We start from the raw sequence: 56164 nt of genomic DNA on the forward strand, positions 1-56164 counted from the left end.
AAATAGAAACACCCCCCACGGTGTGGGGGGTGTTTCTGTGTGTGTTCGGCGGTGTCCTACTTTTCCACCCGGAGGGGAAGTATCATCGGCGCTGACAGGCTTAGCTTCCGGGTTCGGGATGGGTCCGGGCGTTTCCCTGTCGCTATGGCCGCCGTAACTCTGTTCAATTGTAGTGGTGGGGTGTCCGGTGGCGCCAGTGGTGTGTGGCGGCCGGCCCGTGTCACCGTGGGCACCTCTAGAATTGAAGTGTTTTTGGTGGTGGGGTGCGGTGTTATCGCTGTGGTGTGTGGTTGCGTTGCAGATGTGCGTTGTTTACTCACCCTGTGTTTGGTGTTTTGTCACCGGTTGGGGTTGTTGTAAGTTTTCGGCCGGTTAGTGCCAGTTCCCTGCGCCTCTTACGAGGTTTCTAGGTCTGGTCTATCAATCCCGTGGTCTGCGGGGGGCCTTATCCCTCTAAAAGGGTGAGAAGCCTGGTCTTGGAAGGGGTTTCCCGCTTAGATGCTTTCAGCGGTTATCCTGTCCGAACGTAGCTATCCAGCCGTGCCCCTGGTGGGACAACTGGTGGACCAGAGGTTCGTCCGTCCCGGTCCTCTCGTACTAGGGACAGATTTCCTCAAGCTTCTGACGCGCGCGGCGGATAGAGACCGAACTGTCTCACGACGTTCTAAACCCAGCTCGCGTGCCGCTTTAATGGGCGAACAGCCCAACCCTTGGGACCTGCTCCAGCCCCAGGATGCGACGAGCCGACATCGAGGTGCCAAACCATCCCGTCGATATGGACTCTTGGGGAAGATCAGCCTGTTATCCCCGGGGTACCTTTTATCCGTTGAGCGACACCCCTTCCACTCGGGGGTGCCGGATCACTAGTCCCGACTTTCGTCCCTGCTCGACATGTACGTCTCACAGTCAAGCTCCCTTGTGCACTTGCACTCAACACCTGATTGCCGTCCAGGTTGAGGGAACCTTTGGGCGCCTCCGTTACATTTTAGGAGGCAACCGCCCCAGTTAAACTACCCACCAGGCACTGTCCCTGAACCGGATATACGGTTCGAAGTTAGAGGTCCAATACGATCAGAGTGGTATTTCAACAACGACTCCACCCCAACTAGCGTTGAGGTTTCACAGTCTCCCACCTATCCTACACAAACCGAATCGAACATCAATACCAAGTTGTAGTGAAGGTCCCGGGGTCTTTTCGTCCTGCCGCGCGTAACGAGCATCTTTACTCGTAGTGCAATTTCGCCGAGTCTATGGTTGAGACAGTTGAGAAGTCGTTACGCCATTCGTGCAGGTCGGAACTTACCCGACAAGGAATTTCGCTACCTTAGGATGGTTATAGTTACCACCGCCGTTTACTGGGGCTTAAATTCTCAGCTTCACCCCGAAGGGTTAACCGGTCCTCTTAACCTTCCAGCACCGGGCAGGCGTCAGTCCGTATACATCGTCTTGCGACTTCGCACGGACCTGTGTTTTTAGTAAACAGTCGCTTCTCACTGGTTTGTGCCACCCCCTCCCGCTGCCGGCAGCAAGTGCCATGACGATATGGGGGTCCTCCTTCTCCCGAAGTTACGGAGGTATTTTGCCGAGTTCCTTAACCATAGTTCACTCGTACGCCTTGGTATTCTCTACCTGACCACCTGTGTTGGTTTGNGGTACGGGCCGTGTGTGTGCTCGCTAGAGGCTTTTCTTGGCAGCATAGGATCACCGAATTCACCTCATTCGGTTATGCATCACCTCTCAGGATATATGAGACCCGGATTTACCTAGATCTCTCCCTACAGGCTTACCCCAGTATTACCACTGACTGGTACGGCTACCTTCCTGCGTCACCCCATCGCTTGACTACTACCAGAGAAGGTCACGCGCAGCCCCATGAACCCATAAACCCGAAGGTCGCCGGTGAACATGGCTTTGGGCGTTTAGTACCTCTGATTCATCAGGGACGCGCACACACGGGTACGGGAATATCAACCCGTTGTCCATCGACTACGCCTGTCGGCCTCGCCTTAGGTCCCGACTCACCCTGGGCGGACTGGCCTGGCCCAGGAACCCTTGGTCTTTCGGCGGGCAAGGTTCTCACTTGCCTTATCGCTACTCATGCCTGCATTCTCACTCCCACACCCTCCACAACTGGATCACTCCGCTGCTTCACTGGATGCAGGACGCTCCCCTACCCAACAATCCCGAAGGATCATTGCCGCGGCTTCGGCGGTGTGCTTGAGCCCCGCTACATTATCGGCGCACAATCACTTGACCAGTGAGCTATTACGCACTCTTTCAAGGGTGGCTGCTTCTAAGCCAACCTCCTGGTTGTCTTCGCGACTGCACATCCTTTTCCACTTAGCACACGCTTAGGGGCCTTAGCCGGCGATCTGGGCTGTTTCCCTCTCGACGCACGGAGCTTATCCCCCGCCGTCTCACTGCCACACTTTCACTTACCGGCATTCGGAGTTTGGCTGACGTCAGTAACCTTGTGAGGCCCATCAGCCATCCAGTAGCTCTACCTCCGGTAAGAAACATGCAACGCTGCACCTAAATGCATTTCGGGGAGAACCAGCTATCACGGAGTTTGATTGGCCTTTCACCCCTACCCACAACTCATCCCCTCAGTCTTCAACCTAAGTGGGTTCGGGCCTCCACAACATCTTACTGCTGCTTCACCCTGGCCATGGGTAGATCACTCCGCTTCGGGTCCAGAACACGCCACTACACCCCTAACGGGGATACGCCCTATTCAGACTCGCTTTCGCTACGGCTACCCCACACGGGTTAACCTCGCGACATGTCCCTGACTCGCAGGCTCATTCTTCAAAAGGCACGCCATCACCCCACGACAAGTCGAGGGCTCTGACGGATTGTAAGCGCACGGTTTCAGGTACTATTTCACTCCCCTCCCGGGGTACTTTTCACCATTCCCTCACGGTACTAATCCGCTATCGGTCATTGAGAAGTATTCAGGCTTACCGGGTGGTCCCGGCAGATTCACAGCAGATTCCACGGGCCCGCTGCTACTCGGGGACACCGTCACAACAGAGTCATATGTTTTCGTCTACGGGGCTCTCACCCGCTACGGCAGACCATCCCAGGCCACTTCGACTAACACCAACTTTTATCACTGTTGCCCAGACCGGCAGATCTGAGAAGACGAACCCCACAACACCACACCCACAACCCCTGCCGGGTATCACATGGATACGGTTTAGCCATCCTCCGCTTTCGCTCGCCACTACTCACGGAATCACAATTGTTTTCTCTTCCTACGGGTACTGAGATGTTTCACTTCCCCGCGTTCCCCCCCGCACCCTATGTATTCAGGTACGGGTAACACGACATCACTCGTGCTGGGTTTCCCCATTCGGACATCCTCGGATCAACGCTCGGTTGACAGCTCCCCGAGGCTTATCGCAGCCTCCTACGTCCTTCATCGGCTCTCAATGCCAAGGCATCCACCATGCGCCCTTAAACACTTACAACACAAAAAACCAAAAATGAGTAAAAATTGCACATCGATAACACGCTCAAACAGCCCACCCCCACAAGGGAATGAACCACTCCTGCGCGCTAGATGCTCGCAACCACTATCCACAAATCAAACACCACACCCCACCACCAAGTGGAGCGGAAACAAACTCATTCACCAAACCGCTCACGCGGAGATGCGCCTTCACCGGTTTCCCCGAAGGGACGAAGTGAACACGGGCCTGTTGCCTCAAAGCCCAATAGTGTGTTTGGCAGCGACCCCGAAGAGCCGACAATGCTTGTCGCGCACCAGAACCGCATCCACTACAGATAACAGCCCATCCAACGAATCGCTCAAGTCACCGAACTCCCACAGGCGTGGGCGGGCTCAAGTCTCGTGGTGCTCCTTAGAAAGGAGGTGATCCAGCCGCACCTTCCGGTACGGCTACCTTGTTACGACTTCGTCCCAATCGCCGATCCCACCTTCGACGGCTCCCTCCCTTACGGGTTAGGCCACCGGCTTCGGGTGTTACCGACTTTCATGACGTGACGGGCGGTGTGTACAAGGCCCGGGAACGTATTCACCGCAGCGTTGCTGATCTGCGATTACTAGCGACTCCGACTTCACGGGGTCGAGTTGCAGACCCCGATCCGAACTGAGACCGGCTTTAAAGGATTCGCTCCACCTCACGGCATCGCAGCCCTTTGTACCGGCCATTGTAGCATGTGTGAAGCCCTGGACATAAGGGGCATGATGACTTGACGTCATCCCCACCTTCCTCCGAGTTGACCCCGGCAGTCTCTCACGAGTCCCCACCATTACGTGCTGGCAACATGAGACAAGGGTTGCGCTCGTTGCGGGACTTAACCCAACATCTCACGACACGAGCTGACGACAGCCATGCACCACCTGCACACAGGCCACAAGGGAATACCTATCTCTAGGCACGTCCTGTGCATGTCAAACCCAGGTAAGGTTCTTCGCGTTGCATCGAATTAATCCACATGCTCCGCCGCTTGTGCGGGCCCCCGTCAATTTCTTTGAGTTTTAGCCTTGCGGCCGTACTCCCCAGGCGGGGTACTTAATGCGTTAGCTACGGCACGGATCCCAAGGAAGGAAACCCACACCTAGTACCCACCGTTTACGGCGTGGACTACCAGGGTATCTAATCCTGTTCGCTCCCCACGCTTTCGCTCCTCAGCGTCAGTTACTGCCCAGAGACCCGCCTTCGCCACCGGTGTTCCTCCTGATATCTGCGCATTCCACCGCTACACCAGGAATTCCAGTCTCCCCTGCAGTACTCCAGTCTGCCCGTATCGCCCGCACGCCCACAGTTGAGCTGTGAGTTTTCACGAACAACGCGACAAACCACCTACGAGCTCTTTACGCCCAGTAATTCCGGACAACGCTCGGACCCTACGTATTACCGCGGCTGCTGGCACGTAGTTGGCCGGTCCTTCTTCTATAGGTACCGTCACTTGCGCTTCGTCCCTACTGAAAGAGGTTTACAACCCGAAGGCCGTCATCCCTCACGCGGCGTCGCTGCATCAGGCTTGCGCCCATTGTGCAATATTCCCCACTGCTGCCTCCCGTAGGAGTCTGGGCCGTATCTCAGTCCCAGTGTGGCCGGTCACCCTCTCAGGCCGGCTACCCGTCGTCGCCTTGGTAGGCCATTACCCCACCAACAAGCTGATAGGCCGCGGGCCCATCCCACACCGCAAAAGCTTTCCACCACAAACCGTGAAGTCCATGGTCATATCCGGTATTAGACCCAGTTTCCCAAGCTTATCCCGAAGTGCAGGGCAGATCACCCACGTGTTACTCACCCGTTCGCCACTCGTGTACCCCGAAAGGCCTTACCGTTCGACTTGCATGTGTTAAGCACGCCGCCAGCGTTCGTCCTGAGCCAGAATCAAACTCTCCAAACAAAAACAACCCATGCCAAAACACAGGCGAATTCGAATCAGAAAAATCTGAAACCAACAAAAAGACACCAAAAACTGGCATCAAAAACAAAACAACCACCTGCGATCAAAGGAAGACGGGGAGTCCCCCTACACAAGTGGCCAAAAACAACAAACAAAAACCACCAAACACACTATTGAGTTCTCAAACAACACCCACCTGCGATCAAAGGAAGACGGGGAGTCCCCCTACACAAGTGGCCAAAAACAACAAACAAAAACCACCAAACACACTATTGAGTTCTCAAACAACAGACTTCTTTTAGGCTTTGTCACCCGTTTCGGAGCAACCCTACCAGCCTAATTCTTTCGTTTCCCTCAAGTCAAATCCGCTTCCGGCCTAATCTCTCAGGCTGTTCTCGGTCTGATTTGAGGCAACCCCGCCAGCTTAGTACATCCGCTGGTCTTGGGTCAAGTCCCGATCTGGGCCAGTTGGTCTAGTCTCACCGGCCCGGTTTCGGACTTCTTGGAAGAGCTTAGACCCTAACTATCTCTGCGCCCAAACTCGCCAGGTTCTCGACGAAGAGCGGATAGCCCCGATCGATGTGAAAAACGTCGTGGACCTCGGTGTCTCCGTCCGCAACGAGGCCGGCAAGAACCAGGCCCGCGCCGGCCCGAATGTCCGACGACCACACCGGTGCGCTCGACAATTGCGGGATTCCGCGGATCACCGCGTGGTGTCCGTCGGTCCGCGCGTCGGCTCCGAGGCGGATCATCTCCTCGACAAACCGGAAGCGAGCCTCGAACACGTTCTCGGTGATCATCGACGTTCCATCGGAGATCGAGGCCAACCCGATCGCCATCGGTTGCAGATCCGTCGGGAATCCGGGGAACGGCAACGTCGCAACATTGACCGCTTTGGGCCGCTCGTACTGCACCACGCGGAATCCGTCGTCGCTCTGCGTCACCGTGGCGCCGACGTCGTGCAACTTGTGCAACACCAATTGCAGGTGCGCGGGGTCGACGCCGGTTACCGAGATATCGCCGCACGTCATAGCCGCGGCAATCCCCCATGTCGCGGCAACGATCCGGTCACCGATCACCCGGTGCTCCGTGGGGTACAGCCGGGGTACGCCGTTGATCGTCAACGTCGACGAGCCGGCTCCCGAGATCTCCGCGCCCATCTGACCGAGCATCGTGCACAGGTCGACGACGTCGGGCTCGCGGGCTGCATTGTGGATGATCGTCACGCCCTCGGCGAGCACCGCAGCCATCAGGATGTTCTCGGTCGCCCCTACCGACGGGAATTCCAGTTGAATCTCGGCGCCGCGCAACGTGTCAGCCTCGGCCACCACGCACCCGTGCTCGATATTGCATCTTGCGCCGAGTTGTCGCAGGCCGGCCTGGTGCATATCCAATGGACGCGAGCCGATGGCGTCACCGCCCGGGAGCGCGACTTTCGCTCGCTTACACCGGCCGACCAACGGGCCCAGCACGCACACCGAAGCGCGGAACTGGCGCACCGCTGCGAAGTCGGCATCGTATTTCAGCTCGTCAGGCGACGTGATCCGGACGATATCGCCCTCAAGTTCGACGTTGGCGCCCAGTCCTCGCAGGACCTCCGCCATCAGGGGCACATCGAGGATGTCCGGACAGTTGGTGATCGTCGTGGTGCCCTCGGCCAGAAGACTGGCCGCCATCAACTTGAGCACGCTGTTCTTGGCTCCCCCGACGGCAACTTCGCCCGCTAACCGGTTGCCTCCGGTCACCACGAATCGCTCGCTCACGCGGCAAGTGTAGTGAGCACCCAGGTCTGCGTCAGCCACAACCGTCGTCGTCCCGGTACGGTTTTCACCATGGCTGTCCATCTGACCCGCATTTACACCCGAACCGGAGACGACGGCTCCACCGGACTGAGCGACTTCTCCCGAGTGTCCAAGAACGACCCCCGACTGATTGCGTACGCCGATTGCGACGAGACCAACGCCGCCCTCGGCGCTGCCATCGCACTCGGGTCGCCCGACGAGACACTCGCCTCAGTGTTGCGGCAGATCCAGAACGATCTGTTCGACGCGGGCGCCGACCTGTCGACGCCAGTGGTCGAGAACCCGGAGTATCCGCCGCTGCGAATCACGCAGGGCTACATCGACCGCCTCGAAGGTTGGTGCGACGCGTACAACGAACCGCTGACCCCACTGAAGTCGTTCATTCTTCCTGGCGGCACAGCACTTTCGGCGTTACTGCACGTCGCCCGCACAGCAGCACGGCGAGCCGAGAGGTCGGCATGGAGTGCTCTCGACGTCCATGGCGATTCCGTCAGTGTGCTTCCAGCCAAGTACCTGAACCGGCTCTCGGATCTGCTGTTCATTCTGTCGCGCGTGGCGAACCCAGACGGCGACGTCCTATGGCAGCCCGGTGGCGGCGGCGCTACCGAAGCGAAACCTAGCTAGATGTTCCTGCGACGCGCGCGCGGCGAGGGCCTGGACTCCAGCCAGGATAGGAACGCAGTCAGCGCGCCACGATCGAGTGCCATCTCGTAACCGAGGCGTCGATCCGGATCGGTGTCACGCAGCTCCAGCACCGTGATCTCATGGGTCATGATGTCGAACTCGTCGCCGCGCGGTGCCCGTCGGGAGACGATCTCAATACCCCGACGGCTCAGCCGCCGATCCGGCCACCAACGAACGCTCGACAGCCGGTAAAAGACGGCTTCACCACCGCGGTACCGAATGACACCATGACGCCAGCCATGGCCTCCGACCGCAGGAAGGTCACGCAATATCGCCGCGGTTCCCCCTTGGCGCAGCTTCCACAACCGATAGGTCAGCGCCAGGACCAACAGGAACAGCACGCTCACCAGCACGGCCATGAGAAACATGGGCGCGCTCATGGCCGGCTTCCTGGTTGGTCTATCAGTCGATCTGGCCCAGCGCGCGCAACCGCGCGCGACCCTTGGCGGCCGTCGCGGGATCGTCGGATTCCGCATCGGCCTTCGCCGCGTCGGCGTTGATCTCGGACTCGAATTCGGCCGATTCAGCGAGGATGATCACGCCTTCTTCGGTCACAGACAGGAATCCGCCGTCGACGGCGACACGCAGATCATCTTCGCCTTCGCGTTCCACCCGGACCATGGCGTCATCGACCAGCTGCGCCACCAATGGGATGTGCCGCGGCAGGATGCCGATCTCACCCGAAGTGGTGCGGGTGAAGACGAAGGTGGCCTTACCCGACCAAATCTTGCGCTCGACGGCGACGATGTCGACATCCAATTCAGTTTCGGCCATCACACACCACCTTTCGAGCCGCTACGACTAGCGATCATCACAGCTTCGCGCCGAGGCTTTCGGCCTTCTTGGCCAGGTCGTCCAGGCCGCCGATCAGGAAGAAGGCCTGCTCCGGGAGGTGGTCGAAATCGCCCTTGGTCAGCTTGTCGAACGCTTCGACGGTCTCCTTGAGCGGCACCGTCGAACCTGGCTGGCCGGTGAACTGCTCGGCCGCCATCATGTTCTGGCTCAGGAAGCGCTCGATACGACGCGCTCGGTACACCAGCTGCTTGTCCTCCTCGGAGAGTTCGTCGATACCGAGGATGGCGATGATGTCCTGAAGATCCTTGTAGCGCTGCAGGATTCGGATGACTTCTTGAGCAACGCGGTAGTGCTCATCGCCGACGACGCTGGGGTGCAGAATCGTCGAGCTCGAGGCCAGCGGATCCACCGCGGGGAAGATGCCCTTGGAGAACACCGCACGGGAAAGCTCCGTGGTGGCGTCGAGGTGGGCGAACGTGGTGGCGGGGGCCGGGTCGGTGTAGTCGTCGGCGGGCACGTAAACGGCCTGCATCGAGGTGATCGACCGACCACGGGTCGAGGTGATCCGCTCCTGGAGCTCACCCATCTCATCGGCCAGCGTCGGCTGGTAACCCACGGCCGAAGGCATACGGCCCAGCAGGGTCGACACCTCGGAACCGGCCTGGGTGAACCGGAAGATGTTGTCGATGAACAGAAGCACGTCCTGCTGCTGCTCGTCACGGAAGTACTCCGCCATCGTCAGCGCGGACAGGGCGACGCGCATACGCGTGCCCGGCGGCTCGTCCATCTGGCCGAACACCAATGCGGTGTCCTTGAGCACGTTGGCGTCTTCGAGCTCCACCCAGAGGTCGTTGCCCTCACGGGTGCGCTCACCGACGCCGGCGAATACCGAGGTGCCACCGAAGTTCCGGGCGATGCGGTTGATCATCTCCTGGATGAGCACCGTCTTGCCGACGCCGGCACCACCGAACAGGGCGATCTTTCCGCCACGCACGTACGGGGTCAGGAGGTCGACGACCTTGAGGCCGGTCTCCAGCATCTCGGTGCGCGGTTCCAGCTCGGCGAATGGCGGCGGCTTCCGGTGGATCGACCACTTCTCGAAGTCCTTGCCGTAGCCGGGATCGTCGAGGCAGTCACCGAGTGCGTTGAACACATGACCCTTGACGCCATCGCCAACGGGAACCGAGATCGAGGCACCCGTGTCGGTGACCTCGACGCCACGGACCAGGCCGTCGGTCGGCTGCATGGAGATGGTGCGCACCATGCTCTCCCCGAGGTGCTGTGCCACCTCCAGCGTCAGCGTCTTGGCCATCTCCTTGTAGGCGATGTCCGCGTGCAGGGCGTTGAACAGTTCGGGAACCGAACCCCGCGGGAACTCGACGTCCACGACGGGGCCGGTGATGCGAACGACGCGCCCGGTGGCGGTCTTTTCGGCGGTGGCAGTCATATCCTCTTTCGCTTCCTCGTAAGGCTTACTTGGCGTCGGCCAGCGCGTTGGCGCCACCGACGATCTCGCTGATTTCCTGGGTGATCTGGGCCTGACGTTCCCGGTTGGCCTCAAGGGTGAGTGCCTTGATCAGATCGTCGGCGTTATCGCTGGCCGCCTTCATGGCGCGCCGGCGCGACGCGGACTCCGACGCCGCTGCCTCAAGAAGGGCCGCGTACACGCGGGTGGCGATGTAGCGGGGCAGCAACGCCTCGAAAAGCGTTGTGGCATCGGGCTCGAAGGAGAACAGCGTGTGCGGGCCGGACTCCTCTTCCTCCACGTACTCCACGACCATCGGGGCAACCCGACGCGCTTCGGCGGTCTGCGTCAGCATCGACTTGAACTCGGTGAACACCACGTGGATCTCGTCTACGCCGAGGATCCCGTCCTCACCCGGATCGTCACCGTCGTCGTCGGCGCCGGACAGAAAGACCTTCACCAGTTCGTCGGCGATTTCCTGCGCCTGCTCGTAGGTCGGCTGCTCGGAGAAGCCCGTCCACGATTCGGTCACCTGGCGCTGCCGGAAGCGGTAGTAGCCCAGTGCTTTCCGTCCAACCGCGTAGACCACCGGGGTCTTGCCCTCTTCGCGGAGCAATGCGAAGAGCTCCTCGGCCTGCCGCAGGACGTTGGCGTTGTAACCACCACACAGACCTCGGTCCGACGACACCACCAATACCGCGGCGCGCTTGGGATTCTCCCGCTCAACGAGCAGAGGGTGATCCAAGGCGCTCGCACTCGCGAGGTTGGTGAGCATCGTGGTGATCTCGTCCGCGTATGGCCGTGCGGCCTCGACCCTGGCCTGTGCCTTGGAAATACGCGAGGTGGCGATCAGCTCCTGGGCCTTGGTGATCTTCTTGATCGACCCGGCGGAGCGGATGCGCCCGCGTAGCTCCCGCAGTGTGGCAGCCATGGAATTCCGTCCCCTAGTCCTTTTTCGGCGTCAGTCTGCTAACTCGGTTATCTCGTCTATTTCTTTTTCGGAGCCGGTTTACGGACCTTCACCGATTCTTTGGCGACGTCATCGGGATCCAGCGCCTCCGCGCCGGACTCGTTGACTGTCACCGAACTGCCGTCCGTCGCCGAGAAGCCCTTCTTGAAGTCGTTGATGACCTCGACCAGCTTGTCGCTGGTGTCATCGGAGAGCTTCTTGGTCTCACGGATCTCAGTGAGGATCTCGTCGTGGCTGGCCTGGATGTGCTCGAGGAGTTCGGTCTCGAACCGGCCGACATCCTCCACCGGCACGGAATCGAGGTGACCCTGGGTGCCGAGGAAGATGGCAACCACCTGGTTCTCGACCGACATCGGGCTGTACTGCGGCTGCTTGAGCAGCTCGACGAGGCGGGCGCCGCGCTCGAGCTGAGCCTTCGACGTTGCGTCCAGGTCAGAAGCGAATGCTGCGAATGCCTCCAGCTCGCGGTACTGCGACAGGTCGAGCCGAAGCGAACCTGCCACCTCTTTCATGGCCTTGATCTGGGCGGCACCACCGACGCGGGACACCGAGACACCGACGTTGATGGCCGGTCGTACGCCCTGGTTGAACAGGTCGGACTCAAGGAAGCACTGGCCGTCGGTGATCGAGATGACGTTGGTCGGGATGAACGCCGAGATGTCGTTGGCCTTTGTCTCGATGATCGGCAGCCCGGTCATCGAGCCGCCGCCCAGTTCGTCGGACAGCTTGGCGCAACGCTCCAGCAGGCGGGAGTGCAGGTAGAAGACGTCACCCGGGAAGGCTTCGCGGCCCGGCGGGCGGCGCAGCAGCAGCGAGATGGCGCGGTAGGCGTCGGCCTGCTTGGACAGATCGTCGAACACGATCAGCACATGCTTGCCGTCGTACATCCAGTGCTGACCGATGGCCGAACCGGTGTAGGGCGCAAGCCATTTGAAGCCGGCAGCGTCGGATGCGGGAGCCGCGACGATGGTGGTGTACTCCATCGCGCCGCCCTCTTCGAGCGCACGCTTGACGGAGGCGATCGTGGTGCCCTTCTGGCCGATCGCGACGTAGACGCAGCGCACCTGCTGCTTCGGGTCACCGGTCTCCCAGGCCTGCCGCTGGTTGAGGATCGTGTCGACGCAGACGGCGGTCTTGCCGGTCTTGCGGTCGCCGATGATCAGCTGGCGCTGTCCGCGACCGATCGGGGTCTGCGAGTCGATGGCCTTGATGCCGGTCTGCAGCGGCTCGGACACACCCTGGCGCTGAACCACCGACGGCGCCTGCAGTTCCAGCGCGCGACGGGTCTCGGGTTCGATGTCGCCCTGGCCGTCGATCGGCTGACCGAGCGGGTTGACGACGCGGCCGAGGAAGTTGTCGCCGACCGGTACCGAAAGCACCTCGCCGGTCCGTTTGACCTGCTGGCCCTCTTCGATCTTCTCGAAATCACCGAGGATCACGGCGCCGACGCTGTGCTCATCGAGGTTCAGCGCAACACCGAGGACGCCCCCGGGGAACTCGAGCAGTTCCTGCGTCATGACCGACGGCAGGCCTTCGACGTGGGCGATACCGTCGCCTGCGTCGATGACGGTGCCGATCTCTTCACGCTCGGAGTCGGCGGCGAACGAGGAGACGTAATCCTCGATCGCGCCTTCGATATCAGCAGCCGAGATTGTCAACTCTGCCATGGCTTTTCGTCTTCCTGCCTTTGTGTTTTCTTGAGTCTCGAGTTTCGGTTCCGGGTCAGTCCGGCAAGCCGGACTTGGCCGCGGTCAGCCGGGAGGAGACGGCTCCGTCGATGACCTCGTCACCAACGGCGATCACCAGCCCGCCAAGCAGTTCCGGATCGATGTTCTGCTGGATCGACACCGGATGTCCGTAAATACGGCTGAGTACATCGGACAGCCGCGATTGCTGAGCGTCGGACAGTTCAGCCGCCGCATCGACGTGCGCCACGACCTCACCGCGCCGGGAGACTGCGAGTTCGGCCAGATCGACGATTGCCTCGTCGGCACGTTCGCCGCGCAGCAGTTCGACGGTCTGGGCCAACAGCGCTGCCGCTGTCTTGTTCACGGCGTCACCGCCGCCCTCAAGCACCTTGGCCAGCAGCGCGAGCCTGCCTTCGGCCGGTGTCGTGTAGTCGCTCAGCAGCGTGATCAGTCGCGGCTCGGTGTCGAGGATCCGACCGAACCTGAAGAGCTGGTCTTCGACCTCTTCGCTTTGGTTCTCGCCGTCGGCACGCACAAGCAGTGCCAAGCGGCCTGCGTGTTCGATGGCATCGACCAGGTTGGACTCCGTCGACCAGCGCTGCGACACGGCTGTCTTGAGGACGTTCAGTGCAGGTGCACCGACTTTCCCGTCCAGCAGTCGCTCCAGCAGCCGGACAGCAGGCGCCGCATCATCTTTCGGCTCCGCCAGGTGCTTGTTGAGCGCGGTCTCAGCGATCAGCAGCTTGGCTACAGCCGTCAGGTCTTCGGCGAGGATCGAGAGCGCACCCGCATCAAGGCCGGCAGCCACCTCGTCGAATTTCTTCACGACAGCAGCAAGCGCATCACGGCTGGCGGCGCGGAGGTTGACCGAAACGCCTGCCTCGAAACCGGCAGTGCTGGCCGCCCCCGAATCAGCCATGGCTTCCAACTCGTCGAGGAAGCGATCGACCGTGGCAGATTGAGCGGCCGGGTCGGAGATGTGCGCACGCACCAGTTCCTCGGCGCGCTGCACGGATTCGAGTCCCAGGTTCTGCCGCAGCTCACGGATGGTCTGCTGGCGGAGCAAGTGAACCTGTTGGACGCCTTGCGCTTTGATGCGATCAGCATCCTGTCCCGCTTGTTCGCGGAGCTGTTCGACAATGCGTTCGGAGTCTGTTTTCGCTTCGCCGGTCACCCGGGCCGCCTCGTTCTTGGCGTCCTCAAGCGCTTTGGCGTGCATCGCGTCGGCGTCGGCGAGCTTCTTGGCCGCTGACGCACTCTCTTCGAGCGCGGCACGCACCGCTTCCTGCTGGTTGTTCATCATCTTCTTGACGGGCGGCGCCACATAGCGCCACACCAGCCAGATGATGACCAGGAATCCGATGAGCTGTCCGATGAAAGTTGACATCAGCGGCTCCCGGCAACGTCGACGCCAAGGATCCGGCCGGCCAGCGTCGCCGACAGATTGTCCACCGATGACTGCAGCTCTGTCGCGGTGGCCTGACCCTGCTGGGCCAGTTCCGCATCTGCGCTACGCAATGTCGCAGCAACCTCTCCGCTGGCCTCGGCGCGTGACTCGTCGACGACCTTGCGGCCCTCGGTGCGAGCCTCGTCGCGGAGGGCTGATGCCTCACCGCGCGCGCCCGCCATCGCCTCGTCGTAGTCGGCCTGTGCGGCGGCAACCTGTTCGGCCGACTTCTTGTTGTCCGCTGCCGTCTTGGCCAGCATGGCTTCCCGTTCGGCCAACACCTTGCTGACCGGTGGCACAACCCACTTACCGATCACGCCGAGCACGATCAGGAAGATGATGAGCACGACGAAGAAAGTGCCGTTGGGAACGAGGAAATTGCTCTGTCCCCCACCCTCTTCCGACGCGAGGAGGTTGATGCCGTCCGCCAGGACGGTTGTGCCGAAGTCACCCATATCGCTGAATTAGCCGACCGGGGTGGCGAACACGAACAGTGCCATGAATGCCAGGTTGATGAAGTACGCGGCCTCGACCAGACCGACCGTGATGAAGAACGGGGTGAACAGGCGACCCTGCGCCTCCGGCTGACGGGCGATACCGGAGATCAGAGCGTTACCGGCAATACCGTCACCGATACCGGCTCCGATGGCGCCGCCCGCCATGATCAGACCACCGCCGATGAGCGCGCCAGCAGCGATTGTGGGATCCATTCCTTGTCCTCCTTGATAACTGGTAGGGGTTCTACCAGGGCTTCTGGGTGGTACTTGTCGGTTCTAGTGGTTTGCGTGCTCGTCGTCGGCGTGATCGAGCTCCATTGACTGTCCGAAGTAGAGGATGGTCAACAGGGCGAAGATGAACGCCTGGATAAGGCCGACGAACAGATCGAAAGCTTTCCAGATCGCGTTGGGCGCCCACATGATGTACGCCGGGAAGAGCGCGATCAACGAGAGCATGATGCCGCCGGCGAAGATGTTGCCGAAAAGTCGCAGGGACAACGAGATCGGCTTGGCGATCTCCTCGACCAGGTTGATCGGCGCCAGGAAGGCCACGTGCCCCTTGGCCAGCTTGATCGGATGACCGATGATGCCGCGCCGCCAGATGCCCGCCGTGTGATAGGCGATGAACACGAACAGTGCGAGCGCCAGCACGAAGTTGATATCGCTTGCGGGTGGCTTCAGCAGCTCTGCGGTCTTGCCGTCGGAGTTGGTGTACATCACCGGCAACACCGACAGCCAGTTGGCGATCAGGATGAAGACGAACAACGCGACAGCCAGCGGCAGCACGAACGGCGCCACTTTCATGCCGATCGCACTCTCGACCTGTCCCCGCAGCTGGACGGTGATGGCCTCGAAGAACAACTGGACCCCGCCGGGCACGCCGGTCGAGGTGACCTTGGCGCGCAGGAAGAAAGCCAAGCCGAGGACTATCACGGCCGTGATCGCGGTCGCGATGACCGTATCCACGTTTACGGTCATGCCGAACCACTGCTGCTGAATGTGGTGGCCGACCTCGATCGCCGCCTCCGCGACGATTCGTTCACTCATGGGCGAATCAATCCTTCGGTGCTAATCCGTCGTTGGATGCAGTTGCTTGTTGTTCTGGTGTGGTGGGCTGGCCCGCCGGTTCTTCGTCTGCGCCCTCGCGCAGCTTCTTCAGGACCGGCAGCGATGTCGTCAAGACCAGGAGAACCTGGAACAGCGCCAGTCCGAAGAGGACGCCGAGACCCATCGGCCGGAAGATGAACGCGATGGCGAGGCCGACGGCGGTGATGACCAGCAATCTGGTGGCCGAGTTCAGCGCCATCTTCTTCTTGAGCGGATGGTCCCCGGCGGTGATCGAGTCGACAGCCCGTCGCACCAGAAGTGCGTTGAGCAGCCCGAGCCCGAGCCCGACGCCGAAGAAGACACCGAACATCACATGGCCGAGCAGTGCGGCCGCTCCGGTCGCGATAGCGGTGATGACTGCACAGATTGCGAACAGCCGGATTGGCCGGAAAGCTACGGAAGGAAACACCAACGGCGCGTCCTGCGCTGGTGTCGTCACTGCCTCACCTCAATCTTGCGGTCGCGAGATGTGCCCTCGCGATACGTCGTAGAACTGAAATGTTCCTGTGCGCGTCCGCCCTACCGTAACGGAGTACGAAAAGCATGCTGGAATCACCCAAGGGGTTGCTCCCTTTGTCGGTCGTTTATCCGTGCCGATCGACGGTGAAACCGATCGCCCCGGGGGGCCGGCAACCCGCGAGGTTTTCGGGTTCTGCGTGTAACGTACCACATGGTAGGAGGCCCTAAACGGGCACCTACTACTTACTGTCGTAAACGCCGTCTTCCGGTTCATCAAAGCGTCCGCCACCCCGCCTCAGCAGGGGTATCACCGTCACGATCCCGGCCACCACGATGGCCGCCAGCATGACTGCTCCGGTGTATCGGGGATCGACGAAGATCGTGCTCGCGGCGCCGAACGCGACGATGCCAACCCATAGGTAGATCAGTAGCACCACCCGTCGATGCGAGTGGCCGATTTGGAGCAGTCGGTGGTGCAGATGCATCTTGTCCGGGCTGAACGGGCTGCGCCCGGCGCGGGTGCGGCGAACGATCGCCAGCAACATATCGAGTGCAGGCACGAAGAGCACTGCGACAACCAACAGGAACGGCGACAGCAGTGCGAAGACATCGCGGGCGCCGTAGGCGTTCTGCGAGATGGGGCCAGCCGCCGTCGTCGATGCAGCCGCCAGCATCAGGCCGATCAACATGGACCCCGAATCCCCCATGAAGATCTTCGCCCGATGGAAGTTGTGCGGCAGGAATCCCAGGCAGGCGCCGGCAAGCACCACCGAGATGATGGCGGGCGGGTAGAACAGCACGTCACCGCCGTGATCACGCAACAACCCGACGGAGAACACGCAGATCGCCAGCGCGGTGATGAGTCCGAGGCCCGCGGCGAGGCCGTCGAGTCCGTCGACGAAATTCATCGCGTTGACGATCGACACGGTCAGCGCCAGCGTGAGCAGGATCGAGGACACCTGGTCCAGCACGATCGTGCCGACGCCACCGAATGGGATGTAGAGCACGCTCCACGCCACACCCATGGTGACCAGCACGCTCGCGGCGGTGATCTGACCGGCGAATTTCGTCAGGGCATCCAGCCCCCAGCGGTCATCGATCAGGCCGATCGCCATGATCAGACCGCCGGCGACGACAACGGCGGGCAACCCGGTGGAGTAGATGAAGCCCCTGGTCAGTGCCGGCAGCTGCGAAGCCAGGAACACTGCGGCGGCGATGCCGAGGTATATCGCCAGCCCGCCCATCCGCGGGGTCGGCTGCACGTGCACGTCGCGGTCGCGGGGGTAGGCGAGCGCGCCGACCTTGGTGGCGAACACCCGCACCGAGCCGGTGGCGAAGTAAGTGATGATCGCCGCGGTCAGGCCGACCAGTGCCAGCTCACGCAGAGGTACCCCGGCGCCGCGATCGGACAATGCGAGCAGGCCGCCGGCCAGGCTGTGGCTTCCGCTCAACACTGGATGCACCGTACTGGACCAATCTGTGACTGAGGCGGACTTGACGGGTGGTCAGTTGACCAGTGCACCGGGCTCGATACCGAGTACCGAGCCGATCTGCTCAGCCGAGACGGGGCCGGTCCGCAGGATCTTCGGCGCCGGACCGGTCAGGTCGACGATCGTCGAGGCAGCCTGCTTGGCGGCCGGGCCGCCGTCGAGGTAGACCTGCACGAGATCGCCGAGTTGATGGCGGGCGTCCTCGGCGGTGACCGCCGCGGGTCGACCGGAGATGTTGGCGCTGGACACGGCCATCGGCCCGACTTCCCGCAGGATTTCGATCGCGACCGGATGCAGCGGCATCCGCAGCATCACGGTTCCGTTGGCGTCGCCGAGATCCCACTGCAGCGACGGTGCCTGGTGGACCACCAGGCTCAGCGCACCGGGCCAGAAGGCGCGGATCAGCTCGCGGGCACCCTGCGGAACGGTATAGACCAGCCCGTCGATGGTGTGCCAAGAGCCGACCAGTACCGGCACCGGCATATCCCGGCCGCGCCCCTTGGCGGCCAGCAGTGCGGCGACGGCGGAGCTGTCGAACGCGTCGGCGCCCAGACCGTAGACCGTGTCGGTCGGCAGCACCACCAGCTGGCCACCCTTGGCCGCGCTGATCGCCGAGGAGATACCGACGCTGCGCTGTTGCGGATCACCGCAGTCAAACACCTGGCTCATCGGCGCTCCTCGTGGCAGTGACGAACCGTGGCCGGCCCGCCAGATCGTGTCGTGGTTCAATGTTCTCGAAAAGCCCTGTTGCGGAAAACAATTCGACAGTCTGAGACGACGTCGTGTCGTCGTGTTCGACTGCGATGCGCCCGCCGGGCCGCAACCAGCGGGCCGCCAGCCCGACGATCGCGGTGACGACCGCCATACCGTCGGGACCGCCGAACAGGGCGTGGTGCGGATCATGATCGGCGACTTCCGGATCCAGCTGCGCGCCGGCGGGAATATAGGGCGGGTTGGCGACGATGAGGTCGACGCGACCGTCGAGCTCGGGCAACAGAGCTGGCGCCGTGACATCGGCTTCGACGAATCGCAGGCCGCTGCCCTTCGCATAGACGTGGGCGTTGCGTCGGGCGTAGCTCAGCGCAGCTGCGGAATCGTCGATGGCCAGCACCGTCGCATCGGGCCAGTTTCTGGCCAGCGACACCGCCAGCGCGCCTGATCCCGTGCACAGGTCCACCACCAGTGGCTTAGCTGGAAGTTGTTGTCGAGCAACCGCTTTGAAGGCCCACTCGAGCAGCGACTCGGTCTCCGGGCGCGGGATGAAAACGCCCGGGCCGACGTGCAGCATCAGCGGTCCGAACGGCGCCGTCCCGGTCAGGTGCTGCAGCGGGACGCGGCGCGACCGGGCGTCGACGAGCTCCCGGTAGCGGGCGAAGAACTCCTCGCCGGGGGTGTCGATGAACGCCAACAGACCGCGTTCGACGCCGAGCAGGTGAGCAGCGAGCTCCTCGGCATCGATTCTTGCGGAGTCGATCCCGGCATCGGCCAGTGTTGCCGTCGCCTCGGCGATCGCATTCCTCAAGGCTTCACGCACCGCCTGTGCCGCCATCACGCCTGCTGAAGCCGGGTTTGCTTATCTGCTGCACCCAGCGCGTCGAGCAGCGCATCCATATCGCCGTCGAGAATCTGGTCGAGGTTGTGCGCCTTGAAGCCGATCCGATGATCGGTCAGGCGGTTCTCCGGGAAGTTGTAGGTGCGGATCCGCTCACTGCGGTCGACGGTGCGGATCTGGCTGGCCCGATCAGCGGAGGCATCGGCCGAGGCCTGCTCTTCGGCCAGTGCCTGCAGCCGCGCCGCCAGCACGATCATCGCGCGGGCCTTGTTCTGCAGCTGGGAGCGCTCGTTCTGACAGGTCACGACGATCCCGGTGGGAAGGTGGGTGATGCGGACCGCCGAGTCGGTGGTATTGACACCTTGACCGCCCTTCCCCGAGCTGCGGTACACGTCGATCCGTAGGTCGGACTCGTCGATCTGCACGGCCTCGACGTCTTCAGGCTCCGGGTAGACCAAGACGCCGGCCGCGGAGGTATGCACGCGGCCCTGCGATTCGGTGACCGGCACCCGCTGCACGCGGTGTACGCCGCCCTCGAATTTCAGTCGGGACCAGACACCGTCGGCCGTATCGCCCTTTCTGGTGATGGACAGCGTGGCTTCCTTGTAGCCGCCCAGGTCGGAGAACGTCTCGTCGAGCACGGAGACCTTCCAGCCGTGGCGTTCTGCGTACCGGATGTACATGCGGGCCAGGTCGGCCGCGAAGAGGGCGGATTCTTCACCGCCCTCGCCGGACTTGACCTCAAGGACGACGTCGTCGGGATCATGCGGATCGCGGGGGGCCAGCATGTCGGTCAGCAGGTTGTCGAGTTCGGCAACCCGGGGCTCCAGCTCGGCCACTTCGGCGGCGAACGAGTCGTCTTCGTCGGCCAGCTCGCGGGCAGCGTCGAGATCGCCGCGGGCGGCTTCGAGTCTGCGGTAGGCCGCGATGATGGGCCCCAACTGGGCGAACCGGCGCGCGACCTTGCGCGCGTTGGACGCGTCGGAGTGCAGTTCCGGGTCGGACAGCTGACGTTCGAGGTCAGCATGCTCGACGAGGAGCGCATCGATCGCTGTCGCGCTCTGCGTCATGACATCCCTCCTCGGCTCATCGACTACCGACTCGCCCTACCAACAGCTGAACACAAAACCGGCGCCCGGCCTGCGCGAATCGCGACAGGATCGGGCGCCGGCAGTGCAACTACTTGTCGGCCGCCGAATCGGCGGTCTTGCGCTTTCCGTAACGCTTCTCGAAGCGCGCAACGCGGCCGCCGCTATCGAGGATCTTCTGCTTGCCGGTGTAGAACGGGTGGCACTGCGAGCACACCTCGACCGTGATCTGGCCGTTTTCCTTGGTGCTGCGAGTGGTGAATGTGCTGCCGCAACCGCAGACCACGGTGGTCTCGTTGTAGGCAGGATGAATACCGGTTTTCATGGTGTCCTCTTCGATCGTCGGCCGCCGGGTCGCCCACTCCTGACCTGGATATTTGGGCGTGAACCGGAACCTGAGGTGGTCGGCGGTCCATTATGCCAGGTCAGCCGCCATCTTCCTAAACACGTCTGCCAGGTGGGCTATTCCTGCGACGTATAGACCTGCGCGCGACCCTGGCGCGTCCACCGCAGACCGCCGGCCGGGCTGGCTCCCGCGGCGATCAGTTCACGCTTGACCACCTTGTTGGTCGCGGTCGACGGCAGGTCGTCGGTAATCCAGACATGACGCGGCCAGGCCTTCGGCGAGAGGTCGGACTGGGCGGCCAGAAACTCACCGAAGTCGCCCGGCGTCAGCTCGGCACCGTCGCGTAGCACGAGGGCAGCCATGATCTGGTCCCCGACGGTCTCATCCGGCACCGGATAGACGGCGACCCTGTTGATCGCGTCGTGCCGCAGCAGGATCCGTTCGATGGGAGCCGAGGTCATGTTCTCGCCATCGACGCGCATCCAGTCCGCAGTGCGACCGGCGAGGTAGATCCAGCCATCCGAGTCGCGGTAGGCCAGATCGCCGGACCAGTACATTCCGTTGCGCAGCCGATCGTCGGTCGCGGACTTGTCTTTGTAGTAACCCTGGAACAGCCCGGCACCGGTGGTGTTGACCAATTCACCGATGGCCTTGTCTGCGTTGACGAGTGCCCCGGCGGCGTCGAATTCGGCCGTCGGACATTCCGCGACGGTCTCGGGGTCGTAGATGGCGACACCGGGGAAGCCCTTCCCGACCGAACCCAGGGGGCAGTTGTCCTCCCTGGTGACGATGACCGCCCCCTCCGTCGAGCCGAAACCGTCCCACACCGCACAACCGAAGCGCCGGCCGAATTCGGTGATATCGCGGTCGCTGGCCTCATTGCCGAACGCCACCCGAAGCGGGTTGTCGGCATCCTCGGGGTGTTCCGGGGTGGCCAGTACGTAGGCCAGTGGCTTCCCGACGTAGTTCATGTATGTCGCGCCGTAGCGGCGCAGGTCCCCGACGAGCCCGGTGGCGGAGAACGACGCCGGCGCCATCGCCGCCCCCGCGCCGACGGCGACAGCCCAGCCGGCCAGCAACGCGTTCGAGTGGAACAGCGGCATCGAGAGGTAGCAGACGTCGTCGGCGGTGATGGCGAATCGCTGGACCAGCGCGAGACCCGCGAACAGCACCGTCAGGTGCGCAACCTGGACCGCCTTGGGATCTCCACTGGTGCCGGAGGTGAAGATCATCATGAAGGTGTCGGTTGGCCCGACTTCTCGGTGCGGTAGGAGGTGACCGGCCTGCGCGAGCAGCTCCACCCACTCCGGCGACGAGACGTCGATGACGCGCACACCGGGCAGGTCGAGGTCGGCGACCAGGTGGCGGTGGGCCGCGTCGGTGAGCAGGATCTGACAGTCCGCGTGCAGGATGTCACGCGCGAGAGCGGCGCCCCTGCGGGTGTTGTTGATCCCGCAGAGCACGTATCCGCCCAGCCCGGCCGCGGCCATGGCGGTCAGCATGTCCGGCGTGTTGCCCAACAACACGCCGATGTGCACCGGCCGCTGCGGGTCGACGAGCTGCAGGAGCGCGGCGGCCTCAGTGGTGGCTTCGGCCAGATGTTCGCGCCAGGTCCACTGCCGGTCACCGAATCGCACCGCAGGACCGGTGTCCGTCGACCGTTCCCGTAACAGTTGCTGGATTGTTTCCGCCACTGATCGCACCCGCCTCGTCTGCCGATCCACCCGGAGTGAACAAAATATTAGATCTGTCTACCAACCTACGTACTCATCGACCCCCTGATGCGGCCGGCATTCTGCGAAGATGTTCTCCGACCCGACCGAACAGTGACAGCCAAAACACGAAAGATGGAAACGGAAACACCACGGTGACCGCTGGCCCAGACACCCAATCCCGCACCGGGACGCCCGACACGGCTAACAAGTCTGTCCGCGAGCGACTGATCGACGCCGCCGAGGTGTGCCTGCGCACCAAGGGCATTCGGGCCACGACGGTCTCCGAGGTCGCCGAGGTCGCCGGGGTTTCGCGCGGCTGGTTGTACCGCCACTTCCCCGACAAGGCAGCACTTCTCGGTGCGGCGATCGTCCGGCTCAACGACGCCTACTGGGGTGAGTCCCACGCGATGCTCGCCGAGGTCAACGGCCTGGCTGAACAGATTGCGGCCGGCGTGAAGCTGGGCAGGACCGCCTACGACTCCCCCGGCGCCATCATCATGAAGCTGCGCCGCGACGAGCCCGAAGAATTCGCGGCGTGTGCCGGCGCCGGCGTGCAGGGACTGGTGCCCGACCTCGGCGCCTTCTGGCAGCCGTATCTTCTGGCGGCGCAGGAACGCGGCGAGATCAAGGTTCACGACATGACAGAGGCGTCGGAGTGGGTGGCGCGCAGCCTGCTCAGCGTGGCCACCGTGCCCGGCAACACCCTCGACCCGGATGACACCACCGCAGTGGTGCGCTACTTGAAGCAGTACGTGATGCCTGGACTCATCCAGGGCTGAACCCGATCACTGATCGGCACCGCCGATCAGACGGACGCCGCGGCGCTGCGTCGCCAACAGGTCGGTGAGCACCTTGGTGACCGTGGCAAGTTCGGCTGCGCTGTAGCGCGAGAGGAACTCCGTCAGACCCTCGTCCTTTTCGTCATGCATCTGTCGGTGCACCCGCGCCACCGTCCGGCCGTCAGCGGTGAGACTCAGGCGAATCTCCTTGCGGTTGCCGGGAACCGGGTTGCGTTCCACCAGACCGGCGTCCACCAGGCGCTGGACGTGCTTGGACACGGTGCCCTTGAGCTGGCCGGACTGGGCTGCCAGTCCGACGATGTTGACCGGCTCGTCGCCGATCCGGTCCAGCAGGTGCATTGCCAGCGTGGGAATCTCCCTGGCCGCACTCTTGAGATGGCCGGGGCAATGCTCGGCCAGATAATCGCGCTCCGCGTCATCGTCGGTGTCGAACTTGTCGGATAGGGCGCCGAGCAGCTGACTGATGACGCCTACAGCCTCCGACTTGGTTTTCATGGAAACAATCTTGCCACGACGCGCGTTCCAGCCTATGGTTTCTACAGAAACTATTTCTTGTGAAACACACTGTGAGGAGCAGACATGAAAGCCGCCGTCGTGAACGCACTGGGCCGGGTACCGATCTACGCCGACTTCGCCGACCCGCAACCGGATGACGGCGCGGTGGTTGCGACCGTCGAAGCCGCGTCCGTCAAGAACCTCGACCGGGGACTGATCTCCGGCCACCACTACGGGAGCGCATCACTGGCGCTACCGATGGTCGCCGGTGTCGACGGTGTGGCCCGGCTGTCCGACGGCCGACTGGTGTACACCGGAGCCCTCGCCCCCTTCGGGATGATGGCCGAGCGTGCCCTGATCGACCCGAGCCGGGCGATCGAACTACCCGCGGGTGTCGACCCCGTCGTGGGTGCCGCCGTGCCGAACCCCGGCATCTCGGCGTGGTTGTCCCTGGAGTACGCCGGGCGCATCCAGCCAGGTCAACGCGTGCTGGTCCTCGGTGCGACCGGTGTCACCGGCGCAGTTGCCGTTCAGCTGGCGAAAACGCAGTTCGGTGCCGGAAACGTCGTGGTGGCCGGCCGCAACGCCGAGCGCCTGGCCTGGCTACGTACCGTCGGCGCCGACGACGTCATCACGCTGGGCAGCGAGGATCTCACCGGGCGCGTCGCCGCTGAACACGCCGCCCAACCGTTCGACGTCGTCATCGACTACCTGTGGGGTGAACCGGCCGAACAGGTGCTCGCCGCACTGGGCAACAATCACCTCGGGACCGGCTTTCACGCCACCCGCTACGTCGAGGTGGGCTCGATGGCGGGCCAGACCATCAGCCTGCCCGGCGGCGTAGTGCGCAGCGCAGGCATCGAACTGTGCGGATTCGGTATCGGGAGCATTCCGGTAGACGAGCAGGCGCGGGTCGCGACTGAGATCTTGCCGTCGCTGTTCGCCATGGTCGCGGCCGGCACGCTGCACGTCGACGCCCGGGCGCATCCGCTATCGGAGGTGGAGCAGCTGTGGACCGCGCCGGAGCCTGCCGGCTCCCGAGTGGTGCTGGTGCCCTGACCTGGCCGAGCAGACACAAAGGTCCCCCATTTCGCGGGAAATGGGGGACCTTTGTGTCTGCTCGCAGGGTTAGTCGTTGTCCATATTCCCCGGGGTGGTCTTCGAGACCTGCACCAGGAATTCATAGTTGGTCTTGGTCTTACGCAGCTGGCTCATCAGCAGATCGATGGCCTGATGCGAGTCCAGACCGGAGAGCACCCGGCGCAGCTTGTGCACCACCGCGAACTCATCGGTGGACAGCAACAGCTCGTCCTTACGGGTGCCGGACGGGTTCACGTCGACGGCGGGGAACACCCGGCGCTCGGCGATCTTGCGGTCCAGCTTGAGCTCGGCGTTACCGGTGCCCTTGAACTCCTCGAAGATGACGGTGTCACCGGTGGATCCGGTCTCGACCATCGCTGTGGCGATGATCGTCAGCGAGCCACCGTGCTCGATATTGCGGGCCGCGCCGAGGAACCGCTTCGGCGGGTACAGCGCGGTGGAGTCGACACCACCGGAGAGGATGCGCCCCGACGCGGGCGACGCATTGTTGTAGGCACGGCCGAGTCGGGTGATCGAATCCAGCAGCACCACAACGTCCTTGCCCTGCTCGACCAGGCGCTTGGCCCGCTCGATGGCCAGTTCGGCGGCCTGGGTGTGATCTGACGGCGGCCGATCGAAGGTCGAGGCGATGACCTCGCCCTTGACCGATCGCTGCATGTCGGTGACCTCTTCAGGACGCTCGTCGACGAGCACGACCATCAGATGGCACTCGGGGTTGTTGCGGGTGATCGCGTTCGCGATGTCCTGCATGATCGTGGTCTTACCGGCCTTGGGTGGAGACACGATCAGGGCCCGCTGGCCTTTACCAATCGGCATGATCAGGTCGATGACCCTGGTGGTCAGGCGATCGGGAGTGGTCTCCAGGCGCAGCCGCTGATTCGGGTAGAGCGGGGTCAGCTTGGTGAAATCAGGGCGGTTCCTCGCCTCTTCGACCGGCCCACCGTTGACGGTGTCCAGGCGCACCAGCGGATTGAACTTCTGTCGCTGGTTCGACGTGTCGCCGTCCTTGGGCACGCGGACGGCACCGGTCACAGCGTCACCGCGGCGCAGGCCGTTCTTACGCACCATGTTCATCGAGACGTACACGTCATTGGGTCCGGCCAGGTAGCCGGAGGTGCGGACGAACGCGTAGTTGTCCAGCACGTCGAGGATGCCAGCTACCGGCTGGACGACGTCGTCCTCGCGCAGCTCGGTGTCGCGGTCGTTGCCGCCACCGGTGCTGCCCTCGGGGCCGCCCCGCTCGCCGCGACGCCGACGATCACGGAACCGGCGACCACGGCGGCCGCCACGACCGTCGTCGTCATCGTCGTTCTGGTTGTTGTTGTTCTGGTTGTTCTGGTTCTGGCTGTTGTTGGCGTTGTTGTTGCGGTTGTTGTTCCCGCCGCCGCTGTTGTTGTTGTTGCTGTTATTGCCGCGGTTGTTCTGCTGGTTGCCGCCCTGCTGGTCACCGGAGTTCTGCTCACGGTCCTGCTTGGTGGCGCCCTCGTTCTGACCGCGCTCGTCCTGCTTGGGCTGACTGCCCTGGTTGCCTTGGTTGGGCTGGTTGCCCTGGTTGCCCTGGTTGCCCTGGTTGCCCTGGTTGCCGGATTCGGCCGGCGGTGCACCCGCGTTACGTGAAGCCCCACGGCGTTCCCGCCGGCGAGGAGCTTCGGCCGGTTCGGCCGAGCTCTCGGCGGCCTGCGCCGGAGCCTCGGTCTCAGTGGTCACGCTCGGGGTGGCCGGTGCGGTATCTTCGGCCGGTGCGGCGTCGGTGGCATTGCCGCCACGCCCGCCACCATTGACTTTGGTCTCCCCATTGGACTTTGTGGTCGGGGCCGTTGCGTCCGGCGCCTTGGCTGCGGAAGCCTTCGACTCCGGGGCCTTGGCATCTGCGCCACCGGCGGACTGGCGCTCGCGGATGGCGGCGATGAGATCGCTCTTGCGCATCCCCGACGTGCCTTTGACGCCAACCTTGCCGGCCAGCGCACGCAGCTCGGGAAGCACCATGGTGGCCAGTGAGCTGCCGGCGGCGGATGCCGGAGCACCCGAGGTCACGGGGTTCAGCAGTGCCGTCTGTTCGGCACTGTCGCCAGCCGTGATGAGGTCCGTATCAGTCACGGATTTCCTTTCGTTCCCCCGCATATGTGAAGCGAGGGGTCTGTGCGCTCAGCAAATCGCTGAACGCGAAGTGTCGCCGTCGGCTCTGCAACGGTGATCGCCGGGATTCGCGGCTGTACGGCGGACCGTCAATCCACGAGAAGCGCAAAAGAATGAGTGGTCGTCCTAGTGTCGGCGCAGGAGACGCTGCGATTGCCGGGACGGATCCGAGAATAACCCGCATCCTGGCCGGAAGCAAGAATGGTCTCACTCCCAGCGAGTCCGGTCTGAGCTTTTCAAGCCCTGGTCGCGACCCCGGAACTCCAGCGAACGCCATCACCGACGGCGATCTTGTTGACGGTGAACCCATGCGCGGTGCCGTATTCGATTACCTCGGCGGGCAGATCGGGCGCGGTTCCCAGCGCAAGAACCGATGGTCCCGCCCCTGAAAGCACCGCTGCCAATCCGCAACGCCGAAGCAGCTGGAGGTATTCCGCCGACGCGGGCATCGCCGGTCCGCGCTGGCGCTGATGAAGGGCGTCTTCGGTCGCGGCCATGAGCAGATCCGGCCGCTCGGTCAGGGCCAGCACCAGCAAGGCGGCCCGACTGAGGTTGAAGCGCGCGTCCTGGTGGCTGACCAGGTCGGGCAGCAGCACCCTGGTCTCCGCGGTCGAGGACTTGACCTCCGGAACCGCCGCGAACAGGTGGATGTCGGGATGCAGCCGCACCTTCGCCGCCGAGTAGACGGGCGGGTGCGTGTTGGTATCGATCCACGACACCACCGCGCCACCGAGCACGGCAGCGGCGGCGTTGTCGGGATGACCCTCGAACTCCGACGACAGCTGAACCAGGTCGAGCTCACTGATGGGCTCGGAATTCGATTGCGCCACAAGCCCGTTGGCCGCTGCCAGGCCACCGACCACGGCCGCCGCCGACGAGCCCAGACCGCGGGAATGCGGAATGGCGTTGCGGCAACGCACCACCAGGCCGGGCGCGCGCAGACCGGCGACCTCCAGCCCACGTTCGATGGCGCGCACCACAAGGTGGTCGGGGCCCAGCGGCACCTGACCGAACCCTTCGCCCTCGACCTCGATCAGCAGACCGGATTCAGTTGTCTCGACAACGATTTCGTCGTACAGGCTCAATGCGAGGCCGAGGCTGTCGAAGCCAGGCCCCAGGTTGGCGCTCGACGCTGCCACGACCGCAGTGGCCGTCAGCCCGGCGGGCAGTAACTCGTTCACCGACAGCCCCACCTCTTCAGACGAGACCCAGCTGCTCGACCACCGCAACGGGGTCGACCGGCACGGGAACCACCGTCGGCATGTTCTTGAGGGCGGTGTCGGGGTCCTTGAGCCCGTTACCCGTCACAGTGCACACCACCGTCGAGCCGCGCTGCACCCAGCCGTCGTCGATCGACTTGAGCAGGCCGGCGATGCTGGCCGCCGATGCGGGCTCGACAAAAACGCCTTCGCTGGCGGCGACCAGGTGGTAGGCGGCCAGGATCTCGTCATCCGTGGCGGCGACAAAACGACCGCCGGACTGCTGCTGGGCGGCGACGGCCGGGCCCCAGGAAGCGGGCGAGCCGATCCGGATCGCGGTGGCGATGGTTTCCGGATTCGCCACCGGTTCACCGGAGACCAGCGGAGCCGCGCCGGCAGCCTGCGTGCCGAGCATCCGCGGCAGCGTCTCGCAGAGACCGTCGCGGTGGTACTCGCTGTAGCCCTTCCAGTACGCGGTGATGTTGCCGGCGTTGCCGACCGGCAGCGAGTGCACGTCGGGCGCGTAGCCCAGGGCGTCGACGATCTCGAACGCCGCCGTCTTCTGGCCCTCGATACGAACCGGGTTGACGGAGTTGACCAGGGCAATCGTCGGGAAATCGGCCGTCAGTTTCCTGGCGAGTTCCAGGCAATCGTCGAAGTTGCCGTCGATCTGCAGGATCTTCGCACCGTGCATGACTGCCTGGGCGAGCTTGCCCATCGCGATCTTGCCCTGCGGGATGAGTACCGCACAGGTGATCCCGGCCTTCGCCGCGTAGGCCGCCGCCGAGGCCGAGGTGTTGCCGGTGGAGGCGCACAACACGGCTTGCTGGCCGCGGGCCAGCGCGTCGGTGACTGCCATCGTCATACCGCGGTCCTTGAACGACCCGGTGGGGTTGAGCCCCTCGACCTTCAAATGGACTGTGCAGCCGATCCTTTCGGATAACCGCGCGGCGTGGATCAGTGGTGTGCCGCCCTCGAGCAACGTGATGGGCGTCCAGTCGTCGCCAACCGGAAGTCGGTCCCGGTAGGCGGCGATCAGACCGGGCCAGGGCTTGTGCACAGCAGTCTTCGAGCTCACGGCACTCATTCGCTGGTTCCCTCCAGTCGCAGCACGCTGGTCACGCTCTGCACCACATCCAGATCATCAAGGGCCGCAACGGTATCCGAGAGCGCGGCGTCGGTAGCCTGATGAGTGACGACGACGATCCGCGCACCGACACGCTGGCCGCCTTCGTCGACGACACCGCCCTGGCGGACCTCGGCGATGCTGACCTCACGTTTGCCGAATTCAGCTGCCACCGAAGCGAGTACACCGGGCCGGTCGGCCACGTGCATGCTGACGTAGTAGCGCGTCGGGATGAATCCCATCGGGGCGATCGGCAGCTCGGCGTACTTGGACTCGCGCGGGCCGCGGCCACCCTGCACGCGGTTACGCGCGGCCATCACCAGATCCCCCATCACTGCCGACGCGGTCGGCGCGCCACCGGCGCCCTGACCGTAGAACATCAGCCGCCCGGCAGCCTCGGCTTCGACCACGACCGCGTTGAAGGCGCCGTTGACGGTCGCCAGCGGGTGGGTCAAGGGAACCAGCGCGGGATACACCCGAGCCGAAACTCGTTGCTGACCTTCGTCGGTGGTGATGCGCTCGCAGATCGAGAGCAGCTTGATCGTGCAGCCAAGGGCCCGGGCGGATTCGAAGTCGTCGGAGCTGACCTTGGTGATGCCCTCGCGGTAGACGTCGTCTGCGGTCACCCGTGTGTGGAATGCGATGGACGCCAGGATCGCCGCCTTCGCCGCGGCGTCGTACCCCTCGACATCGGCGGTCGGGTCGGCTTCGGCGTAGCCGAGAGCGCCGGCGTCGGCCAGAGCGTCGGCATAGTCGGCGCCCGTGCTGTCCATCGCGGAGAGGATGTAGTTGGTGGTGCCGTTGACGATGCCGGCCACCCGCAGCACGGTGTCACCGGCCAGCGACTGGGTCAGCGGGCGGATGACCGGAATGGCGCCGGCCACCGCGGCCTCGAAATACAAGTCCACATGCGCATGTTCGGCGGCCTGCGCCAATTCGCCGGTCGACTGGGCCAGCAGCGCCTTGTTGGCGGTGACCACCGACTTGCCGTGTTCGAGCGCCGACAGGATCGCCTTGCGCGACGGCTCGATCGGACCCATCACCTCGACCACGATGTCGACGTCCTCGCGGGACACCAACTCCTCGATGTCATCGGTCAGCAGGCCCACCGGCACTCCGCGGTCGTCGGCGACCCGGCGTACACCGATACCGCGCAACACCAGGGGTGCACCGATCCGTGCGGCCAGATCTTCGGCGCTGTCCTCGATGATCCGGACGACCTCGGTTCCGACGTTGCCCAAACCCAATACTGCTACCCCGACCGGCTTCTCAACACCAGACACGGTTCACCTCACTTCCAGACTCAACAGATCCTCGACCGTCTCCCGGCGCAACACGAGGCGGGCATGCCCGTCGCGCACCGCCACCACGGCGGGGCGGCCGAGCAGGTTGTACCGGCTCGACATCGAATAGCAGTAGGCGCCGGTCGCAGCCACTCCCAACAGGTCATCGGGTTTGATGTCGTCGTTGACCCAGGCGTCGCGGACGACGATATCGCCGCTCTCGCAGTGCTTTCCGACGATGCGAGCCAGGGTCGGATCGGCTTCACTGACCCGGGACACCAGTCGTACGTCGTACTCCGCGCCGTAGAGCGAAGTGCGGATGTTGTCACTCATACCGCCGTCGACGCTGACATAACGGCGGTGTGCGGTCGGGCTGACTGCGACATCCTTGACGGTGCCGACCTCGTAGAGGGTGATCGTGCCGGGGCCGGCGATCGCCCGGCCCGGCTCGACAACCAGTCGCGGGGCGGGCAGGCCGACCGCCGCGGACTCGTTGCGCACGATGGCGCCCAGCTTCGCGGCGAGTTCCTGTACCGGCGGCGGATCATCCTGTGGCACATACGAAATGCCTAGACCGCCACCCAGGTCGACGGTCGAGATCTGCGCGGTCTTCTCGACGCCGAACTCCGAGACCACCTCACGCAGCAGGCCGATCACCCGGTGCGCGGCGAGCTCGAAGCCGGCGACGTCGAAGATCTGCGAACCGATATGGCTGTGCAGACCGACCAGTCGCAGGTTGTCGGTGGCGAACACCTTGCGTACGGCATCCATGGCCGCACCGCTGGCCAGCGACAGCCCGAATTTCTGGTCCTCGTGCGCGGTCGAGATGAACTCGTGGGTGTGGGCTTCGACGCCGACGGTGACCCGGATCAGGACGTCCTGCACGATGCCGGCGGCACCGGCGATGGCGTCGAGCCGGTCGATCTCGGTCATCGAATCGAGCACGACGTGCCCGACGCCGAATTTGACGGCCATCGTCAGTTCGTCGATCGATTTATTGTTGCCGTGCAGCGCAATGCGCTCAGGCGGGAAGTTGGCATGCAGGGCGACCGCGAGTTCACCGCCGCTGCAGACATCCAGCGACAGGCCCTCGTCGTCGATCCACCGGGCCACCTCGCTGCACAGGAACGCCTTGGCGGCGTACCGGACGTGCTCGCCGCCGCCGAAGGCCTCGCTGATCTCGCGGCAGTGGAAGCGGAAGTCGTCTTCGTCGATGACGAACAGCGGGGTGCCGTACTCGGCGGCCAGCTCGGTGACCGTGACACCCGCGATCGAGACAACGCCGTCGTCTCCACGAACAGTGTTGCGCGGCCATACATTAGGGGCCAGCGCCAGGACTTCACTGGTCTGCGGCCGCTGCGGGGTACCGGATGGATGAGCGCCTTCGGCGTGCCGGGGACCGGCGGGGTGGGCGTTCACATGCGCTCCGGTGCGCTCACGCCCAGGATGCCCAGGCCGTTGGCGATGACCTGCCGGGTGGCCTGACACAGGGCGAGCCGGGCGGCGTGCAGATCTCCTGGCTCCTCGTCGCCCTGAGGTAGCACCCGGCACGCGTCGTAGAACCGGTGGTAGTCGCCGGCCAGGTCCTCCAGGTAGCGGCAGACGCGGTGCGGTTCCCGAAGGGAGGCAGCGGATTTCAAGATCCGCGAGAACTCGCCGACACTGCGGATCAGCGCGCCCTCTTTGTCGTGGGTAAGCAGCCCGAGGTGTTCCGTGCTCGCTGTGATACCGAGTTCGGCCGCGCTGCGTGCCAGTGCCGAGAGCCGGGCGTGCGCGTATTGCACGTAGTAGACCGGGTTTTCGCTGGACGCCGACGACCACAGCGCCAGGTCGATATCGATCGGGCTGTCCACCGACGAGCGGATCAGCACATACCGGGCGGCGTCCACTCCGATCGCCTCGACCAGGTCGTCGAGCGTGATGACGGTGCCGGCCCGCTTGCTCATCTTCATCGGCTGGCCGTCGCGGACCAGGTTCACCATCTGCCCGATCAAAACCTCGACAGTGTCGGGATCGTCGCCGAGAGCGGCCGCGGCGGCCTTCAGGCGGGCGATGTAGCCGTGGTGATCGGCCCCGAGCATGTAGATGCACAGGTCGAATCCGCGCTGACGCTTGTCCAGGTAATAGGCCAGGTCGCCGGCGATGTAGGCGGGCTGCCCGTCGCTCTTGATGACGACGCGGTCCTTGTCGTCGCCGAACTCGGTGGTGCGCAACCAGGTTGCGCCGTCCTTCTCGTAGATGTTGCCGGTTTCGCGCAACTTCGCGATGGCCTGATCGACGCGGCCGCTGGTGTGCATCGAATCTTCGTGGGTGTAGACGTCGAAATCGGTGCCGAACTCGTGCAGCGACTCTTTGATGTGCGTGAACATCAGGTCCACGCCGATCGACCGGAAGGTCTCCTGCTGCTGGTCATCGGGCAGGCTCATCGCATCGGGGGCCAGTTTGAGCACCTGCTCGGCGATATCGACGATGTAGCCGCCCGCGTAACCGTCTTCCGGTGCCGGCTGCCCCTTGGCTGCGGCGACAAGCGAGCGCGCGAACCGGTCGATCTGGGCGCCGTGGTCGTTGAAGTAGTACTCCCGGACCACACCCGCACCCTGCGTCGACAGCAGGCGGCCCAGTGCGTCGCCGACGGCGGCCCAACGGGTGCCACCGATGTGAATCGGGCCGGTCGGGTTGGCCGAGACGAATTCCAGATTGATTTTCTGGCCCGCCAGGTCGGCGGAATTCCCGTAGGTCCGGCCCGCGGAGATGACGTTGTCGACGATCAGACCCTGCGCCGACGCCTCGATCCGCAGGTTGACGAAGCCGGGGCCCGCGACGTCCGCCGCGGCGATGCCGTCGGCCTTGGTCAGAGCGTCGGCGAGCCAGCCGGCCAATTCACGCGGGTTGGCGCCGACCTTTTTGCCCAGCTGAAGTGCCAGGTTGGTGGCGTAGTCACCGTGTTCAGGGTTACGCGGGCGCTCGACGGTCACGGTCTGCGGGAGCGCGGCAGCGTCGAGATCATGGTCGGCCAGCACCGCGGCAGCGGTGATCTTGAGCAGCTCAGCCAGGTCGGCGGGTGTCACGAGCGTCCATCCTATGGTCTGAGGTGGTCAGGCCTCGAATCCATTACTGTCACCGAGCACACCGCGCGATGCGTTAGTCTGTCCAAGCCCATTGGCTCAGGTTGTCTTGGCACTGTCCAGACACTGCGCCCCCGTAGCTCAGGGGATAGAGCGTCCGCCTCCGGAGCGGAAGGCCGCAGGTTCGAATCCTGCCGGGGGCACCACGTTTGACCTGCATAAACGAGAGCACGAGATCGCACTGCTGGTAGCCGAGGGATTGACCATCCCCGGGATCGCTGAAGCCGTCTCGCTGTTAGTACGGACCATCGAAGGCCATACCTACCGGGCCAGCTGCAAGACCGTTGTCGTCGGGTGCTCCGAACTGGCCGCCGTGGTCAGAAATTTGGCCGCTCGACAGCATTCTGCTCGACCTCGATAGAGACTCGGCTTTCACAGTCAGGTTTCTGCCACCGACCACGAAACTCGACTCGGCCCCTGCACAACACTCTCCCGGGATCACCGCCGCCGGGCGCATGGATCGACCAGACGCTGGTTGCTGTGGGTGATTGTCACTCTGGTCGCCTCGATGGTGGTCTACGCCGGCCACTGGTAGCGCAAGATCGATTAAGCCTCTCGGCACGGTTCGTCGGGTTCTTCTGAAAGCTGCTGCGAGACCCATGCCGGCGGTTCCACAATCGCCCTCGGGCCTTCAAGCACCGATAGATACGGCGCTGCATAGCCTGGCGGTTCAGGCAGCCCGTTGGCCTTGAGTCGGCGCATGAACACGACGACGATGTACACCACCGAGATCGCAATGAAGACGAGGAGTGCGTAGCCGCCGATCGTCATCCACTCCATGACTCCCCCTACCATTTGCCAGCAACTGTAAGCGCGCAGCGCTATCCGCGGTCATGGATCGTCCTCCGCGAGAAGCTCTTCGGGGTGGTGGATTCGGTTAACTTCAGGTGGGCCGGTGCCATCGGACCAGCCGAGACGGCCCTCGGCGGTGACGGTCGTCTCATAGTCGCCAACCGCCTCGGCACGGTTGTCGGGGCCGCACGCGAAGAACAATTTGTCGGCATCACCGGGACCGTCGGGAACCCAGGCCGGGGCGTGGTGGACCTCGCACCCATAGCCGGGCACCGTACATCCCGGGCGAGTGCACCCGCGATCACGGGCATAACAGATGATGCGATGATCGGCCGTGGCCAACCGCTGCCCCCGCGCCAAATACAACGGACGCTCACTATGCCCGTCGAACACCGCCAGATACGGCATCGCCCCTTGCGCGGCCATCGCAATCAGCTCCCGCATCGGCAACCACGACCCGCCACCAGTCGTGGCGGGCGGCGGCATCGGCACCGATTGGTCAGCCACCGCTCGGGCGGCCTGCTCCAAATCCTGCACCGTCGTGCGGGCAATCACCATCACCGCAATTCCCCGATGCGCGCCCAGATTTCCCGATTCAAGGGCGGTGCGCATCCCCCACACCAACGCATCGTGACGCCGCTGCCCCGGCGTACGGATATCGGTCGTCGCGTCAACAGCGGTCTGCTCGGTATCGGGCACGTGATACCCCGGCCGCACCGCCGCGGAGATCGCCTCGAAATATGCCCGCGCCTCCGGGGTCAGATACCCCGAAATCTTCGACATTCCATCCGGCCCCTGCCGCCCCATCGTGACCGCACGCCGGGCCTGGCGGTCACGGTCATCGAACACCCCGTCCGGGTTGAGCATCGCATCGAGCGCCTTGCCCACCACCGCCACAAATGCCGGATCCTGCTTAGTGGCGTGCCGGACGAGTTTCTTTTCCGCCCACGACTTCTGCACTGGCGACACCCACCGCGGCAACGCATCCAGCGCCTTGCACACCTCAACGATGTGCGCCTCCCCAACAAGACCCTCGCGTAGCGCCTTCGCCAACCGCGGCAGCTCCGGGGGCAATGCGTCCGAACCCAACCCGACCCGACGTCCCCGGACCCGGGCAGCCAGTTTCGCCCGCCGATCCACCTCCGAGCGATTGACGCGCAACTCCCGCGCCAACCGGGCCTTCACCCCACGCTTCGCGGGACCATCGGGGGGATCGCAGATCTCGCCCGCCACCCGGTAAGACAAACCCATATGATGCCGAGCGGCCGCCTCCAACCGCACCGCCACCGCCATCCGGAACGCCGGACCCACCCCGTCAGTGCACGTATCGGCCAACACCGAATACGCAGCGTCCACAGCCTCTAACGCGGCCATCACACGCGCTTCGGCTACCGGATCCATGCCTCAAAGCTATGGGAACACCTGTTCGATTTTTACACCGAGATCCTTGAGTGTGGATAGATATCCAACTGGGGATAACTACGGGCTGTAGCGATTGGCCAGTGGGCCCGACAGGCCGAGCACCGACCCGGGTGTCGGGATGGCCGGGTCACAGTCGGGTGCGCGGCGCGGCTCACCGTAGACCGTGGTCAGCGGTACGACACCGCCCCACGTGCCGGCAGCGATATCCGCATCCGGATCCTCAGGCCAGCCGTCGCTGAGCTTGACTGACCAGTTGTCCGCGCCGATCGTCATGCGCATCGCGACGGTCGCCGCGAGCTCCTTGCGCGAGCTGGCCCGCAGTTCGGCAACGCGACCGGGAATGAAGGTATCGGTCAGCATCTCCAGGTATCGCTCTTTGTCGTCAGCACCGATCTGCTCGAACGTGCCGAATAGCGTCGCGCTTCGGTAGTGAAACGAAGATTCAAAGGCGCTGCGCGCCACCACGACTCCGTCAAGCGTGGTCATCGACAGGGCAACCGGCGCGCCCGCAGCAACCGCTCGCAGCCACGGCGATCCGGTGGAACCGTGGATGACGATGTCGTCGCCGATCCGGGCGAACCCCGTCGGGAAGGCCACCGGGTGGCCGTCAAGCACGAGAGCGATGGTGACCAGCGGAGTGCTGTCGAGAAGCGCGTTCAGCGCGTCACGCGAGGCGCTCTGCTTTTCGTCGAGTCGGGAAATCTTCGTCGAGGGCTGCGACATGGATTCACTTTCGCATGAACGGGCTAGCTGCACCCGGTGGCCGGCGTTGTTGTCTGCTCGATGGTCAGCTCACCGTTGGTGAGCAGAATGAGATCGATCTCCCCTGCCGGTCCACCCCACCGCCATTGCACCGCGCCCGTCTTGGCATCGGTTGTCTCCGAGCACCACGGAAATCCCTTGAGCTCCTTGCCGATCGGCAATTTGGGCTTGATCGCTGCGATGGTGTCGGCCTGGCTTCCCGGCGTCTTCCAGATCTCCACTCCGTCGGCGTGACTGGAAATTTTTGTCCCCAGCGGCAGCTGGAGATCGATCAGGGTCGAGTGGACGACGCTGGGGGCCACCGATGTACTGGCGGACGAACTGCTGGAGCTCTCGCCGGAGGAGCAGCCCACCAGGACCAACAGCGCGGCAACCACCATCGCGACGAAGCGGCTCATTGGTATCACGATATCCGCCGCAACGCGTCGGGCGTCAGGTCCCCCAGCGTGGGATACCCGTCGACAGCCATGATTAGATCCGCTTCGGCCAGGATCGAGCGGAGCACGTGCACGATGCCGCCGACCCCACCCAATGCCAGGCCGTACGCGTACGGCCGACCGATCCCGACAGCACTGGCGCCCAGAGCGAGCGCCTTGATCACATCGGCGCCGGAGCGCACTCCCGAATCGAACAGGACGGGCATGTCGCCGGCGGCTTCGACAACGCCGGGCAGACAGTCGATGGCGGGCAGCCCCCCGTTGGCCTGGCGCCCACCGTGATTCGAGCAGTAGATACCGTCGATTCCGTAATCCTTTGCTCGCCTTACATCATCGGGGTGGCAGATGCCTTTGAGGATCAGCGGGAGCTCCGTCAGCGACCGCAACCACCTCAGGTCTTCCCACTTCAGCGGATTGCCGAAGATGCCGGCCCAGTGCGGCACTGCCGCCCTGGGATCAGCGGTCACGTCCGCATCCACCTTGGAGGTGAAATTGGGGTCACTGGTGTAGTTGGCCAGGCACTTACCTCGCAGCTGGGGAAAGTTCGCCGTTGCGAGGTCGCGCGGCCGCCAACCGGGGATCCACGTGTCAAGGGTGACGACGATGCCCGCGTATCCCGCCGCCTCGGCGCGATGCACGAAGCTTGCGGCAAGATCGCGATCGGTGGGCGTGTAGAGCTGGAAAAAGCCTGGGGTGGAACCGAACTCGGCGGCCACATCCTCCAGCGGGTCCTCGGTCAGGGTCGACGCACACATCGGCACACCAGTGCGCGCGGCGGCTTTGGCGGTGGACAGATCTCCGTGCCCATCCTGACCGCACAAGGCAATCACCCCGATCGGCGCCATGAAGATGGGCGCCGGCCACCGCCGGCCCCACAGTTCGACCGAAAGGTCACGTTCGTTGGCGCCCACCAGCATTCGCGGCAGCAGGCCCCACCGCGAGAATGCCTCGACATTGACATCCTGGGTGCGTTCGTCGCCGGCGCCGCCCGCGACGTATGACCAAACCGATGGTGGCAGCACCTGTTCCGCCCGCGCCTCCAACTCGGCATAGGTCATCGGCATCGTGGGCAGCACCCCGGTCAGACCGCCGAAGTAGATCTCGTACTGGTAATCACCGAATGCCATCAGAAGTCGCTCACCACATCGGCGACCCTTCGGAGCTGGTCGATATCGGAGCTGGTGGGGATCAGGTGGATCTCGTCGGTGCCGATCGCCTCGAACGCCCGCAGGGTCGCGGCCAACTCATCCTCGGGACCGGCCCAACCCGTCGTCGCCGCCATCGCGTCGACGAACTCCGCCGGGATCCAGTTCATGTAGCGACGCAAGTGATGGTGCACCTGCGCCCGCGGTGCATCACCCTCGCCGATCGCGAACCAGAAGGAGGTTCCCAGGTGGGGCGCCGGCTTCCCGACGGCCGCCCACGCTTCCCGCGCGACGTCGAACAGCGCGCCCTGCGCGGCGAGGTCGAGATCCAGCGTGGTGCCGGCCAACCCGTCGGCCCATCCCGCGGCGCTGCGCACTGTTTTGGGGCCGATGGTGCCGACCAGCAGCCCTGGGCCGCCCTTGCGGACCGGCGCGGGCCCGACCGGCAGGACCGATTCGGTGATCTTCTCCCCCGCCCAGACTCGCTTCATGATGTCCACCCGCTCTGCCATCACGCGCATCGTCTGCGTTCTCGGATCCGCACCGACGGCGTGGTAGTCCTCATGCCTGCCGCCGACACCGATTCCGACGGTCAGCCGCCCGCCGGAGAGCATGTCGCCCGTGGCCAGCGCCTTGGCGCACATCACCGGGTCATGCAGCTGGGGCACGATGACGGTGGTCACCAACTGGACGCGATCGGTCCAGGCCGCCATGGCGCCGAGCAGCGTCAGACTGTCGGGGTTGTCGAACGCGATCCGCTCCCCCCAGCACAGCGACGAGAAGGGGCCGTCGTCCACAACCCTGGCCCAGTTCTTCAGCACCGCCGCATCCAGGTCCGGTTCCATCACCGGCAACGTCATCCCAATCTGCACGACGGCGATTCTGGCACGCGAAGCCGCCCGGATGTCTCGAATCGGGCGCTGGCACGATGGGCGGCATGTCAATCAACACGTCCGCCGTATCGCATGTCCGGCTCACCGTTACCGATTTCGAACGGTCCAGGAAGTTCTACGACGACGTGTTCGGCTGGCCGATCGCGATGGCTGTCCCTGATGACGCCGACGACGCCACCCGCGAAAAGCTGGGCTTCCTGTTCGGTGGGTGCATCTACAACCTCGGCCACTGCCTGATCGGTCTTCGGCCGGTAGGTGACGACCGTTTCGATGAAGATCGGGTGGGCCTGGACCATCTGGCGTTCGCGGTGGACAACAAGGGCGAATTAGATTCGGCAGCAGCACATCTCGATGCTCTGGGTATTCCACACGAGCCCGTCAAGGACATCGGGATCGCCTACATTCTGGAATTCCGCGATCCTGACAACATCGCGTTGGAGCTCACCGCGCGGAAGTAGTCACATCGCCGCGTCTTTTTTGGCTTTTACCGGCCCCGCGGGTGGCGGGGCCGCAAACAGGCTGCCCCGGAAGCTGCCCCGCGCAGTTCGCACCGCCACCAGTAGCCAGGTGCCGAGCAGCCCGATGTATGCGACGGCCGCAGCGATCTTGAACGCCGGCAGGCCGGTGTGCAGGGCCAGCTGGCTGGTGCCGGTCACAAACGTGCCGACGGGGAAGGTCAAGCTCCACCAGGTCAGCGCGAACGGCATTCCCCGACGCAAGGTACGGACCGTCAGCGATGTCGCCAGGCCGATCCACAGCACGGCGAATCCCCAGACCGGAACGCCGAACAGGATGGCGAAGACGTTCATCCCGCTGGCTATCTCGGGCGCCACCGCATGCGCGGCGGCCGTCCCGAGAAGCCCTGCCGCCGTGATGGATTGCCCCAGCGGGCCGAGCACGATCCACAGCGTCGGCACCCGGGCCGTACCGGACGTGCCGTAATAGGCCAGGCGACTCCAGATCAGCGTGATGATGATCAGTGAGGCGACCAGGGAGAGCCCGAACATCGCGTAACACCCGTAGAGCATGGTCTCCCGACCGGTGCCCGGCACCATGTGCGGGATGAGCAGTGCACCCGTCGCCGCCGACACCATGGGTGGCACCACCGGCATCAGCCACCCGCCGAACGCCGCATCCGGTTCGACGCTGTACTGGGTGAACATCAGATACGGGATGGTCAACGCGGTGAACAGGCCGCCTAGTGTGCCTGCCGACCACAGAATCCAGTCCAGGTCGACCGCAAGGCGTTCACCGATCAGGTCCCGGCCCACCAGAACCGCTCCCGCGCCGACGGTGAGCAGAGCCATCGGCGCAGCGCCGTAGAAGTGCGCCATCTGCGGGTTGCGCGCGTGCGTACGCGCCACCGTCGGGTGCCGGATCCAGTGCGCCCCCACGGTCACCACGAGGGCGACCAGGAGCAGCGCCGCTATCACCCAGACAACCTGCGCGAAGACCCGTTGTCCGGGGACATGCACGGGCAGACTGGCTGCCGCGTTCGCGACGATGCCGGTGCCCATCACCGATGCGAACCAGTTGGGTCCCAGGTTGCCCAGCACCGCACGGGGGGACGGCGTTGCCGTGCCTGCGTCCGGGAGTGCGGCCGGGTTTGCGTCTGGCGTTGTGGGGGCCATAAACCCGGCACGGTACTGCATCGGCGGGGTCGGGCCGAGCACCTTCACCGCCAGCCCGGACCTGCGACTGTTTTACCCATCCCACTTTCGGGCAGCCGTGACGCATGGAACCTTCCGAATCAGCCAAGGAATCGGCGAAAGAAATGGCCAAGGCGTACGAAGATCGCCCGACTGTGGCCCTCCCGGGTTCACACGGGACGGTGTCAGGCACCGCTATCGGCGAATGGCTCGATGACGACGGCAACCCGAAATGGGGCAAAGGTGAGCAACCTGAAGCCGAGCCGAAGATCGAAAACGATTGACTTGCAACATTTTTGGCTAAGAATCAGCCAACGGTTCGGTGTCCGCGATCGGTTTCCTGCCCGCGGTAATCATCGGCGAGCGAGGCGACGTGTCCCGGCAATGCTCCGGTGGCAACATCGGCCAGGCTGGTGCCTTCCAGCACCGAACGCATGCTGGCCCGTAATGCCCGCCAGACGTCGGTCAGCGCTGCGGTAGGTCCCGAGTACGGCAGATCGCCGAGCCCGATGTCACGGACGCTGGCCAATGGTCCGTCGATACATCGGAGCACGTCGGCGATACTGATGTCGGTCGCCGGACGGCCGAGTTCGTATCCGCCGTCGCGGCCGCGATGGCTGCGGACGAGCCGATCGGTGCGCAGATCCGAGAGGATGTCGACGAGAAACTGCGGCGGGATACCCTGCGCGTTCGCCAGATCCTCGGTTTTGACCAGCGCGCCGTCGTTGACGGTCGCGAGTTGGACCATGGCCCGCACCGCGTACTCCGCCTTGGCCGACATCCGCATCAACCGAATTCTGCCATTGGTTCGGCGACACCCTCCGTGCGCGCCCGTTCGGGCGCGGTGAGACGATGCGGATATGCGCGACGATCCGGCGGTGGCCCAGGCGTTCTTGTTGCTTGCCGCACTGCACGAGCAGGTCTCTGAGATCTCCGACAAGCTGCTGGCCGCCGAGCGCAACAGCCGAAATCTGCGGTCCCGCGGTACCGCCCACGACCAGCGCCGGGCCGCGGAACTGCGTCGGGATCTTTACGAGGCCCACCGCCTCATCGACGGTCTGCACCGGCGCTTCCCGGAGGTGCGGCCAGGACCCACCACGCGACGACCGGCGGCGACGGTCGCCCACCAGTCGGTGCGGCCGACACGCGCTTGATCAGGTTCCGTGACGTGTGATCGGCGAAATTCATCTGCCGGTCAACTGAATCGGTCCTTGGTGGTCACGTCGATGACCGACCATGCAGCGATGACGACCGAGCAACTGGGCACGTTCGCGCGAGCGAGTGCCGGTGCGGTACGTCCTTCGCGAGTCCGGACGCTCGCAAGGGTCGCCACCGCGGTCTTTCTGCTCGACGTGGGAACCAAGGTCCTAGCCGTCGGGCTGCTGACACCGGGCCATCCGATGCCGCTGCTCGGAGACGCGGTTACCTGCGCGCTCACCCGCAACGCCGGTGCGGCGCTATCGGTGGCGGCCGGCTACACCGCCGCCCTGACCCTCATCGTGTCCGGCATCGCCATCGCCATCGCCTGGATGGGGCGGCGGCTGACCTCGCCGTGGCAGGCGCTCGGCTTCGGGCTGGTGCTCGGGGGCGCCGGCGGGAATCTGGTCGACCGGGTCTTCCGGGCCCCCGGACCGCTGCGGGGACACGTGGTGGATTTCCTGTCGGTCGGCCGACTGCCGGTCTTCAACATCGCCGACGCCGCCGTCATGACCGGTGCGGCATGCCTGATCGCAGTGGTCCTGTTCCGTACCGAATAACTCTCACTCAGGGCGACGGCGCATCCGCCGCCGGGGTCAGACACGCCAAACTCCTTATCGTGTAACTCCTTTCGGGCCGGCACGCAGCGATTGTGCGTCGGTCGATGACGAAACACGAGCGTCGTCCGGCGGGGTGCGGAGCGCGGATGTTGTCTGGCGATCACCGAGAGAATTCCGGTAGACAGGGTCCACAATGGATGCGATGCGCTTCGAACCAGGGGGCCAACGCCGATGACATGCCCGCACTGCGGTTCCGACGTCGGGGACACCGGCGTCTGCTCGCGATGCGGAAATCTGCGTGACACCTTCACCTCCACCGGCTGGCGCCCGGACCCCACCGCACGCCACGAGGGCCGCTACTACATCACCGGCCACCCAACCAGCCGAGTGCGCAGCGGCAGAGCCAAGACCACCGACCCGGTCGGCGGCCGGATGCTGCCCGGGTACATCGACGTGCCGTCACCGGATCGCAACAGCGTCCGCTCGGCCTGGCTCGGCACCGGTGTCGCGACCGTCGTCATCGTCATCGTGACGGCGATGGTGTGGGCACTGCAGCTGCCGGGGCACCGGACGGCGCCCACGCCGGACGAGCACTACCTGTCGTCACTTCACGACTCCGGTTTGACCGACCAGTTCAATTCCGACGCAAACGCGCTCGCGCACGGTAGGCAGGTCTGCCGCCAGCTCGACGACGGGGGCCCGCAGCAGGGGCTGCCAGCGGACAAGATCGCGGTCGATGCTCTGTGCCCGCAGTACTCCGACGGCTTTCATATTCTCGAAACCACCACGGTGTCAGGAATTTTCGTTCTCACCGACACGAAGTCGGACACCTACGTCCACTCGATCTCGTCGGACAGCACATCCTGCCAAGGCGTCGACGGTTATTCGGATATCGGCCGCGACACGCAACTGATAGTCAAGAACGGCAAAGGCGAGGTGCTGACCACCACCACCCTCGGCAACGGCCGCGGCACCGACGTCACCTGCACCTTCTCGTTCACTTTTCCCATCACCGAGGGACAGGACCGCTATGTCGTCTCGGTGAGCCATCGCGGCGAATTCAGTTACACCTTCGAACAACTGCAACGAAACGGAGTCCAGATCCGGCTGGGCAACTGACGCCGGCTAGCCGATCGGAGTGAGCAGGTCACCGGCGAGCAGCATCTGCGGAACCTGCCTGAACGTCCAGCCGTCGCCGTTGCGGGTCAGTACGAACACCATGTCGTAGCGGTTCTCCGGCCACGACGCCGGTGGGGGTGGCGTGACCACACCCAGGCCGGCGATGATCGTCGCGATCTGTTCGTGCCGCCAGGCGACCAGTACCGGCCCGTGCATACCCTTCAGCGTCGCGGACAGCTGTGCAGTCTGTTTCATCGTGTACCGGATATCGACCGGCAGCTTGAGCGAGGCCGCCAGCGGGCTCGCCGTCTCGAAGGAGCGCTTGCTGTCGGCATCGCCGGGATTATGGGCGAAAATTGTTGTCGGCCGCAGGATTCCCGGTCGAGTCGCGATCTGTTCCCCATCCGGTCCGCGCGGGTCGAACAATTCGACAAGGGCACCGGCACGCATCCAGCCGCGCACGATCAGCGATCGAGTATCGCGCTCGCCGCTCTCGGCCACCCCGTACGGTGCACCTTTGGAGAGGGCGTCCTCAGCGTGGCGGATGAACATCAGCACATCGGTATCCGCCGCCGGCGGTGGCGCCAGCGGTGTCGTGGACGCCTGCCGCATCTGCTCCGGTGGACTCCCGCAACCGCTCAGGGCGGCCGCGGCGGCACCAGCCAGAGTCAGCATCGAACGCCGTGCGAGTTCACCGCCCATGACGACCGACCGTACCGCCTCGCCGTCTCAGTCCGGGATTGTCCCGGGGCCCGGCACGACGACGGCGAACAGATCCGACAGCGCGGCCAGGCTGGCGGACTGCAAGGCAGCTGCTGGGACCTCCGCGCCGCTGACGCCAGGCAGCGCACGCGTCGCGGTGGCTGACGCCACCACGGTGGGCGCATACCCGAGGTTGAATGCGCCACGAGCGGTGGAGTTCACGCACATGTGGGTCATGAACCCCGCCAGCACCAGGTTGGTGGCACCGATCGCCTTGAGCTTGTCCTCGAGGTCGGTCTGCACGAACGAATTCGGGTAAGACTTGACCACCACCGGTTCGTCGGCGCGCGGCGCTACCCGTGCCTCGATGGCACCGGTGTGACCGTCGATGTCGTAGAGCGATCCGGGTCCGTCGGAATGCTGGATGTGGATGACCGGGATGCCTGCGGTCCTGGCGCGCTCCAGTAGCGTCGCCGCCTCGTCGAGCGCAGCCTGCACGCCGTCGAGTTCCATCACACCCTCGGTGTAGGTGTTCTGGCAGTCGATGAGGATCAGGGTCGAATCGGCCAGGCTCACCGGCTCCAGGGGCAGACCGGACAGGGCGCGCAATGTCTCAGACATGGGGTCACTCTAATTGCCTTGCTCCTCACCGGTCTCGTACCTCGACCGGATCGGTCGACTCGGCGACCTAATTGCCTCGCTCCTCACCGGTCTCGTACCTCGACCGGATCGGTCGACTCGGCGACCTAATTGCCTTGCTCCTCACCGGTCTCGTACCTCGACCGGATCGGTCGACTCGGCGACCTAATTGCCTCGCGTGACCGCCAGCACCGCCTCCGCCAGTTCGGGCCGGCACACGACCAGATCAGGCAGTTTGGGGTCGGTCTGGTTGTAGATCAGCGGGGTGCCGTCGATACGTGAGGTGAACAGGCCGGCCGCCCGCGCCACCGCCACCGGTGCCGCCGAATCCCACTCGTACTGACCGCCTGCATGGACGTACACATCGGCGCGGCCCTGCACGACAGCAGCCACCTTGGCTCCCGCCGAGCCCATTTCGACCAATGTGCCATCGAGCGCATCGCGCACCTGCAGCGCCACCGCGGGCGGACGGGTGCGGGACACCACCACCCGCGGCGCGCCGTCGAAAGCCGGTGGGTGAGCGACCGTCGGGGTCGCCAGCGTCATCCCCTGCGCCGGCAGCGCCACTGCGCCCGCAACCAGCTCACCGCCCTGCCACAACGCCACATGTACGGCCCAGTCGTCGCGGCCCAGCTCGGAGAACTCCCGCGTGCCGTCGAGCGGGTCGACGATCCAGACCCGCTCGCTGCGCAACCGGACCGGGTCGTCGGTGCCCTCCTCGGACAGCACCGCGTCGCCGGGGCGGGCAGCGCCAAGCGCGGCCATCAGGAATTCGTGGGAACGCTTGTCCCCCGCCGCTTTTCGATCGTCGGCACTCGCCTCTGCCAGCTCGACGCGCACGTTCAGCAGCAGCGCGCCGGCCTCGGTGGCCAACCGTGCTGCGAGTTCATGGTCCGTCACGACTGACTATCCAACAGGTCGATGACCTGTTGCGCCAGCTCATCGGGGGTCCACTCCGGGGTGAGGCGCAGATCCGGATTCTTCGGCCGCTGGTAGGGGCTGTCGATACCAGTGAAGTGGGTGATCTCGCCTGCGCGGGCTTTGGCGTAGAGCCCTTTGGGATCACGTGCCTCACAATCGGACAGCGGGGTATCCATGAAGACCTCGAAGAAGCCGAAGCCCTGGTCGGTATGCACCTTGCGGGCCAACTCGCGGTGTTCGGCGAGTGGGCTGATGGCCGGCACCAGCACGATCTGCCCGGAATCGGCCAGCAATGTGGCCACGTGAGCGAGCCGGCGCAGGTTCTCGGCGCGGTCGTCCATGGAGAAACCGAGGTCAGAGTTGAGTCCGTGCCGCAGGTTGTCCCCGTCGAGAATGTAGGCGGGACGGCCACTTTCGAGCAATTTCTGCTCGACTAGCACCGCGACCGAGGACTTGCCGGAACCGGACAGTCCGGTGAACCACAGCGTGCAGCCGCGGGAGAGCCGGTCCTGCGCGGTAACCAGCGACTGGTGGCGCACCGTGTTGGGGCTCGCGGTACGGTTGGCGGCCGGCGCCGTGTCGCGCACCATGCCCGCCGCGACCGTGCCGTTGGTATCCGGGTCGATCAGGATGAACGATCCGGTGGCGGCGTTGCGCGAGTACTCGTCGAGCAGCAGCGGCTGCTGAGTGCGCAATGTGATGCGTCCAAGTTCGTTGAGCTTCAACGCTGTTGCACTCTTGTCGCGGTGCAGGGTATTGACGTCGAGACGGTAGTCCAGCGACGTCACCCTGGCCCTGGTGGTCTTCGTGGTGTGTTTGATGATGTAGTCGCGCCCCGGCTCCAGCGCTGTCTCATCGGCCATCCAGCACACGGTGGCGTCGAAATCCTGTGTCACGTCGGGCTGATTGTTCGCCCGCGCGATCATGTCGCCGCGGGAGATGTCGATATCGTCGGCCAGACTCACCGAAACCGCCATCGGCGGGAACGCCTCGTCGACCGGACCGTTGGGGCCGTCGATGGTGGTGATGCGACTGGTCTTGCCGGCCGGCAGCACGACGATGTCGTCGCCGGGGCGCATCACCCCGCTGGCCACGGTGCCCGCGTAACTGCGGTGGTCGGCGTGGTCGCGCGTTTGTGGCCGAATGACGTACTGCACGGGAAAGCGGACGTCGATCAGGTTGCGGTCACCGGCGATGTACACCTCTTCGAGGTGCGACAGCAGAGCAGGCCCCTCATACCAGGGGGTGTTGGCCGATTTGGTCACCACGTTGTCGCCTTGCAGTGCCGACATCGGGATCGTCGTGACGTCGTGAATGTCCAAACGTGCTGCGAAAGCGTGGAATTCGTCGCGGATGGCTTCGAAGCGCTGTTGATCCCAGTCGATCAGGTCCATCTTGTTGACGGCCAGCACGATGTGCTGGATGCCGAGCAGCGATGCCAGGAACGCATGCCTGCGCGACTGTTCCAGCAGGCCGTGCCGAGCGTCGACCAGCACGATCGCCAGCTGCGCCGTAGACGTCCCGGTCACCATGTTGCGGGTGTACTGCAGGTGCCCCGGGGTATCGGCGATGATGAACTTGCGCTTGGAGGTTGCGAAATAGCGATAAGCAACGTCGATGGTGATGCCCTGTTCGCGCTCGGAGCGCAGGCCGTCGGTCACCAGAGCCAGGTCGGTGAAGTCGTTGCCGCGCTCGCGCGAGGTGCGCTCGACGGCGGCCAGTTGGTCCTCCATGACGGCTTTCGAGTCATAGAGCAACCGCCCGATGAGCGTGGACTTGCCGTCGTCGACGGAGCCCGCGGTGGCGAGCCTCAACAGTGTTGCCATCAGAAGTAGCCCTCCCGCTTGCGGTCTTCCATCCCGGCTTCGGAAATCCGGTCGTCGGCGCGAGTCGCGCCGCGCTCGGTCAGTCGTGACACCGCGGTCTCGGCGATCACCTCGTCGACGGTCGCGGCCGTGGATTCGACGCAGCCGGTACAGGTGACGTCGCCGACGGTGCGGAACCGCACCGAGGTTTCGAAGACCTCCTCGTCGACGGCAGGCTGCAGGTATTCGTGCACGGCCAGCAGCATCCCGTCGCGCTGGAACACCGGGCGGCGATGCGCGTAGTAGATGCCGGGCAGGGTGATGTTCTCGGCGCCGATGTAGGCCCAGATGTCGTACTCGGTCCAGTTCGACAGGGGAAACACCCGGATGTGTTCACCCTTGTGATGGCGGCCGTTGTAGATGTTCCACAGCTCTGGGCGCTGCGCCTTGGGGTCCCACTGACCGAACTCGTCTCGGAAGCTGAACACCCGCTCCTTGGCGCGGGCCTTCTCCTCGTCGCGTCGCGCCCCGCCGAAGGCCGCGTCGAACTTGTTCTCGCGGATGCCGCGCAGCAGCGTCACCGTCTGCAACGGGTTCCGAGACGGTCCGTTGTCCACTACTCGCCCGGCCGCAATGTCATCCTCGACGCTGGCGACGACAAGACGCACCCCATGCTCGGCGACCAGGCGATCGCGGGTGGCGATCACCTCGTCGAAGTTGTGCCCGGTGTCGACGTGCATCACCGGGAACGGCAGCCGGCCCGGCAGGAACGCCTTGATGGCCAGGTGCAGCATCACGATGGAGTCCTTGCCGCCGGAGAACAGCAGTACGGGCTTCTCGAATTCGGCCGCCACCTCGCGAATGATGTGGATGGCCTCCGCCTCCAGCGAGCGCAGATGACTCAGTTCGTATTGCCCCGCGGCCGGTTGGGCCGACGCGTGCGTGGTGGTCATGAATTCCTCGTAAAGTTGGTAGATCTGACCATATTTACTTTCTTAGCCGAGAATGAAACCAGTCGTCGGCGACGCTGTCAACGTTTTCTCGCGAACGGCCGGAATAGACAGATCGGTCTCATTGTCATACTCTCCGGACTAGACAGACAGGTCTACTCAAATCCAAGGGAGCGATCATGCCGCACAACTCTTCTTCCGGCCCCGTTGCGCTGGTCACCGGTGCCACGTCAGGAATCGGGCGGGCGGTGGCGCTCGACTTGGCCAACGCAGGTTTCACCGTCATCGTGCACGGCCGGGACTCCGAACGCGGCGCTGCGACGGTTGCCGAGATCGAGACCAGCGGAGGACAGGCCCGCTTCATCGCCGCAGATCTGGCGGATGCGGCCGCCGTCACCGAGCTGGCGGAGCAGGCCGGCGACGTCGAGGTGCTGGTGAACAATGGTGGGTTTTCCTGGTTCGGGCCCTCTGCGGAACTCCCGGCAGACACCTTCGCCGAGCTTTTCGACAGCAACGTGCGGGCCGCGTACCAACTCGTGGCAGCGCTCGCACCGGGAATGGCAGCACGCGGGCACGGCAGCATCATCAGCGTGGACAGCATGGCCGGGCGAATCGGTCTGGCCGGAGGTGCCGCATACGGCGCGACCAAGGCCGCACTGACGGCGATGTCGCGGGCGTGGGCTGCCGAGTTCAGCCCGTCCGGCGTTCGGGTCAACACCGTGGCACCCGGGCCGGTCTACACCGGCGCCGACCGGGACCTCATCGAGAACCTGGGGGCCACCACCCTGCTCAGCCGGGCCGCGCAACCCGAGGAGGTCTCGGGCGTCGTCGCATTTCTCGCCTCGGATAAGGCGAGCTACATCACCGGCGCCGTCATCCCCGTCGACGGCGGTCGGACGGCGGTGTGACGGACATGCCCGACTCCTGCCAACCCAGCCCGAGCAAACGAGTGCGAGACCAGGTCACGCTGTACGAGGCCACCGACGGACGCCAAGGCGGCACGCTCGAGGGCCGTCCGGTCGTCATCTTGACCACCACCGGAGCCAAGACCGGGAATGTCAGGAAGAACCCCGTCATGCGGATCAAGGACGGCGACGTCTACGTCGCCGTCGCGTCGAACGCCGGAGCGCAGCACGACCCGGCGTGGTACGCCAATGTCAAAGCCCATCCAGTGATTTCGCTACAAGACGGCGCCATCGTGCGCCGGGTGCGGGCCCGGGAGGTGTTCGGCGAGGAGAAGTCGCGGTGGTGGCTCGTCGCCGAACGCGACTGGCCCCATTTCCCCGAATACCGCGCCAAGGCAGCCGGCCGCGACATCCCTGTCCTGCTACTCGAGCCCGTCGAGGAGGAACGATGAAGACCAAGCCGGCCAGGGAACGGCTGCTCGACGCTGCCAACGATCTGTTCTACCGCGAGGGCGTTCAGACGGTCGGTATCGACCGGGTCATCGAAGAGGCCGGAGTAGCCAAGGCCTCCTTGTACAACACCTTCGGCAGTAAAGAGGCCTTGGTGCGGGCCTACCTCGAAGCCCGGCATGCCGGAACCACCGACCGGCTACTCGCCGCGGTCGAGGGCGAGACCGATCCGCGGGCGCGGCTGCTCGCGGTCTTCGACGCACAGGGAGAACTGTTCGCCCAACCCGGTTTTCGCGGCTGCGCATTCGCCACCGCAAGTGCCGAGGCGCCCGGCGGCGGACTCGTAGAAAAAGCCGCCGACGAGTACCGCGCCGATATCCGCGGGCTGCTGACCCGACTCGCGGAGGAGGCGGGCGCCGCCGACCCCGTGGTCCTGGGCCGTCAGCTGCAACTCATCTACGACGGCGCCGGCCTCGGTGCCCGCATGGACCGCGACCCGTCGACCGCACACGTTGCCCGCGCAGCGGCTGAACAGCTCATCGATGCCGCGATCAGGCCTAGCGCGTCACCTCGCTGAGCAGGCCGGTCGCGACGTCGAAGACGAATCCGCGCAGCGATTCGTGTTTGGTTACGAACGGGCTGGCGTCGATCCGCCGCAACGACTGCCGGACGTCCTCGTCGATGTCGGCGAACGCCTCCGCCGCCCATCCGGGCTTGATGCCGGTCTCGGATTGGATATCGCCTTTGAAAGCGTCGTCGGTGAAAGTGAGCATCCCGCAGTCGGTGTGATGAATGAGGATGATCTCCTTGGTACCGAGCAACCGCTGACTGATCGCCAGCGAGCGGATCTCGTCGTCGGTGACCACTCCCCCGGCATTGCGGATGACGTGAGCCTCACCGCCGCCGAGACCGAGGATGCGGTACACGTCGAGCCGGGCGTCCATACAGGCCACAACTGCCACGTGCTTACTGGGCGGCAGCGGCAGCGGACCGCTGAAGGTGCGGGCGTACTCCGCGTTGTTGGCCAGGTATTCGTCGGTGACGGTCATCGTTCGACGCTAACAACGCCAGCGCGCGAGCCCAGGGCTTAACTCAGCTAGATCGCAATGACGGCAAGACTGACAAGGCCCCGGGGCGTCGATCCCCGAGGCCTTGCAAGTCACGCCGGTGCCGCTATCAGCCCGGTTCGGCCGACGTCGGTGTCGTCGTGATCGACGGGGACGCTTTCGGCGTCGCCGGGGTCGATGGCGGCGTCGTCACGGAAGTCGTCACCGCGGTGCTGGCGACCGGCGCTTCGGGCGCCTCCGAGGCCGGGGACTCCGAAGTGGGGAACGGCACCACCGGCGTCGCCGGGTCCGACACCACCGAATTGCTGGTCTCGGAGTTGACCGCCACTCCCAGCGCGCCCAACGCCACAACTGCGGCACCGCCGATCGCGGCGGCGAAGAGCTTTACCCGGGCCGGGCTGTTGTTGTTGTTGTTCACGTCTGACCACTCCGTTCCGGTCTGCTTCGGGCTGTTTCAGGGGAGCGTCGTTGCACCCCTTCGCGGCCCTGGTTAACCAAAGCGAACAGACACGAAACGTTCAGCGAAAACACAGCCGCCCCGCGCGGCCGGGAGTCGGTTACTTGTAGGCCTTGGCCTTCACCTCAGGTGCAGCCTTCGCCGTGGGCAATACGCTGCCCGGCAACGTCGTGGTGGCAGCCACCTCGGTCACCGTCACACCGCGGGTCATCGGCCCGGACACAATCGACGTGCCAGCGGCCGGCTGACTGCCGACCATCGCGGTGACGATCCCCATCGTCACCAGGCTGCCGCCGCCGATGACCGCGGCCAGCAACTTGGTTGTCCTGCGCCTGCCGTCTCCCACCCTGGAATCTCCCTCAGTCACTCACGCTCTCACCCAGGGGAAATCACCGCGCTTGCATACAGCAAACACCCCCCTGCGGGGAAGTGAATCGTGTCAAGCTTGGGGAAACCTGAAGACATCCGGCCATGGCTCTGTGAATTCGCGTCCCCTCGGCGCCCCGTAGCGGCGCGCCGGGGCATGGCCCTCAGGTCTCCCGCAGGGCACATCTCTTACCCTGTGCGCATGCGGCATGGTCGGAGCACTCGCGGATGACGCGGTTCCTCGCCCGTCGTCTGCTCAACTACGTGGTGCTCTTGGTGCTGGCGTCGTTTCTGACGTTCTGCCTCACCTCGCTGGCATTCAAGCCCCTCGACAGTCTCGAACAGCGCAACCCGCGACCGCCGTCGGCGGTCATCGCCGCCAAGGCCGCCGAACTCGACCTCGACAAGCCGATTCCACTGCGTTACCTGCACTGGGCAGCCAACGCGGCGCAGGGGAACTTCGGCACGACGGTGACCGGACACCCCGTCGGGGAAGAACTCGGCCGCCGGATCGGCGTCAGCCTGCGACTGGTGATCCTCGGGTCGTTGTTCGGCACGGTGATCGGCGTACTGGTGGGCGCTTGGAGCGCCGTGCGGCAGTACCGGCTCTCGGACCGGGTGGTCACCGCGGCGTCGCTGCTGGTACTGGCGACCCCCACCTTCGTGATCGCGAACCTGCTGTCCCTGATCGCGGTGCAGGTGAACTCCAACTTCGGGATCCAACTGTCCTACACCGGCGAGACGTCACCCGACGTCGTCGGGCTGTGGAACCAGATCGCGGACCGACTGATGCATCTTCTGCTGCCGACCTTGGCGCTGTCGCTCGGCTCGATCGCCGGGTATAGCCGCTATCAGCGCAACGCGATGCTCGACGTGCTCGGGCAGGACTTCATCCGGACCGCCCGCGCCAAGGGGCTGACCCGACGTCAGGCGTTGTTCAAACACGGTCTGCGCACCGCACTGATCCCGATGGCCACGCTGTTCGCCTACAGCGTCGGCGGTCTCGTCGTCGGCGCCGTCTTCGTCGAGAAGATCTTCGGCTGGCACGGCATGGGTGAATGGCTGATCCAGGGCATCAGTACCCAAGACACCAACATCATCGCGGCCATCACGGTGTTCGCGGGCGGGGTCATCCTGTTGTCCGGGTTGCTCTCCGACGTGGTCTATGCGGCGCTGGATCCGCGAGTGCGGGTGTCATGAGCGAACCGGTGACCAGCGAATCGTCGACATCGGCCAAGGCCGGGGTCGATCCCCCCCTGTTCGCGTCGCGCCGCACCCTGGTGTGGCGCCGGTTCCTGCGCAACCGGCCCGCCGCGGTGGCTCTGGTCCTGCTCGCGCTGATGTTCGTGGGCTGTTACGCGTTACCCCCGCTGCTGCCGTGGTCCTACACCGACCTCGATTTCTATTCGCTGCAACAACCGCCAACCAGCAGCCACTGGTTCGGCACCAACGCACTGGGCCAGGACCTGCTCGCCCAGACGCTGCGCGGAATGCAGAAGTCGATGCTGATCGGCGTCTGCGTGGCGGTGATCTCGACGGCCATCGCGGCCGCGGTGGGCTCGGTGGCGGGCTATTTCGGCGGCTGGCGGGATCGGACATTGATGTGGTTCGTCGACCTGCTCCTGGTGGTTCCGAGTTTTATCCTGATCGCGATCGTGACGCCTCGGATCCACCAGGGCGGCGGCGTGGTGGCGCTGATCGTGCTGCTCTCGGTATTCGGCTGGATGATCAGTTCGCGGATGGTGCGCGGGATGACGATCAGCCTCCGCGAACGCGAATTCGTCCAGGCCGCAAGATATATGGGGGTGTCGAACTGGCGGATCATCGTCCGGCACATCCTGCCGAACGTGGCGTCCATCCTGATCATCGACACCGCGCTCAACGTCGGCGTGGCCATCTTGGCCGAAACCGGGCTGAGTTTCCTGGGTTTCGGCATTCAGCCGCCTGACGTATCTCTGGGCACCCTGATCGCTGACGGCACCAGATCGGCGACGACGTTTCCGTGGGTGTTTCTTTTCCCCGCCGGTGTGCTGGTGCTGATCATCATGTGCGCCAACCTGATCGGCGACGGCCTGCGCGATGCAGTCGACCCCGGCGCAGGTAACCTCCGTCGTCGGAAGCGCAAGCGGTGAGCGCGCTGCTCGAGGTCACCGACCTCGCCGTCACCTTCCCCACCGATAACGCGCCGGTAACCGCCGTGCGCGGCCTGAGCTTCCACGTCGACCCCGGTGAAGTGGTCGCCGTCGTGGGCGAATCCGGTTCGGGTAAGTCCGCCACCGCGATGGCACTGATCGGCCTGCTGCCCGACTATGCCGAAGTGTCCGGCTCAGTGCGACTGCGCGGTGACGAACTGATCGGGATGGACGACGGGCCGATGTCACAGGTGCGGGGCAAGGCGATCGGCACGGTGTTCCAGGACCCGATGTCGGCGCTGACCCCGGTGTACACCGTCGGTGACCAGATCGCCGAGGCGATCACCGTCCACCAGCCTCGATCTGATCGGGCCGCGGCTCAACGGCGGGCGATCGAGCTGCTCGAACTGGTCGGGATCCGCCAGCCCGAACGGCGCGCGAAGGCGTTCCCGCACGAACTGTCCGGCGGTGAACGCCAGCGGGTGGTGATCGCGATCGCGATCGCGAACAACCCGGACCTGTTGATCTGCGACGAGCCGACCACCGCCCTCGACGTCACCGTCCAGGCCCAGATCCTCGACGTCCTCAAGACGGCGCGGGATGTCACCGGCGCGGGCGTGCTGATCATCACCCACGATCTCGGTGTGGTCGCCGAATTCGCCGACCGCGCCATGGTCATGTACGCCGGGCGTGCGGTCGAAGAGGCCTCGGTCGGCGCCCTGTACCGGGACCGCCGGATGCCCTACACCGTCGGCCTGCTGGGCTCGGTCCCCCGACTCGACGCCCGCCAGGGGCAGCGACTGGTCCCGATCCCGGGTGCTCCGCCCTCGCTGGCCGGCCTCGACCCCGGCTGCCCGTTCGCCCCACGCTGCCCACTCGTCGTCGACGAATGCCGCACGACGGAACCGGACCTGCTGCCGGTCGGCGATGCGACGGCCGGACCGCACAACGCGGCCTGCATCCGTACCGACGAGGTCACCGGGCGCAGTGCCGACGAGATCTTCGGCGTCCCTGCGGCCCCTGCCTCCGCTGAGGCGCAGCCGTCGGGTGATGTGGTCCTTCGGGTACGTGACCTCGTCAAGACCTACCGGCTGACCAAGGGAGTGGTGTTCCGCCGCACCATCGGCGAGGTCCGCGCGGTCGACGGCATCACCTTCGAACTGCCCAGGGGCCGCACCCTGGGCATCGTCGGGGAATCGGGGTCGGGGAAATCGACCACGCTGCACCAGATCCTGGAGTTGAACGCTCCCCAGTCCGGCTCGATCGAGGTGCTCGGCAACGACGTCGCGGGTCTGGACAGCGCTGCCCGGCGGGCGCTGCGGCGCGATCTCCAGGTGGTCTTCCAGGATCCGGTGGCATCCCTGGATCCACGCCTACCGGTGTCGGAAGTGCTGGCAGAGCCGTTGCACGCCAACGGCTTCGACAAGGCCGCCAGCCAATCGAGGGTGGCCGAGCTGCTCGACATCGTCGGGCTGCGCCACAGCGATGCCAGCCGCTATCCGGCCGAGTTCTCCGGCGGCCAGAAACAGCGGATCGGGATCGCGCGGGCGCTGGCGCTACAGCCGAAGATCCTGGCTCTCGACGAGCCGGTGTCCGCTCTGGACGTGTCGATTCAGGCCGGCATCCTCAATCTGCTGCTGGATCTGCAACAGCGCTTCGGCCTGTCGTATCTGTTCGTCTCTCATGACCTCTCGGTGGTCAAACACCTCGCGCACCGGGTGGCTGTGATGCACAAAGGCGTCATCGTCGAACAGGGTGAGGCGGACGCCGTGTTCAGCCACCCACAACACGAGTACACCAAGACGTTGCTCGCCGCAGTACCGCAGCCAACCCCCCGGTAGGGTCGATGCGCATGTCGCTTTCCACGACGCTCAGCCGCTGCGCTGCGCTGGTCTTTACCGCCGCACTGATCCTGTCTGGCTGCTCAGCCGGCCCCAGTCAGCCTCCGCCGGCGGGCGGAAACGCAGAGCTCGGCAGCACCAGCGATATCAACCCGCAGGATGTCGCGGCACTGCGCCAGGGCGGCACGCTGCGGC

The 56164-nt window shown here is 64.6% G+C and carries 55 protein-coding genes, 1 tRNA gene, 3 rRNA genes and 1 pseudogene (1 of these 60 cut by a window edge); 18 read left to right on the forward strand and 42 right to left on the reverse strand.

From position 1 onward, the window contains the following. Positions 1 to 43: 43 nt before the first annotated feature. The 4 genes from rrf to murA form a co-directional block, all read right to left on the reverse strand. Positions 44 to 156, reverse strand: a 5S ribosomal RNA gene (gene rrf / locus H7J73_RS27575). 196 nt (positions 157 to 352) lie between these two features. Further along, a 23S ribosomal RNA gene (locus H7J73_RS27580) occupies positions 353 to 3473 on the reverse strand. A 397-nt stretch (positions 3474 to 3870) separates the two neighbouring features. Beyond that, a 16S ribosomal RNA gene (locus H7J73_RS27585) occupies positions 3871 to 5388 on the reverse strand. Together the 16S, 23S and 5S rRNA genes form the textbook arrangement of a ribosomal RNA operon. A gap of 512 nt (positions 5389 to 5900) precedes the next feature. Continuing rightward, complete coding sequence (murA, locus tag H7J73_RS27590) at positions 5901 to 7151, reverse strand: UDP-N-acetylglucosamine 1-carboxyvinyltransferase (RefSeq protein WP_264070991.1); 1251 nt, start codon at positions 7149 to 7151, stop codon at positions 5901 to 5903. Positions 7152 to 7220: 69 nt separating this feature from the next. Here murA and H7J73_RS27595 point away from each other — a divergent pair, with 69 nt between their 5' ends. Then, complete coding sequence (locus H7J73_RS27595) at positions 7221 to 7814, forward strand: cob(I)yrinic acid a,c-diamide adenosyltransferase (RefSeq protein WP_264070992.1); 594 nt, start codon at positions 7221 to 7223, stop codon at positions 7812 to 7814. On the opposite strand, the gene H7J73_RS27600 is transcribed toward H7J73_RS27595, so the two are convergent. The 16 genes from H7J73_RS27600 to fadD1 form a co-directional block, all read right to left on the reverse strand. Beyond that, positions 7811 to 8254 (reverse strand): DUF2550 domain-containing protein, encoded by a 444-nt coding sequence (locus H7J73_RS27600; protein ID WP_264070993.1) that lies wholly within the window; start codon positions 8252 to 8254, stop codon positions 7811 to 7813. The two genes, H7J73_RS27595 and H7J73_RS27600, sit on opposite strands and share 4 nt — an antisense overlap. A gap of 22 nt (positions 8255 to 8276) precedes the next feature. Further along, positions 8277 to 8648, reverse strand: a complete 372-nt coding sequence (locus tag H7J73_RS27605; protein ID WP_264070994.1) for a F0F1 ATP synthase subunit epsilon — start codon at positions 8646 to 8648, stop codon at positions 8277 to 8279. A gap of 37 nt (positions 8649 to 8685) precedes the next feature. Beyond that, entirely contained in the window at positions 8686 to 10116 is a 1431-nt protein-coding gene (atpD, locus tag H7J73_RS27610; RefSeq protein ID WP_264070995.1) for a F0F1 ATP synthase subunit beta, read from the reverse strand. Between the two features lie 25 nt (positions 10117 to 10141). Continuing rightward, the gene (locus tag H7J73_RS27615) at positions 10142 to 11065 is read right to left on the reverse strand and encodes a F0F1 ATP synthase subunit gamma (protein ID WP_264070996.1); all 924 of its coding nucleotides are present in this window, start codon (positions 11063 to 11065) and stop codon (positions 10142 to 10144) included. Between the two features lie 56 nt (positions 11066 to 11121). Further along, positions 11122 to 12771, reverse strand: a complete 1650-nt coding sequence (gene atpA / locus H7J73_RS27620) for a F0F1 ATP synthase subunit alpha (protein WP_264070998.1) — start codon at positions 12769 to 12771, stop codon at positions 11122 to 11124. Positions 12772 to 12826: 55 nt separating this feature from the next. Then, positions 12827 to 14179, reverse strand: coding sequence for a F0F1 ATP synthase subunit B/delta (locus H7J73_RS27625; RefSeq protein WP_264070999.1), 1353 nt, complete (start codon positions 14177 to 14179; stop codon positions 12827 to 12829). Next, positions 14179 to 14694: a F0F1 ATP synthase subunit B gene (locus tag H7J73_RS27630; protein WP_264071000.1), complete on the reverse strand. Its 516-nt coding sequence runs from the start codon at positions 14692 to 14694 to the stop codon at positions 14179 to 14181. The genes H7J73_RS27625 and H7J73_RS27630 overlap by 1 nt, the downstream gene beginning before the upstream one ends. A 9-nt stretch (positions 14695 to 14703) precedes the next feature. After that, on the reverse strand, positions 14704 to 14949 hold the full coding sequence (locus tag H7J73_RS27635) for a F0F1 ATP synthase subunit C (RefSeq protein WP_011893196.1): 246 nt from the start codon (positions 14947 to 14949) through the stop codon (positions 14704 to 14706). Positions 14950 to 15012: 63 nt separating this feature from the next. Then, the gene (atpB, locus tag H7J73_RS27640) at positions 15013 to 15783 is read right to left on the reverse strand and encodes a F0F1 ATP synthase subunit A (protein ID WP_264071001.1); all 771 of its coding nucleotides are present in this window, start codon (positions 15781 to 15783) and stop codon (positions 15013 to 15015) included. A gap of 7 nt (positions 15784 to 15790) precedes the next feature. Beyond that, on the reverse strand, positions 15791 to 16282 hold the full coding sequence (locus H7J73_RS27645; protein ID WP_264071002.1) for an ATP synthase subunit I: 492 nt from the start codon (positions 16280 to 16282) through the stop codon (positions 15791 to 15793). A gap of 259 nt (positions 16283 to 16541) precedes the next feature. Then, positions 16542 to 17765, reverse strand: a complete 1224-nt coding sequence (locus H7J73_RS27650) for a glycosyltransferase family 4 protein (protein WP_264071004.1) — start codon at positions 17763 to 17765, stop codon at positions 16542 to 16544. A 42-nt stretch (positions 17766 to 17807) separates the two neighbouring features. Continuing rightward, positions 17808 to 18461, reverse strand: coding sequence for an L-threonylcarbamoyladenylate synthase (locus H7J73_RS27655; RefSeq protein ID WP_264071005.1), 654 nt, complete (start codon positions 18459 to 18461; stop codon positions 17808 to 17810). Beyond that, positions 18445 to 19341 carry a peptide chain release factor N(5)-glutamine methyltransferase gene (prmC, locus tag H7J73_RS27660; protein WP_264071006.1) on the reverse strand — a complete coding sequence of 299 codons (897 nt, stop codon included), beginning with the start codon at positions 19339 to 19341 and terminating at the stop codon, positions 18445 to 18447. The genes H7J73_RS27655 and prmC overlap by 17 nt, the downstream gene beginning before the upstream one ends. After that, a complete protein-coding gene (gene prfA, locus H7J73_RS27665) occupies positions 19341 to 20414 on the reverse strand; it encodes a peptide chain release factor 1 (protein ID WP_264071007.1) in 1074 nt (357 codons plus the stop codon). The genes prmC and prfA overlap by 1 nt, the downstream gene beginning before the upstream one ends. A 109-nt stretch (positions 20415 to 20523) precedes the next feature. Continuing rightward, complete coding sequence (gene rpmE / locus H7J73_RS27670; protein WP_264071008.1) at positions 20524 to 20757, reverse strand: 50S ribosomal protein L31; 234 nt, start codon at positions 20755 to 20757, stop codon at positions 20524 to 20526. A gap of 137 nt (positions 20758 to 20894) precedes the next feature. After that, complete coding sequence (gene fadD1, locus H7J73_RS27675) at positions 20895 to 22472, reverse strand: fatty-acid--CoA ligase FadD1 (protein WP_264071009.1); 1578 nt, start codon at positions 22470 to 22472, stop codon at positions 20895 to 20897. Between the two features lie 173 nt (positions 22473 to 22645). Between fadD1 and H7J73_RS27680 the strand changes: the two genes are divergently transcribed. Continuing rightward, positions 22646 to 23272: a TetR/AcrR family transcriptional regulator gene (locus tag H7J73_RS27680; protein WP_264071010.1), complete on the forward strand. Its 627-nt coding sequence runs from the start codon at positions 22646 to 22648 to the stop codon at positions 23270 to 23272. A 6-nt stretch (positions 23273 to 23278) separates the two neighbouring features. On the opposite strand, the gene H7J73_RS27685 is transcribed toward H7J73_RS27680, so the two are convergent. Then, entirely contained in the window at positions 23279 to 23788 is a 510-nt protein-coding gene (locus tag H7J73_RS27685) for a MarR family winged helix-turn-helix transcriptional regulator (protein WP_264071011.1), read from the reverse strand. Between the two features lie 84 nt (positions 23789 to 23872). On the opposite strand from H7J73_RS27685, the gene H7J73_RS27690 reads away from it, so the two are divergent. Next, positions 23873 to 24847 carry a quinone oxidoreductase family protein gene (locus H7J73_RS27690; RefSeq protein ID WP_264071012.1) on the forward strand — a complete coding sequence of 325 codons (975 nt, stop codon included), beginning with the start codon at positions 23873 to 23875 and terminating at the stop codon, positions 24845 to 24847. 69 nt (positions 24848 to 24916) lie between these two features. Here H7J73_RS27690 and rho read toward each other — a convergent pair whose 3' ends face one another. The 6 genes from rho to argS all read right to left on the reverse strand — a co-directional run bounded on the left by rho (position 24917) and on the right by argS (position 33701). After that, positions 24917 to 26986: a transcription termination factor Rho gene (rho, locus tag H7J73_RS27695; protein WP_264071013.1), complete on the reverse strand. Its 2070-nt coding sequence runs from the start codon at positions 26984 to 26986 to the stop codon at positions 24917 to 24919. A gap of 275 nt (positions 26987 to 27261) precedes the next feature. Then, the gene (gene thrB, locus H7J73_RS27700) at positions 27262 to 28206 is read right to left on the reverse strand and encodes a homoserine kinase (RefSeq protein WP_264071014.1); all 945 of its coding nucleotides are present in this window, start codon (positions 28204 to 28206) and stop codon (positions 27262 to 27264) included. A 16-nt stretch (positions 28207 to 28222) separates the two neighbouring features. Next, complete coding sequence (thrC, locus tag H7J73_RS27705; protein WP_264071015.1) at positions 28223 to 29311, reverse strand: threonine synthase; 1089 nt, start codon at positions 29309 to 29311, stop codon at positions 28223 to 28225. After that, positions 29308 to 30633, reverse strand: a complete 1326-nt coding sequence (locus H7J73_RS27710) for a homoserine dehydrogenase (protein WP_264071016.1) — start codon at positions 30631 to 30633, stop codon at positions 29308 to 29310. The genes thrC and H7J73_RS27710 overlap by 4 nt, the downstream gene beginning before the upstream one ends. A gap of 3 nt (positions 30634 to 30636) precedes the next feature. After that, the gene (gene lysA, locus H7J73_RS27715) at positions 30637 to 32052 is read right to left on the reverse strand and encodes a diaminopimelate decarboxylase (protein WP_264071017.1); all 1416 of its coding nucleotides are present in this window, start codon (positions 32050 to 32052) and stop codon (positions 30637 to 30639) included. Continuing rightward, complete coding sequence (gene argS / locus H7J73_RS27720) at positions 32049 to 33701, reverse strand: arginine--tRNA ligase (RefSeq protein WP_264071018.1); 1653 nt, start codon at positions 33699 to 33701, stop codon at positions 32049 to 32051. Before argS ends, lysA begins: the two co-directional genes overlap by 4 nt. Before the next feature lie 127 nt (positions 33702 to 33828). Between argS and H7J73_RS27725 the strand changes: the two genes are divergently transcribed. Continuing rightward, positions 33829 to 33904: transfer RNA gene (locus tag H7J73_RS27725), tRNA-Arg, on the forward strand. Positions 33905 to 34172: 268 nt separating this feature from the next. Further along, positions 34173 to 34293, forward strand: a pseudogene (locus H7J73_RS27730) (DUF8686 domain-containing protein); the annotation flags it as partial. Between the two features lie 11 nt (positions 34294 to 34304). Here the strand turns inward: H7J73_RS27730 and H7J73_RS27735 are convergent. From H7J73_RS27735 to H7J73_RS27760, 6 genes are all read right to left on the reverse strand, one after another. After that, the gene (locus H7J73_RS27735; RefSeq protein ID WP_264071020.1) at positions 34305 to 34538 is read right to left on the reverse strand and encodes a hypothetical protein; all 234 of its coding nucleotides are present in this window, start codon (positions 34536 to 34538) and stop codon (positions 34305 to 34307) included. A gap of 51 nt (positions 34539 to 34589) precedes the next feature. Beyond that, a complete protein-coding gene (locus H7J73_RS27740; RefSeq protein ID WP_264071021.1) occupies positions 34590 to 35951 on the reverse strand; it encodes an HNH endonuclease signature motif containing protein in 1362 nt (453 codons plus the stop codon). Between the two features lie 78 nt (positions 35952 to 36029). After that, the gene (locus H7J73_RS27745) at positions 36030 to 36695 is read right to left on the reverse strand and encodes a pyridoxamine 5'-phosphate oxidase family protein (protein ID WP_264071022.1); all 666 of its coding nucleotides are present in this window, start codon (positions 36693 to 36695) and stop codon (positions 36030 to 36032) included. Positions 36696 to 36718: 23 nt separating this feature from the next. Next, positions 36719 to 37132 (reverse strand): hypothetical protein, encoded by a 414-nt coding sequence (locus H7J73_RS27750; RefSeq protein ID WP_264071023.1) that lies wholly within the window; start codon positions 37130 to 37132, stop codon positions 36719 to 36721. Positions 37133 to 37137: 5 nt separating this feature from the next. Further along, positions 37138 to 38298 (reverse strand): lactate 2-monooxygenase, encoded by a 1161-nt coding sequence (locus H7J73_RS27755; protein ID WP_264071024.1) that lies wholly within the window; start codon positions 38296 to 38298, stop codon positions 37138 to 37140. Then, positions 38298 to 39176 carry an LLM class flavin-dependent oxidoreductase gene (locus H7J73_RS27760; RefSeq protein ID WP_264071201.1) on the reverse strand — a complete coding sequence of 293 codons (879 nt, stop codon included), beginning with the start codon at positions 39174 to 39176 and terminating at the stop codon, positions 38298 to 38300. Before H7J73_RS27760 ends, H7J73_RS27755 begins: the two co-directional genes overlap by 1 nt. Before the next feature lie 77 nt (positions 39177 to 39253). Here H7J73_RS27760 and H7J73_RS27765 point away from each other — a divergent pair, with 77 nt between their 5' ends. Beyond that, positions 39254 to 39667: a VOC family protein gene (locus H7J73_RS27765; RefSeq protein ID WP_264071025.1), complete on the forward strand. Its 414-nt coding sequence runs from the start codon at positions 39254 to 39256 to the stop codon at positions 39665 to 39667. On the opposite strand, the gene H7J73_RS27770 is transcribed toward H7J73_RS27765, so the two are convergent. Next, entirely contained in the window at positions 39668 to 40840 is a 1173-nt protein-coding gene (locus tag H7J73_RS27770; RefSeq protein ID WP_264071026.1) for a TDT family transporter, read from the reverse strand. 104 nt (positions 40841 to 40944) lie between these two features. Here H7J73_RS27770 and H7J73_RS27775 point away from each other — a divergent pair, with 104 nt between their 5' ends. Beyond that, positions 40945 to 41142, forward strand: coding sequence for a hypothetical protein (locus H7J73_RS27775; protein ID WP_264071027.1), 198 nt, complete (start codon positions 40945 to 40947; stop codon positions 41140 to 41142). Between the two features lie 23 nt (positions 41143 to 41165). Here the strand turns inward: H7J73_RS27775 and H7J73_RS27780 are convergent, their stop codons facing one another. Beyond that, a complete protein-coding gene (locus H7J73_RS27780) occupies positions 41166 to 41645 on the reverse strand; it encodes an Rrf2 family transcriptional regulator (RefSeq protein WP_264071028.1) in 480 nt (159 codons plus the stop codon). A gap of 73 nt (positions 41646 to 41718) precedes the next feature. Here H7J73_RS27780 and H7J73_RS27785 point away from each other — a divergent pair, with 73 nt between their 5' ends. The 3 genes from H7J73_RS27785 to H7J73_RS27795 all read left to right on the forward strand — a co-directional run bounded on the left by H7J73_RS27785 (position 41719) and on the right by H7J73_RS27795 (position 43734). Beyond that, complete coding sequence (locus tag H7J73_RS27785) at positions 41719 to 42012, forward strand: hypothetical protein (protein WP_264071029.1); 294 nt, start codon at positions 41719 to 41721, stop codon at positions 42010 to 42012. A gap of 90 nt (positions 42013 to 42102) precedes the next feature. Beyond that, positions 42103 to 42615 (forward strand): signal peptidase II, encoded by a 513-nt coding sequence (locus H7J73_RS27790; RefSeq protein ID WP_264071030.1) that lies wholly within the window; start codon positions 42103 to 42105, stop codon positions 42613 to 42615. A 231-nt stretch (positions 42616 to 42846) separates the two neighbouring features. Further along, positions 42847 to 43734 carry a DUF732 domain-containing protein gene (locus H7J73_RS27795; RefSeq protein WP_264071031.1) on the forward strand — a complete coding sequence of 296 codons (888 nt, stop codon included), beginning with the start codon at positions 42847 to 42849 and terminating at the stop codon, positions 43732 to 43734. A 6-nt stretch (positions 43735 to 43740) separates the two neighbouring features. Here the strand turns inward: H7J73_RS27795 and H7J73_RS27800 are convergent, their stop codons facing one another. From H7J73_RS27800 to cysD, 5 genes are all read right to left on the reverse strand, one after another. After that, a complete protein-coding gene (locus tag H7J73_RS27800) occupies positions 43741 to 44436 on the reverse strand; it encodes a hypothetical protein (protein ID WP_264071032.1) in 696 nt (231 codons plus the stop codon). Positions 44437 to 44463: 27 nt separating this feature from the next. After that, on the reverse strand, positions 44464 to 45057 hold the full coding sequence (locus H7J73_RS27805) for a cysteine hydrolase family protein (RefSeq protein ID WP_264071033.1): 594 nt from the start codon (positions 45055 to 45057) through the stop codon (positions 44464 to 44466). A gap of 183 nt (positions 45058 to 45240) precedes the next feature. Next, the gene (locus tag H7J73_RS27810) at positions 45241 to 45975 is read right to left on the reverse strand and encodes a 3'(2'),5'-bisphosphate nucleotidase CysQ (protein ID WP_264071034.1); all 735 of its coding nucleotides are present in this window, start codon (positions 45973 to 45975) and stop codon (positions 45241 to 45243) included. Continuing rightward, positions 45972 to 47822 (reverse strand): sulfate adenylyltransferase subunit CysN, encoded by a 1851-nt coding sequence (gene cysN, locus H7J73_RS27815; protein WP_264071035.1) that lies wholly within the window; start codon positions 47820 to 47822, stop codon positions 45972 to 45974. Before cysN ends, H7J73_RS27810 begins: the two co-directional genes overlap by 4 nt. Further along, the gene (gene cysD, locus H7J73_RS27820; protein ID WP_264071036.1) at positions 47822 to 48754 is read right to left on the reverse strand and encodes a sulfate adenylyltransferase subunit CysD; all 933 of its coding nucleotides are present in this window, start codon (positions 48752 to 48754) and stop codon (positions 47822 to 47824) included. The genes cysN and cysD overlap by 1 nt, the downstream gene beginning before the upstream one ends. Positions 48755 to 48930: 176 nt before the next feature. On the opposite strand from cysD, the gene H7J73_RS27825 reads away from it, so the two are divergent. From H7J73_RS27825 to H7J73_RS27835, 3 genes are read left to right on the forward strand one after another with little or no spacing between them, the layout of a single operon-like run. Continuing rightward, positions 48931 to 49659 (forward strand): SDR family NAD(P)-dependent oxidoreductase, encoded by a 729-nt coding sequence (locus H7J73_RS27825; RefSeq protein ID WP_264071037.1) that lies wholly within the window; start codon positions 48931 to 48933, stop codon positions 49657 to 49659. 5 nt (positions 49660 to 49664) lie between these two features. Next, positions 49665 to 50108 (forward strand): nitroreductase family deazaflavin-dependent oxidoreductase, encoded by a 444-nt coding sequence (locus tag H7J73_RS27830; protein ID WP_264071038.1) that lies wholly within the window; start codon positions 49665 to 49667, stop codon positions 50106 to 50108. After that, on the forward strand, positions 50105 to 50683 hold the full coding sequence (locus H7J73_RS27835; RefSeq protein WP_264071039.1) for a TetR/AcrR family transcriptional regulator: 579 nt from the start codon (positions 50105 to 50107) through the stop codon (positions 50681 to 50683). The genes H7J73_RS27830 and H7J73_RS27835 overlap by 4 nt, the downstream gene beginning before the upstream one ends. On the opposite strand, the gene H7J73_RS27840 is transcribed toward H7J73_RS27835, so the two are convergent. After that, a complete protein-coding gene (locus H7J73_RS27840; RefSeq protein WP_264071040.1) occupies positions 50664 to 51155 on the reverse strand; it encodes a beta-class carbonic anhydrase in 492 nt (163 codons plus the stop codon). The two genes, H7J73_RS27835 and H7J73_RS27840, sit on opposite strands and share 20 nt — an antisense overlap. A gap of 158 nt (positions 51156 to 51313) precedes the next feature. On the opposite strand from H7J73_RS27840, the gene H7J73_RS27845 reads away from it, so the two are divergent. Next, positions 51314 to 51667 (forward strand): hypothetical protein, encoded by a 354-nt coding sequence (locus tag H7J73_RS27845; protein WP_264071041.1) that lies wholly within the window; start codon positions 51314 to 51316, stop codon positions 51665 to 51667. Between the two features lie 63 nt (positions 51668 to 51730). On the opposite strand, the gene H7J73_RS27850 is transcribed toward H7J73_RS27845, so the two are convergent. Beyond that, positions 51731 to 51997 carry a hypothetical protein gene (locus H7J73_RS27850; protein WP_264071042.1) on the reverse strand — a complete coding sequence of 89 codons (267 nt, stop codon included), beginning with the start codon at positions 51995 to 51997 and terminating at the stop codon, positions 51731 to 51733. Positions 51998 to 52224: 227 nt separating this feature from the next. On the opposite strand from H7J73_RS27850, the gene H7J73_RS27855 reads away from it, so the two are divergent. The 4 genes in view from H7J73_RS27855 to H7J73_RS27870 are tightly spaced (at most 11 nt apart) and all read left to right on the forward strand, a layout consistent with a single transcriptional unit that may run on beyond the window. Further along, positions 52225 to 53196, forward strand: a complete 972-nt coding sequence (locus H7J73_RS27855) for an oligopeptide ABC transporter permease OppB (RefSeq protein WP_264071043.1) — start codon at positions 52225 to 52227, stop codon at positions 53194 to 53196. Then, positions 53193 to 54128 carry an oligopeptide ABC transporter permease OppC gene (locus tag H7J73_RS27860; RefSeq protein ID WP_264071044.1) on the forward strand — a complete coding sequence of 312 codons (936 nt, stop codon included), beginning with the start codon at positions 53193 to 53195 and terminating at the stop codon, positions 54126 to 54128. Before H7J73_RS27855 ends, H7J73_RS27860 begins: the two co-directional genes overlap by 4 nt. After that, complete coding sequence (locus tag H7J73_RS27865) at positions 54125 to 55969, forward strand: oligopeptide ABC transporter ATP-binding protein OppD (protein ID WP_264071045.1); 1845 nt, start codon at positions 54125 to 54127, stop codon at positions 55967 to 55969. Before H7J73_RS27860 ends, H7J73_RS27865 begins: the two co-directional genes overlap by 4 nt. Before the next feature lie 11 nt (positions 55970 to 55980). Beyond that, positions 55981 to 56164, forward strand: partial view of an oligopeptide ABC transporter substrate-binding protein OppA gene (locus tag H7J73_RS27870; RefSeq protein WP_264071046.1) — the start only. It continues 1505 nt past the right edge of the window; 184 of the gene's 1689 nt are visible here — the first part of the coding sequence; its start codon is at positions 55981 to 55983; the stop codon falls past the right edge of the window.

This window comes from Mycolicibacterium komossense, assembly GCF_025822605.1.
GTDB classification, from domain to species: domain Bacteria; phylum Actinomycetota; class Actinomycetes; order Mycobacteriales; family Mycobacteriaceae; genus Mycobacterium; species Mycobacterium komossense.

Excerpts from the sequence above, each read along its gene's own strand:
- H7J73_RS27630 (WP_264071000.1), bottom strand. The coding sequence starts at position 14,694 with ATGGGTGACTTCGGCACAACCGTCCTGGCGGACGGCATCAACCTCCTC.
- H7J73_RS27595 (WP_264070992.1), top strand. The coding sequence starts at position 7,221 with ATGGCTGTCCATCTGACCCGCATTTACACCCGAACCGGAGACGACGGC.
- prfA (WP_264071007.1), bottom strand. The coding sequence starts at position 20,414 with ATGACGCAGAGCGCGACAGCGATCGATGCGCTCCTCGTCGAGCATGCT.
- H7J73_RS27800 (WP_264071032.1), bottom strand. The coding sequence starts at position 44,436 with ATGGGCGGTGAACTCGCACGGCGTTCGATGCTGACTCTGGCTGGTGCC.
- H7J73_RS27745 (WP_264071022.1), bottom strand. The coding sequence starts at position 36,695 with ATGTCGCAGCCCTCGACGAAGATTTCCCGACTCGACGAAAAGCAGAGC.
- H7J73_RS27795 (WP_264071031.1), top strand. The coding sequence starts at position 42,847 with ATGACATGCCCGCACTGCGGTTCCGACGTCGGGGACACCGGCGTCTGC.
- H7J73_RS27740 (WP_264071021.1), bottom strand. The coding sequence starts at position 35,951 with ATGGATCCGGTAGCCGAAGCGCGTGTGATGGCCGCGTTAGAGGCTGTG.
- H7J73_RS27805 (WP_264071033.1), bottom strand. The coding sequence starts at position 45,057 with ATGTCTGAGACATTGCGCGCCCTGTCCGGTCTGCCCCTGGAGCCGGTG.
- H7J73_RS27755 (WP_264071024.1), bottom strand. The coding sequence starts at position 38,298 with ATGGCATTCGGTGATTACCAGTACGAGATCTACTTCGGCGGTCTGACC.
- H7J73_RS27785 (WP_264071029.1), top strand. The coding sequence starts at position 41,719 with ATGCGCGACGATCCGGCGGTGGCCCAGGCGTTCTTGTTGCTTGCCGCA.
- atpD (WP_264070995.1), bottom strand. The coding sequence starts at position 10,116 with ATGACTGCCACCGCCGAAAAGACCGCCACCGGGCGCGTCGTTCGCATC.
- H7J73_RS27825 (WP_264071037.1), top strand. The coding sequence starts at position 48,931 with ATGCCGCACAACTCTTCTTCCGGCCCCGTTGCGCTGGTCACCGGTGCC.
- H7J73_RS27635 (WP_011893196.1), bottom strand. The coding sequence starts at position 14,949 with ATGGATCCCACAATCGCTGCTGGCGCGCTCATCGGCGGTGGTCTGATC.
- H7J73_RS27830 (WP_264071038.1), top strand. The coding sequence starts at position 49,665 with ATGCCCGACTCCTGCCAACCCAGCCCGAGCAAACGAGTGCGAGACCAG.
- H7J73_RS27835 (WP_264071039.1), top strand. The coding sequence starts at position 50,105 with ATGAAGACCAAGCCGGCCAGGGAACGGCTGCTCGACGCTGCCAACGAT.
- H7J73_RS27765 (WP_264071025.1), top strand. The coding sequence starts at position 39,254 with ATGTCAATCAACACGTCCGCCGTATCGCATGTCCGGCTCACCGTTACC.
- H7J73_RS27780 (WP_264071028.1), bottom strand. The coding sequence starts at position 41,645 with ATGCGGATGTCGGCCAAGGCGGAGTACGCGGTGCGGGCCATGGTCCAA.
- H7J73_RS27685 (WP_264071011.1), bottom strand. The coding sequence starts at position 23,788 with ATGAAAACCAAGTCGGAGGCTGTAGGCGTCATCAGTCAGCTGCTCGGC.
- H7J73_RS27750 (WP_264071023.1), bottom strand. The coding sequence starts at position 37,132 with ATGAGCCGCTTCGTCGCGATGGTGGTTGCCGCGCTGTTGGTCCTGGTG.
- H7J73_RS27760 (WP_264071201.1), bottom strand. The coding sequence starts at position 39,176 with ATGACGTTGCCGGTGATGGAACCGGACCTGGATGCGGCGGTGCTGAAG.
- H7J73_RS27775 (WP_264071027.1), top strand. The coding sequence starts at position 40,945 with ATGGAACCTTCCGAATCAGCCAAGGAATCGGCGAAAGAAATGGCCAAG.
- prmC (WP_264071006.1), bottom strand. The coding sequence starts at position 19,341 with ATGGCGGCACAGGCGGTGCGTGAAGCCTTGAGGAATGCGATCGCCGAG.
- H7J73_RS27625 (WP_264070999.1), bottom strand. The coding sequence starts at position 14,179 with ATGTCAACTTTCATCGGACAGCTCATCGGATTCCTGGTCATCATCTGG.
- H7J73_RS27770 (WP_264071026.1), bottom strand. The coding sequence starts at position 40,840 with ATGGCCCCCACAACGCCAGACGCAAACCCGGCCGCACTCCCGGACGCA.
- H7J73_RS27840 (WP_264071040.1), bottom strand. The coding sequence starts at position 51,155 with ATGACCGTCACCGACGAATACCTGGCCAACAACGCGGAGTACGCCCGC.
- cysN (WP_264071035.1), bottom strand. The coding sequence starts at position 47,822 with ATGGCAACACTGTTGAGGCTCGCCACCGCGGGCTCCGTCGACGACGGC.
- H7J73_RS27600 (WP_264070993.1), bottom strand. The coding sequence starts at position 8,254 with ATGAGCGCGCCCATGTTTCTCATGGCCGTGCTGGTGAGCGTGCTGTTC.
- atpA (WP_264070998.1), bottom strand. The coding sequence starts at position 12,771 with ATGGCAGAGTTGACAATCTCGGCTGCTGATATCGAAGGCGCGATCGAG.
- H7J73_RS27790 (WP_264071030.1), top strand. The coding sequence starts at position 42,103 with ATGACGACCGAGCAACTGGGCACGTTCGCGCGAGCGAGTGCCGGTGCG.
- H7J73_RS27690 (WP_264071012.1), top strand. The coding sequence starts at position 23,873 with ATGAAAGCCGCCGTCGTGAACGCACTGGGCCGGGTACCGATCTACGCC.
- H7J73_RS27655 (WP_264071005.1), bottom strand. The coding sequence starts at position 18,461 with ATGAGCCAGGTGTTTGACTGCGGTGATCCGCAACAGCGCAGCGTCGGT.
- thrC (WP_264071015.1), bottom strand. The coding sequence starts at position 29,311 with ATGAGTGCCGTGAGCTCGAAGACTGCTGTGCACAAGCCCTGGCCCGGT.
- H7J73_RS27735 (WP_264071020.1), bottom strand. The coding sequence starts at position 34,538 with ATGGAGTGGATGACGATCGGCGGCTACGCACTCCTCGTCTTCATTGCG.
- cysD (WP_264071036.1), bottom strand. The coding sequence starts at position 48,754 with ATGACCACCACGCACGCGTCGGCCCAACCGGCCGCGGGGCAATACGAA.
- H7J73_RS27615 (WP_264070996.1), bottom strand. The coding sequence starts at position 11,065 with ATGGCTGCCACACTGCGGGAGCTACGCGGGCGCATCCGCTCCGCCGGG.
- rpmE (WP_264071008.1), bottom strand. The coding sequence starts at position 20,757 with ATGAAAACCGGTATTCATCCTGCCTACAACGAGACCACCGTGGTCTGC.
- atpB (WP_264071001.1), bottom strand. The coding sequence starts at position 15,783 with ATGAGTGAACGAATCGTCGCGGAGGCGGCGATCGAGGTCGGCCACCAC.
- H7J73_RS27860 (WP_264071044.1), top strand. The coding sequence starts at position 53,193 with ATGAGCGAACCGGTGACCAGCGAATCGTCGACATCGGCCAAGGCCGGG.
- H7J73_RS27855 (WP_264071043.1), top strand. The coding sequence starts at position 52,225 with ATGACGCGGTTCCTCGCCCGTCGTCTGCTCAACTACGTGGTGCTCTTG.
- H7J73_RS27605 (WP_264070994.1), bottom strand. The coding sequence starts at position 8,648 with ATGGCCGAAACTGAATTGGATGTCGACATCGTCGCCGTCGAGCGCAAG.